At 64.4% G+C, this 56,501-nt stretch carries 52 protein-coding genes (2 of these 52 running past the window's edge); 24 read left to right on the top strand and 28 right to left on the bottom strand.

What is annotated here, in order from left to right; all coding sequences use genetic code 11:
• From ACNHGR_RS22655 to ACNHGR_RS22675, 5 genes are all read right to left on the bottom strand, one after another.
• Positions 1-73: the start of a hypothetical protein gene (locus tag ACNHGR_RS22655; RefSeq protein WP_475289116.1), read on the bottom strand. Its footprint begins 146 nt before the window's first position; the window shows 73 of its 219 coding nt (coding positions 1-73); it begins with the start codon at positions 71-73; its stop codon lies beyond the left edge, outside the window.
• Positions 74-145: 72 nt separating this feature from the next.
• Entirely contained in the window at positions 146-1,156 is a 1,011-nt protein-coding gene (locus ACNHGR_RS22660; RefSeq protein WP_475289118.1) for an aldo/keto reductase, read from the bottom strand.
• A 2-nt stretch (positions 1,157-1,158) separates the two neighbouring features.
• Entirely contained in the window at positions 1,159-2,328 is a 1,170-nt protein-coding gene (gene pobA, locus ACNHGR_RS22665; protein ID WP_475289120.1) for a 4-hydroxybenzoate 3-monooxygenase, read from the bottom strand.
• Between the two features lie 193 nt (positions 2,329-2,521).
• Complete coding sequence (locus ACNHGR_RS22670) at positions 2,522-4,984, bottom strand: hypothetical protein (RefSeq protein WP_475289121.1); 2,463 nt, start codon at positions 4,982-4,984, stop codon at positions 2,522-2,524.
• Between the two features lie 66 nt (positions 4,985-5,050).
• Entirely contained in the window at positions 5,051-5,512 is a 462-nt protein-coding gene (locus tag ACNHGR_RS22675; protein ID WP_184274197.1) for a MarR family transcriptional regulator, read from the bottom strand.
• 74 nt (positions 5,513-5,586) lie between these two features.
• Between ACNHGR_RS22675 and ACNHGR_RS22680 the strand changes: the two genes are divergently transcribed.
• From ACNHGR_RS22680 to ACNHGR_RS22705, 6 genes are all read left to right on the top strand, one after another.
• The gene (locus tag ACNHGR_RS22680) at positions 5,587-7,038 is read left to right on the top strand and encodes an aldehyde dehydrogenase (RefSeq protein ID WP_475289123.1); all 1,452 of its coding nucleotides are present in this window, start codon (positions 5,587-5,589) and stop codon (positions 7,036-7,038) included.
• A 114-nt stretch (positions 7,039-7,152) separates the two neighbouring features.
• Positions 7,153-8,013: a p-hydroxycinnamoyl CoA hydratase/lyase gene (locus ACNHGR_RS22685; protein WP_475289125.1), complete on the top strand. Its 861-nt coding sequence runs from the start codon at positions 7,153-7,155 to the stop codon at positions 8,011-8,013.
• Positions 8,014-8,085: 72 nt separating this feature from the next.
• Entirely contained in the window at positions 8,086-8,640 is a 555-nt protein-coding gene (locus ACNHGR_RS22690; RefSeq protein WP_475289127.1) for a DUF3237 domain-containing protein, read from the top strand.
• Between the two features lie 39 nt (positions 8,641-8,679).
• On the top strand, positions 8,680-9,975 hold the full coding sequence (locus ACNHGR_RS22695; RefSeq protein WP_475289129.1) for an MFS transporter: 1,296 nt from the start codon (positions 8,680-8,682) through the stop codon (positions 9,973-9,975).
• Between the two features lie 46 nt (positions 9,976-10,021).
• Entirely contained in the window at positions 10,022-10,894 is an 873-nt protein-coding gene (locus ACNHGR_RS22700; RefSeq protein WP_475289130.1) for a helix-turn-helix domain-containing protein, read from the top strand.
• 31 nt (positions 10,895-10,925) lie between these two features.
• On the top strand, positions 10,926-11,153 hold the full coding sequence (locus tag ACNHGR_RS22705) for a hypothetical protein (RefSeq protein WP_184274205.1): 228 nt from the start codon (positions 10,926-10,928) through the stop codon (positions 11,151-11,153).
• Between the two features lie 67 nt (positions 11,154-11,220).
• Here the strand turns inward: ACNHGR_RS22705 and ACNHGR_RS22710 are convergent, their stop codons facing one another.
• The 5 genes from ACNHGR_RS22710 to ACNHGR_RS22730 form a co-directional block, all read right to left on the bottom strand.
• Complete coding sequence (locus ACNHGR_RS22710) at positions 11,221-12,159, bottom strand: Gfo/Idh/MocA family protein (protein WP_184274207.1); 939 nt, start codon at positions 12,157-12,159, stop codon at positions 11,221-11,223.
• Between the two features lie 95 nt (positions 12,160-12,254).
• Positions 12,255-13,148: a class III extradiol dioxygenase subunit beta gene (locus ACNHGR_RS22715; protein WP_475289133.1), complete on the bottom strand. Its 894-nt coding sequence runs from the start codon at positions 13,146-13,148 to the stop codon at positions 12,255-12,257.
• A gap of 1 nt (position 13,149) precedes the next feature.
• Positions 13,150-13,602 carry a protocatechuate 4,5-dioxygenase subunit alpha gene (gene ligA / locus ACNHGR_RS22720; protein ID WP_475289135.1) on the bottom strand — a complete coding sequence of 151 codons (453 nt, stop codon included), beginning with the start codon at positions 13,600-13,602 and terminating at the stop codon, positions 13,150-13,152.
• The gene (locus ACNHGR_RS22725) at positions 13,599-14,624 is read right to left on the bottom strand and encodes an amidohydrolase family protein (RefSeq protein ID WP_475289137.1); all 1,026 of its coding nucleotides are present in this window, start codon (positions 14,622-14,624) and stop codon (positions 13,599-13,601) included. The genes ligA and ACNHGR_RS22725 overlap by 4 nt, the downstream gene beginning before the upstream one ends.
• Positions 14,625-14,726: 102 nt before the next feature.
• Complete coding sequence (locus ACNHGR_RS22730) at positions 14,727-15,596, bottom strand: DUF1932 domain-containing protein (RefSeq protein ID WP_475289139.1); 870 nt, start codon at positions 15,594-15,596, stop codon at positions 14,727-14,729.
• A gap of 209 nt (positions 15,597-15,805) precedes the next feature.
• Between ACNHGR_RS22730 and ACNHGR_RS22735 the strand changes: the two genes are divergently transcribed.
• Positions 15,806-16,177 carry a protocatechuate 4,5-dioxygenase subunit alpha gene (locus ACNHGR_RS22735; RefSeq protein ID WP_475289141.1) on the top strand — a complete coding sequence of 124 codons (372 nt, stop codon included), beginning with the start codon at positions 15,806-15,808 and terminating at the stop codon, positions 16,175-16,177.
• Between the two features lie 3 nt (positions 16,178-16,180).
• Positions 16,181-17,020, top strand: a complete 840-nt coding sequence (locus tag ACNHGR_RS22740; RefSeq protein WP_475289142.1) for a class III extradiol dioxygenase family protein — start codon at positions 16,181-16,183, stop codon at positions 17,018-17,020.
• On the opposite strand, the gene ACNHGR_RS22745 is transcribed toward ACNHGR_RS22740, so the two are convergent.
• On the bottom strand, positions 17,017-18,162 hold the full coding sequence (locus ACNHGR_RS22745; RefSeq protein WP_184274899.1) for a LysR substrate-binding domain-containing protein: 1,146 nt from the start codon (positions 18,160-18,162) through the stop codon (positions 17,017-17,019). The genes ACNHGR_RS22740 and ACNHGR_RS22745 overlap by 4 nt on opposite strands.
• 127 nt (positions 18,163-18,289) lie before the next feature.
• Here ACNHGR_RS22745 and ligK point away from each other — a divergent pair, with 127 nt between their 5' ends.
• From ligK to ACNHGR_RS22760, 3 genes are all read left to right on the top strand, one after another.
• Positions 18,290-18,964: a 4-carboxy-4-hydroxy-2-oxoadipate aldolase/oxaloacetate decarboxylase gene (gene ligK / locus ACNHGR_RS22750; RefSeq protein WP_184274222.1), complete on the top strand. Its 675-nt coding sequence runs from the start codon at positions 18,290-18,292 to the stop codon at positions 18,962-18,964.
• 97 nt (positions 18,965-19,061) lie between these two features.
• Complete coding sequence (locus tag ACNHGR_RS22755; protein WP_475289144.1) at positions 19,062-20,123, top strand: 4-oxalomesaconate tautomerase; 1,062 nt, start codon at positions 19,062-19,064, stop codon at positions 20,121-20,123.
• Between the two features lie 105 nt (positions 20,124-20,228).
• The gene (locus tag ACNHGR_RS22760) at positions 20,229-21,101 is read left to right on the top strand and encodes an amidohydrolase family protein (protein WP_475289145.1); all 873 of its coding nucleotides are present in this window, start codon (positions 20,229-20,231) and stop codon (positions 21,099-21,101) included.
• A 110-nt stretch (positions 21,102-21,211) separates the two neighbouring features.
• Here ACNHGR_RS22760 and ACNHGR_RS22765 read toward each other — a convergent pair whose 3' ends face one another.
• Positions 21,212-22,882, bottom strand: coding sequence for an MFS transporter (locus tag ACNHGR_RS22765; RefSeq protein ID WP_475289147.1), 1,671 nt, complete (start codon positions 22,880-22,882; stop codon positions 21,212-21,214).
• Between the two features lie 13 nt (positions 22,883-22,895).
• A complete protein-coding gene (locus ACNHGR_RS22770) occupies positions 22,896-24,308 on the bottom strand; it encodes a DcaP family trimeric outer membrane transporter (protein WP_475289149.1) in 1,413 nt (470 codons plus the stop codon).
• 189 nt (positions 24,309-24,497) lie between these two features.
• Here ACNHGR_RS22770 and acs point away from each other — a divergent pair, with 189 nt between their 5' ends.
• Positions 24,498-26,441, top strand: coding sequence for an acetate--CoA ligase (gene acs, locus ACNHGR_RS22775; RefSeq protein WP_475289150.1), 1,944 nt, complete (start codon positions 24,498-24,500; stop codon positions 26,439-26,441).
• A gap of 147 nt (positions 26,442-26,588) precedes the next feature.
• Positions 26,589-27,203: a response regulator transcription factor gene (locus ACNHGR_RS22780; RefSeq protein ID WP_184274230.1), complete on the top strand. Its 615-nt coding sequence runs from the start codon at positions 26,589-26,591 to the stop codon at positions 27,201-27,203.
• A 41-nt stretch (positions 27,204-27,244) separates the two neighbouring features.
• Here the strand turns inward: ACNHGR_RS22780 and ACNHGR_RS22785 are convergent, their stop codons facing one another.
• Complete coding sequence (locus ACNHGR_RS22785; protein WP_475289153.1) at positions 27,245-30,535, bottom strand: hybrid sensor histidine kinase/response regulator; 3,291 nt, start codon at positions 30,533-30,535, stop codon at positions 27,245-27,247.
• 205 nt (positions 30,536-30,740) lie between these two features.
• On the opposite strand from ACNHGR_RS22785, the gene ACNHGR_RS22790 reads away from it, so the two are divergent.
• A complete protein-coding gene (locus tag ACNHGR_RS22790) occupies positions 30,741-31,244 on the top strand; it encodes a hypothetical protein (protein WP_475289154.1) in 504 nt (167 codons plus the stop codon).
• Positions 31,229-31,732, top strand: coding sequence for a hypothetical protein (locus tag ACNHGR_RS22795; RefSeq protein ID WP_475289156.1), 504 nt, complete (start codon positions 31,229-31,231; stop codon positions 31,730-31,732). Before ACNHGR_RS22790 ends, ACNHGR_RS22795 begins: the two co-directional genes overlap by 16 nt.
• 712 nt (positions 31,733-32,444) lie before the next feature.
• Here ACNHGR_RS22795 and ACNHGR_RS22800 read toward each other — a convergent pair.
• The 6 genes from ACNHGR_RS22800 to ACNHGR_RS22825 all read right to left on the bottom strand — a co-directional run bounded on the left by ACNHGR_RS22800 (position 32,445) and on the right by ACNHGR_RS22825 (position 39,597).
• Positions 32,445-33,689, bottom strand: a complete 1,245-nt coding sequence (locus ACNHGR_RS22800) for a replication initiator protein A (RefSeq protein ID WP_475289158.1) — start codon at positions 33,687-33,689, stop codon at positions 32,445-32,447.
• 108 nt (positions 33,690-33,797) lie between these two features.
• Entirely contained in the window at positions 33,798-34,814 is a 1,017-nt protein-coding gene (locus tag ACNHGR_RS22805) for a ParB/RepB/Spo0J family partition protein (RefSeq protein WP_184274236.1), read from the bottom strand.
• On the bottom strand, positions 34,811-36,004 hold the full coding sequence (locus tag ACNHGR_RS22810) for an AAA family ATPase (RefSeq protein WP_184274238.1): 1,194 nt from the start codon (positions 36,002-36,004) through the stop codon (positions 34,811-34,813). Before ACNHGR_RS22810 ends, ACNHGR_RS22805 begins: the two co-directional genes overlap by 4 nt.
• Positions 36,005-36,417: 413 nt before the next feature.
• Entirely contained in the window at positions 36,418-37,812 is a 1,395-nt protein-coding gene (locus ACNHGR_RS22815) for a carboxylesterase/lipase family protein (RefSeq protein WP_475289160.1), read from the bottom strand.
• 19 nt (positions 37,813-37,831) lie between these two features.
• On the bottom strand, positions 37,832-38,878 hold the full coding sequence (locus tag ACNHGR_RS22820; protein ID WP_475289162.1) for an oxidoreductase: 1,047 nt from the start codon (positions 38,876-38,878) through the stop codon (positions 37,832-37,834).
• Positions 38,875-39,597 (bottom strand): arylesterase, encoded by a 723-nt coding sequence (locus ACNHGR_RS22825; protein ID WP_475289163.1) that lies wholly within the window; start codon positions 39,595-39,597, stop codon positions 38,875-38,877. The genes ACNHGR_RS22820 and ACNHGR_RS22825 overlap by 4 nt, the downstream gene beginning before the upstream one ends.
• Between ACNHGR_RS22825 and ACNHGR_RS22830 the strand changes: the two genes are divergently transcribed.
• From ACNHGR_RS22830 to ACNHGR_RS22840, 3 genes are all read left to right on the top strand, one after another.
• Complete coding sequence (locus ACNHGR_RS22830) at positions 39,596-40,297, top strand: ABC transporter ATP-binding protein (protein ID WP_475289165.1); 702 nt, start codon at positions 39,596-39,598, stop codon at positions 40,295-40,297. The genes ACNHGR_RS22825 and ACNHGR_RS22830 overlap by 2 nt on opposite strands.
• Positions 40,294-42,816 (top strand): ABC transporter permease, encoded by a 2,523-nt coding sequence (locus ACNHGR_RS22835; protein ID WP_475289167.1) that lies wholly within the window; start codon positions 40,294-40,296, stop codon positions 42,814-42,816. The genes ACNHGR_RS22830 and ACNHGR_RS22835 overlap by 4 nt, the downstream gene beginning before the upstream one ends.
• A gap of 115 nt (positions 42,817-42,931) precedes the next feature.
• Positions 42,932-43,651: a cupin domain-containing protein gene (locus tag ACNHGR_RS22840; protein WP_475289169.1), complete on the top strand. Its 720-nt coding sequence runs from the start codon at positions 42,932-42,934 to the stop codon at positions 43,649-43,651.
• A gap of 93 nt (positions 43,652-43,744) precedes the next feature.
• Here the strand turns inward: ACNHGR_RS22840 and copD are convergent, their stop codons facing one another.
• Together copD and copC are read right to left on the bottom strand one after the other, a co-directional pair.
• Positions 43,745-44,602, bottom strand: a complete 858-nt coding sequence (gene copD / locus ACNHGR_RS22845) for a copper homeostasis membrane protein CopD (protein ID WP_475289171.1) — start codon at positions 44,600-44,602, stop codon at positions 43,745-43,747.
• Between the two features lie 6 nt (positions 44,603-44,608).
• Entirely contained in the window at positions 44,609-44,983 is a 375-nt protein-coding gene (copC, locus tag ACNHGR_RS22850) for a copper homeostasis periplasmic binding protein CopC (RefSeq protein WP_475289173.1), read from the bottom strand.
• 159 nt (positions 44,984-45,142) lie between these two features.
• Between copC and ACNHGR_RS22855 the strand changes: the two genes are divergently transcribed.
• From ACNHGR_RS22855 to ACNHGR_RS22875, 5 genes are read left to right on the top strand one after another with little or no spacing between them, the layout of a single operon-like run.
• The gene (locus ACNHGR_RS22855) at positions 45,143-45,403 is read left to right on the top strand and encodes a hypothetical protein (RefSeq protein WP_475289175.1); all 261 of its coding nucleotides are present in this window, start codon (positions 45,143-45,145) and stop codon (positions 45,401-45,403) included.
• Positions 45,400-45,837, top strand: a complete 438-nt coding sequence (locus ACNHGR_RS22860) for a periplasmic heavy metal sensor (RefSeq protein ID WP_475289176.1) — start codon at positions 45,400-45,402, stop codon at positions 45,835-45,837. The genes ACNHGR_RS22855 and ACNHGR_RS22860 overlap by 4 nt, the downstream gene beginning before the upstream one ends.
• Positions 45,834-46,391 (top strand): RNA polymerase sigma factor, encoded by a 558-nt coding sequence (locus ACNHGR_RS22865; protein ID WP_475289178.1) that lies wholly within the window; start codon positions 45,834-45,836, stop codon positions 46,389-46,391. Before ACNHGR_RS22860 ends, ACNHGR_RS22865 begins: the two co-directional genes overlap by 4 nt.
• Positions 46,392-46,430: 39 nt before the next feature.
• Complete coding sequence (locus ACNHGR_RS22870) at positions 46,431-48,170, top strand: copper resistance system multicopper oxidase (protein WP_475289180.1); 1,740 nt, start codon at positions 46,431-46,433, stop codon at positions 48,168-48,170.
• Positions 48,167-49,141 carry a copper resistance protein B gene (locus tag ACNHGR_RS22875; RefSeq protein WP_184274263.1) on the top strand — a complete coding sequence of 325 codons (975 nt, stop codon included), beginning with the start codon at positions 48,167-48,169 and terminating at the stop codon, positions 49,139-49,141. The genes ACNHGR_RS22870 and ACNHGR_RS22875 overlap by 4 nt, the downstream gene beginning before the upstream one ends.
• A gap of 87 nt (positions 49,142-49,228) precedes the next feature.
• Here ACNHGR_RS22875 and ACNHGR_RS22880 read toward each other — a convergent pair whose 3' ends face one another.
• The 6 genes from ACNHGR_RS22880 to ACNHGR_RS22905 all read right to left on the bottom strand — a co-directional run bounded on the left by ACNHGR_RS22880 (position 49,229) and on the right by ACNHGR_RS22905 (position 56,154).
• On the bottom strand, positions 49,229-50,377 hold the full coding sequence (locus ACNHGR_RS22880) for a M20 aminoacylase family protein (RefSeq protein WP_475289181.1): 1,149 nt from the start codon (positions 50,375-50,377) through the stop codon (positions 49,229-49,231).
• 105 nt (positions 50,378-50,482) lie between these two features.
• Positions 50,483-50,977 carry an Lrp/AsnC family transcriptional regulator gene (locus tag ACNHGR_RS22885; protein WP_066855158.1) on the bottom strand — a complete coding sequence of 165 codons (495 nt, stop codon included), beginning with the start codon at positions 50,975-50,977 and terminating at the stop codon, positions 50,483-50,485.
• 20 nt (positions 50,978-50,997) lie between these two features.
• Complete coding sequence (locus tag ACNHGR_RS22890) at positions 50,998-52,401, bottom strand: aminotransferase class III-fold pyridoxal phosphate-dependent enzyme (protein WP_475289184.1); 1,404 nt, start codon at positions 52,399-52,401, stop codon at positions 50,998-51,000.
• Between the two features lie 260 nt (positions 52,402-52,661).
• The gene (locus tag ACNHGR_RS22895) at positions 52,662-53,732 is read right to left on the bottom strand and encodes a tartrate dehydrogenase (protein ID WP_475289185.1); all 1,071 of its coding nucleotides are present in this window, start codon (positions 53,730-53,732) and stop codon (positions 52,662-52,664) included.
• Between the two features lie 104 nt (positions 53,733-53,836).
• Positions 53,837-55,300 carry an NAD-dependent succinate-semialdehyde dehydrogenase gene (locus ACNHGR_RS22900; protein ID WP_475289187.1) on the bottom strand — a complete coding sequence of 488 codons (1,464 nt, stop codon included), beginning with the start codon at positions 55,298-55,300 and terminating at the stop codon, positions 53,837-53,839.
• On the bottom strand, positions 55,297-56,154 hold the full coding sequence (locus ACNHGR_RS22905) for a GNAT family N-acetyltransferase (protein WP_475289189.1): 858 nt from the start codon (positions 56,152-56,154) through the stop codon (positions 55,297-55,299). Before ACNHGR_RS22905 ends, ACNHGR_RS22900 begins: the two co-directional genes overlap by 4 nt.
• Positions 56,155-56,359: 205 nt before the next feature.
• On the opposite strand from ACNHGR_RS22905, the gene ACNHGR_RS22910 reads away from it, so the two are divergent.
• On the top strand, positions 56,360-56,501 hold the beginning of the coding sequence (locus ACNHGR_RS22910) for an aldehyde dehydrogenase family protein (RefSeq protein ID WP_475289191.1). The gene runs 1,331 nt beyond the window's last position; 142 of the gene's 1,473 nt are visible here — the first part of the coding sequence; it begins with the start codon at positions 56,360-56,362; its stop codon lies off the right edge, out of view.

Here is a 56,501-nt window from a genome sequence, read left to right on the forward strand (position 1 = left end):
ACCAAGGATTTCCGTGGCTTTCAGCCATGTCGAAAAAAGATGGGCGCAGCAGGTTCAGACCCGTCGCGCCCATATATGCCATCCGTTTTTGCGGGGAATCGTCGAATCAAGCCTTTGAAAGGGCTTGAGAATCACGTCGGCCGATTCAGGCCAGCGGTTCCCCTTCCCAGATTTCGGTGTCGACCTGCGCCTGCGCCTCTCTGGGATAGCGCGGCCCCGACGGCGCATCAAAGGGGAAGAGCGCATCGACCGCCGCCATCAGCGCCTCCGGCCAGTCGCGCGACAGGGTAGCCAGATCCTCGTCCAGATGCGCGATGCTGGTGGTTCCGGGGATCGGCACGACATGGTCGCCCTTCGCCAGCAACCAGGCCAGACATAATTGGGCGGCCGTGCACCCTGCCTCCATCGCCAGCGCCTTGAGCTGATCGACCAGACGCAGGTTGGCTTCCAGATGGGGCGATTGGAAACGCGGCATTGCACCGCGAATATCACCGGGCAGCAGATTGGCCGCATTGGGATTGCCCGCCAGCAATCCGCGCCCGACCGGCGAGAAGGCAACGAAAGCGACATCCAGTTCCGCACAGGCATCGAGCACAGCCACTTCGGGATTACGCACCCAGGGTGAATATTCGGTCTGCATCGCAGCGATCGGATGCACCGCATGCGCGCGGCGCAGCGTCGCCGCCGACATTTCCGACAGGCCGATCGCGCCAATCTTTCCGGCTTCCCTCGCCCGGGCAAGCGCGCCGACCGATTCCTCGATCGGCACAGCAGGGTCGAGCCGGTGGAGATAATAGAGATCGATATGGTCGACCTTCAACCGACGCAGCGAATCCTCCAGCACCCGCTCGATCGCCGCCGGCGATCCGTTCAGCCCACGCTTGCCATCAATTTCCGCCAGCACGCATTTGCTCGCCAGGGTGAATTCCCCCCGCCGGTCCATCAGCGTGCGGCCCAGCAATTCCTCATTCGCGCCGAAGCCATAGAGCGCGGCGGTATCGAACAGGGTCACGCCGGCATCCAGCGCATGCCGAAGCAACCGCTCCGCCTCCGCCGCGTCGGGACGCGGCAGATAGGCGTGGGACAGGTTCATGCAGCCAAGGCCGATGGCCGAGACGGTGAAGGGGCCGATCTTGCGGGTGGGAAGGCTCGTCATCTCTACAGGGGCAATCCTACATAATTTTCCGCGATCGTGGTCTGCGCCGCGACCGAGGACGCGATATAGTCGAGGTCGGCGACCTGCATCCGGCGATCAAACGCATCGCTATCGGGGAAGCGGTGCATCAGCTTCGTCAATTGCCATGAGAAGCGTTCGGATTTCCAGACGCGGGCCAGCGCCTTGTCCGAATAGCCGGCCACCGCGTCGCTGTCATGACGTTTGATGTAGCCGGTCAGCGCCTGCGACAGATAATAGACGTCCGACATGGCCAGGTTCAGCCCCTTCGCACCGGTCGGCGGCACGATATGCGCGCTGTCGCCCGCCAGCATCAGCCGGCCATGGCGCATCGGTTCGAACACGAAGCTGCGCAGCGGTGCGATCGATTTTTCCAGCGCCGGGCCGCGGGTGATATGCGCGGCCGCTTCCGGCCCCAGCCGGGTCGCCAGTTCATCCCAAAGCCGATCGTCGGGCCATTCTTCGATCTTCTCGTCCAGCGGCACCTGAATATAATAGCGGCTGCGCGTTTCCGACCGCATCGATGCCAGCGCAAAGCCACGCTCGTGATTGGCATAGATGAGTTCATGGTTGCAGGGCGGCACATCGGCCAGAATGCCGAGCCAGCCGAAGGGATAGACCTTCTCATAGGCCATCGCCACCGAAGCCGGAATCGCCTTGCGCGACGGGCCATGGAAGCCGTCGCAGCCGCACAGGAACTGGGCGTCGATCCGGTGAGTCGCGCCATCCTTGCTATAGGTAAGATATGGCGCATCGCTCTCGACATCATGCAGCGCCACGTCCGCCGCCTCATAGATGATCTCCAGCCCCCGTTCGGGCGCCGCTTCCATCAGGTCGCGGGTCACTTCGGTCTGGCCATAGACCATCACCTGCCGCCCCGTCAGCTCCGCGATATTGATGCGGATCAGCCGCTCGCCATCGGCAAGGTGAAAGCCATCATGCGGCAATCCTTCGGCATGCATGCGCGCGCCCAGACCCAACCGGTCCATCAGGTCGGTGGTGGTGCGCTCCAGCACGCCCGCGCGAATGCGGCCCAGCACATAATCGGGTGAGGCCCGCTCGACGATCACAGCTTCAATGCCCTCGGCACGCAGCAGATGGCCGAGCATCAGCCCGGCGGGGCCAGCGCCGACGATGGCGACTTGCGTTTTCATGCTATCCTCTCCAGTCCATATGGAATGGAGGCGATGATGCCCCGCGCGCCACGGCGCGCCCATGGCCGGATCATCTTATGACTTGGACGATCGATCAACCCTGGCAGAAGGAAACTCGCCTCCCTCCCTCCAAAACTAGCGGATATCCCGCAGATGCTGGTTCTCAGCCATGGATGATGCGCCCGCGCACCCTTCAGGCCGCCGGCAGCGTCACCACGCTGTCGGGCGCATCGCGCAGGCGCAGATAGAGTTTGCCATCCTGCGGCGCAGGCGCCTTGAGCGCCGACCCGGTATAGCCCTGTGCCACCTGTGCCGCCTGGTCGAGCGCCGGCGTCGCACCCACCGCATCGATCAGGAACAGGTCGCGTCCCTTGATGGTGCAGCCCGCCGCCTTTTCCTCGCAGGCCACCGCCTCGATCTGCGGCAGCCGTGCCAGTGTCACCAGGGGTTGCCAGTCGCTGACCTCGGCGCCGCGCAGCAGGCGAAAACGCAGCGGTCCGAACAGGGATGGCGCCATGATCCTGGGGTTCAGCGTCGCCACCATCACCTTGGGGCCTTCCAGCCGAAGCCCGTTGGCTGCGGTCAGCCGGATCGGCGCTGCCTCTTCATCGGCAGGCGCCACCTCAATCATGTCGCTGGCGCTCAGCTTCGTCCCTTCGCCGGCACGGACCGAAAAGACCAGCTGGCCATTGTCCGGCAACAGATTGTCGCCATTCAGCGCCAGCGCCTTGCCATTTGCAGGCGGCGTGCCCAGGCTGATATCCTTGCTCAACAACCCAACTTGCGGCCGCGCCGCTGCCACCGTCACGGAAAGGCTCACATTGCGTCCGTCACGCAAACGGATGCGCGCGCTCGCTTCGCTGCCGGCTTCACCCGCACCGCTGTCGCCCTGCGCCACCAGCCGCAGCCGATCGACCGATCCGTCGCGGGTCAGTCCATCCGGCCGCAACGTCAGGCCGCCGACATCCACGCTTTCCACCTGATCCAGCCGCTGCCCGGACAGCAGCGCCGCCTTGTCCCCCGCGTGGATCAGCATCCCGTCCAGCCGGCTCGCCTGCGCATAGCTGCGCACCGCCACCGCCGCAGGCTGGGCGACGCCCTGATATTTGACCTCGATGCTCAGCGCGCCGGGCTTCCGGTCCGCCAGCGGCACCGTCAGCGCCAGTGCATCGCGCCCCTGCACCTTCCATTCGACCGGTCGGGGCACGCCATCACCCTGCCGAATCATTACGCTTTCAACACAGGCGGGCGCGCCGCCCTTCAACACCAATCCATTGTCGCGGCCAACGACCAAGGCAGCAGCGTCGCCTTCGACCGACCAGGCTCCGCCATCGGGCATCTGCAACATGAAGTCCGGCCCCTCGAACCGATCGAAGCCCCAGCGGCCATAAAGATGCCCCTCGACGCTGCCCTTGAAGGCGGGCGGCAGGCCAGCGCCCGTCAGCACATAGCCGCCCCGGTCGGCGCGCGCTTCCACCGGCACTTCCACCGTCTCGCCCGATGCCGCCTTGAGTGCAAGTTTCACGTCGCGGGCATAGGTAGTGGAAAAGATCAGCGGCGCGCCTTCGACCGGCAGCACCGTGCCCGCCCGTGCGACGCAGACCGGCGCATCGCCTACGCGGCGTAGACGCGGCGGGCTGTCCGCTTCGATCGCCGGCATGGCGACGACCATCACCGACTTGGGTTTCTGGAAGGACGGCGCGGCGTTCAGCAGCAGCGACATGCCCTCGGGCTTGCGCACGCTCAGCGTCGGCAGATAGTCGAATTGCGGGCTGCTGAACGCGCCGAATATCTTCGCAATGTCGCGCACCACACCGATATAGGGGCTGTAAAAGCCATAGCCCGCCTCGCGCGTCGACGCGAGTTGCATGGCAAGGTCGGTGGGCGCGCCCGTCAGCGTCTCGGCCAGCGAACTGCTATGCACATCCGCCAGTACCAGCGACTCCCGATTGTCGAGCAGGCAGGATGCCTGCATCTCGACCACCTTCGACAGGCAATCCTCGTTCAGCTTGATTGACAGGCTGCGCGCCAGCGTCGGCGCAACGCTGCGCAGATATTCGGGATGGCTGTTTTCCTGCGCCTTGATCGCCACCATGAAGGCGTCCAGCCGTGACCGGTCGAGCGAAGCCTGGTTGAGATCCTGCGTCGCCCGCACGAACTCACCCGGCTTGCCCCGGACGGCATCGGACAACACGCCTTCCGCCCCGCCGGTATCGGGCACCAGGAACAGAACCATCTGGCGCGCGCCCTTGGGCACGGTCAGGACCAGCGCCTTGTCCTTGTCCTTCTTCTTCCATGTCTCGGCGAATTGCACCCAATCCTTTGGCGGCGGATTGGTCGCGCCGCGCAGGAAGGCCGACACCAGAATGAACCGCGCGCCCTGATCGGTCGGCAGATCCGCCTCGACCGACAGTCGATCGCCTTCGGACAGGCTCGGTACCTGCGCGATCGGCAGGCTCTGGTCGCCACGCATCACCAATATGTCGAGCGCCGGCCCCGGCATTTCGAACGGCGCCGGTTCGGCCGCGCCCAGAGAAGCGGGCGCCAGCATCGCCAAAGCAAGCGCACCCGCAGCATAGCGGGCAGTTCGCGTCATCCTGTCGATCGGCAATGGCGTCATCTGTTCGTCCGGTATCCTGTTGGCGCGACCCTGCATGCGCCTTTCCCACATGGGCCGGCACAAGCCAAGAGTGGAAGGGTAACGCCTCGCCCGGCCAGCGGTTCACTCCGCGCCCGCTTCGCCTTCCTCGGCGATCAGGCGCAGCGCTTCCCGCAGCAGGGAAATGTCCCTGCCGGCCAGCAACCGTTCGAACCGCGCTTCATGCGCATCCATGATGGCGTCGACCTGCGCGCGCAGCTGCTCGCCCGCCGATGTCAGCGACAGCGCCAGGCTCCGTCCATCGACCGGCGATTTCTCGACCAGTCCCCGCCCGGCCAGCGCCGCGATCAGCGGCACCATATTGGCGCGCTTGATGCCCAGCATCCGCCCGATATCGCTCTGGATACAGCCCGGATTGGCGCCGACCAATATCAGGATCGTCCCCTCCACCGGCCGCAGCCCGATCTCCGCCAGCGCGACGCCCAGACCGGCCATCATCGCGGCCGATGCCCGACGCAGCATATAGCCCAGGCGCGGCGCCACCGGGTCTGTCAGGCGATCGGCAAGGGGGGGGGGCTTGTCCATATATCCGGCAATAATGTTATTGCTCAGAACAATCAACATTGCTATGTTTCATAACAATAAGAAGGAGCCAGGATATGCCTGCATCGGAAATTTCCCTGCTGATCGGCGGCGAATCGCACGCCACGGCTGCCACGTTCGAACGCACCAATCCGGTTACGGGCGCGGTCGCCACCCGCGCATCGGCCGCCAGCGTCGATGACGCCATTGCCGCCGTGGATGCGGCGCAGGCCGCTTTCCCCGGCTGGTCGGCCCTTGGCCCCAATGCCCGCCGCGCCGCCCTGATGAAGGCCGCCGACGCGCTGGACGCAAGGGCCGCCGACTTCGTCGACGCGATGATGGAAGAAATCGGCGCGACCGAAGGCTGGGCCCGCTTCAACCTGATGCTGTCCAGTTCCATGGTGCGCGAAGCCGCAAGCCTCACCACCCAGATCGGCGGAGAGGTCATCCCGTCCGACAAGCCCGGCTGCATCGCCATGGCGATCCGCGAACCGGCCGGCGTCGTATTGTCCATGGCCCCGTGGAATGCTCCAATCATCCTTGCCACCCGCGCCATCGCCGTGCCGCTCGCCTGCGGCAATACGGTCGTGCTCAAGGCGTCGGAACAATGCCCCCGCACCCATGGCCTGATCGTTCAGGCCTTCATCGAAGCCGGACTTGGTGGCGGCATCGTCAACCTCATCACCAACGCGCCGCAGGACGCCGCCGACGTGGTCGGCGCGATGATCGATCATCCGGCCGTCCGCCGCGTCAACTTCACCGGCTCCACCTCCGTGGGCCGGATCATCGCGAAGCGCTGTGCTGAAAATCTCAAGCCAGTGCTGCTCGAACTGGGCGGCAAGGCGCCCCTCATCGTTCTGGAGGACGCCGATCTGGACGAAGCGGTGAAGGCCGCTGCCTTCGGTGCCTTCATGAATCAGGGTCAGATTTGCATGTCGACCGAACGGATCATCGTGGTCGACGCTGTTGCCGACGCCTTTGCGGAAAAATTCCGGGCCAAGGTCGCCACCATGGCCGTGGGCGATCCGCGCGAGGGCAAGACTCCGCTCGGCGCCGTGGTCGATACGAAGACCGTCGCCCATGTCCAGTCGCTGATCGCCGACGCGCTGGCATCGGGCGCAACGCAGCTGAACGGCGGCGACGCGGACGGCGTCCTCATGCCCGCCCATGTCATCGACGGCGTCACCCCGGACATGAAGTTGTTCCGCGACGAAAGCTTCGGCCCCGTCGTCGGCATCATTCGCGCCCGCGACGAAGCCCATGCGATCGATCTTGCCAACGACACCGATTATGGCCTGTCCGCTTCGGTCTTCACCCGCGACACCGCGCGCGGGCTGAAGGTCGCACGCCGCATTCAGTCGGGCATCTGCCACATCAACGGCCCGACCGTGCATGACGAAGCGCAGATGCCCTTCGGCGGCACCAAGGCATCGGGCTACGGCAAGTTCGGCGGCCGTGCCGGCATCGACAGCTTCACCGAACTGCGCTGGATCACGATGGAAACCGAGCCCGGCCACTACCCGATCTGATTGACCCCATTTCCCAATCCCGTTCGGGCTGAGCCTGTCGAAGCCCCTTCCTCATCTTCGCAAAACGCGCCCTTCGACAGGTTGAGGGCCAACGGATCAAAAGGACATATAGCCATGACCACCATCCTGCATGTCGACGGCGTCGACCAGACCGAACTCGAAACCGTCGCCTACACCGTCGAAGACGGCGTCGCCTGGGTCAGCTTCAACCGGCCGGACAAGCGCAACTGCATGTCGCCGCGCCTCAACCGCCAGATGATGCGCGTGCTCGATGAGCTGGAATATCGCACCGATGTCGGCGTCCTCGTCCTGACCGGCGAAGGCACCGCCTGGTCGGCAGGCATGGATCTCAAGGAATATTTCCGGGAAACCGAAGCGCAGGGTCTGGCCGGTACGCGCGGCGCACAGCGCGAAAGCTATGGCTGGTGGCGCCGCCTGCGCTGGTACCAGAAACCGACCATCGCCATGGTCAATGGCTGGTGCTTTGGCGGTGGCTATGGCCCGCTCTTCGCCTGCGACCTCGCCTTCGCGGCCGAAGAGGCACAGTTTGGCCTGTCCGAAATCAACTGGGGCATCCTGCCCGGCGGCGGCGCGGCCAAGGTCGCGACCGAACTCACCAATTTCCGCAACGCCATGTATCATTCGCTGATGGGCGAAAATGTCGATGGCAAGAAGGCCGCTGAATGGGGTTTCGTCAACGAAGCGCTCCCGCTCGACCAGCTCAAGGCCCGCGTCTCCGACGTCGCGCAGAAGCTGCTGACCAAGAATCCCGTGGCCTTGAAGGCGACCAAGGACGCCGTCCGCCGTGTCCGCGAAATGACCTATGACAATGCCGAGGATTATCTGATCCGCGCACAGGAATCGGCCAACAGCTTCGACAATGACGGCCGCAAGGAAGGCATCAAGCAGTTCATCGACGACAAGACATACAAGCCGGGCCTCGGCGCCTACGACAAGTCGAAGCAGAGCGCCTGACCTGCACGATCGGGCCGCTCCCACAGGGCGGCCCGCACTGCTATAACCAAAAAAATCGCAAAAGGAGAGGATATGAGCCAGGATTTGCCCCGTCGAAGCCTGTTGAAGGCCATGCCCGCCCTGACCCTCGCCAGCGTCGCAACCCCGGCCGCGGCATCCGACACGCTTGCCGTGCCGCCGCTGACCCTCGCCATGCGCCTGCGTGTGCTGATCGGCGCGCCGCAGGAACTGGGCATGGTGGATGGCGTGCGCAAACGGGTGATCCCCATCACCGGCGGCAGCGTCGATGGCCCGCGCCTCACCGGCAAGATATTGCCCGGCGGCGCCGACTGGCAATCGATCCGGGCGGACGGCACCGCCGACATCCTGGCGCGCTACACGATCGAGGCCAGCGACGGCACGCTCATCTCCATCGTCAACCCCGGCTATCGCCACGGCCCCGCGCCGGTGCTGGCCCGCATCGCGGCGGGCGAGGTGGTCGATCCCGCCCTCTATTATTTCCGTACCGCCCCACGCTTCGAGGTGGCAGGCGACAGTCCCCACGGCTGGCTCGGTCGTACCGTGTTTCTGTGCACCGCCGCGCGCTACAAGGATCATGTCGCGCTGGACATTTTCGCGGTCGGCTGACACGCACATCAGCATAAGAATTTGACGACAGGAGCAGGCATGACCGACATCAGGCGACAGTTGGACGAAGCGCCCATGGGCCGGCTCCAGATCGCGGCGATCATCCTGTGCATCCTGCTGAACGCGCTGGACGGGTTCGACGTGCTGGCGATCAGCTTCGCCTCGCCCGGCATCGCGAAGGAGTGGGGGATTGATCGCGCCGCGCTCGGTCTCGTCCTCTCGATGGAACTGATCGGCATGGCGGTGGGATCGGTTCTGCTTGGCAACCTTGCCGACCGTATCGGCCGGCGCCCCACCATATTGGGCTGCCTCGTCGTCATGGCGGCGGGCATGGCCGCCGCAACGCAGGCCTGGGATGTGCTGTCGCTCTCCGCCATCCGCCTTCTCACCGGCCTTGGCATCGGCGGCATGCTCGCCTGCACCAATGCCATGGTTGCCGAATTGTCCAACGCCCGCGCCCGCAGCCTGGCCGTTGCGATCATGGCGGCGGGCTATTCGGTCGGCGCCATCCTGGGCGGATCGGTCGCCTCGCAATTGCTGGTATCGGGTGGGTGGCGCGACATCTTCCTGTTCGGCGGCATCGTTACCGCCATCTTCCTGCCCGTTTCGCTCTGGCTGCTGCCCGAATCGATCGGCTTCCTGCTGCAAAAGCGCCCCGACGGCGCGCTCGCGCGCATCAACCGCCTGCTCGCCCGTATGGGCCATGCCCCTGCTGACGCCCTGCCCCCTGCCGACAGCAGCGCACCTGAACCGGCCTTCGCCACCCTCTTCGCGCCCGGCCTTGCCCGCACCACCATCCTGCTGACGCTCGCCTATTTCTGCCACATCATGACCTTCTACTTCATCCTGAAATGGGTGCCCAAGATCGTCGTGGACATGGGTTTCGCGCCATCGGCGGCAGGCGGCGTGCTGGTCTGGGCCAATGTCGGCGGCCTCATCGGTTCGCTGCTGCTCGGCGCGCTCAGTTGGCGCCTGCCGGTGCGCGGCCTCGTCATGGTTGCGATGGTCGCCTCGACAATCATGGTCACCGTCTTCGGGCAGGGGCAAACGACACTGGCGGGCCTCAGCCTCGTCGCCACCTGCGCAGGCTTCTTCACCAACGGCGCGGTGGTCGGCCTCTATGCGCTGGTCGCCCAGTCCTTCCCCACCGCCGTGCGCGCCGGCGGGACCGGCATCGTCATCGGCATCGGCCGTGGCGGCGCGGCGCTCGGCCCGATTCTTGCCGGCTTCCTCTTCACCCTCGATTTCGGTCTGCCTCTGGTCGCGCTGGTGATGGCGCTGGGATCGCTGATCGGCGCGGCCCTGCTCATGGGGCTGCGCGCCCGCCCTGCCTGAACCCTTGTCCACGGACGGGAACAGGCGCATGGATGGACGATCCATCATGTCGACCGCGCCCGTCCCCAGCTTCTACCTCTATGGCGAACCGCAGCGTAGCGTTGCGGAAGGCTTCGTCCATGTCGAAAGCCTCGACGATCGCTCCCGCCCGAGCGAATGGACGATCCGCCCACATGTCCATCGCGATCTCAACCATATCATCCTGATCGCGCAGGGCGGCGGCGCGATGCAGGCGGAGGCGGCGCAGGTGAGCTTCGACGCGCCCTGCCTGCTCCTGATCCCCGCCGGCATCGTCCATGGCTTCAGCTGGCACAGCGAATCCAGCGGCCATGTCACCACCATCGCCGATTCCTATCTGCGCCACCTGATCGCGCGCGACGCCGATCTCGCCCCGCTGTTCGCCCACCCCCAGGCGGTGCCCCTGCCCCCTGCCGAAGGCGACGCCGCGCAAACCGCCATCACCCGCATGGCGCAGGAACTGGGCTGGTCCGGCCCCGGTCAGCGCGCCGCCGTCGAATCCGCGCTGCTCTCGCTGATGGTGCTCGCGCTGCGCCATGCCCCCCTGACGCAGGCGGCCCGCCCCGGCACCGCGCGGCAAGCTGCCCTCGTCGCCCGCCTGCGCGAACGCATCGAACAGCGCTTTCGCCAGCGAGAATCCGTATCGGACCATGCCCGCGCACTCGGCACCAGCCTCACTGCCCTGCGTCAGGCCTGCGCCCATGTGGCCGGCAGTTCCCCAGCCCAGATGCTCGATGACCGCGCCTTGTTGGAGGCGCGCCGCCTGCTGCTCTATTCGCAATTGTCGGTGGCGGAAATCGCCTATGCGGTCGGCTTTGAAGACCCCGCCTATTTTTCGCGCTTCTTCACCCGCCATGTCGGCCAGCCGCCGCGCGACTGGCGTGCCGCGCGCGACGGTTGACGCCGCCGGCAACGGCCCTAAATGTCCGCCCATGACGGCGGACAAGCTCATCGACCTGCTGGTGGCCCGGCTGCTGCGCGACCATGGCAAGAGCAAGCATCACTGGCGCAAGGCGATCGGCCCGCTGCGCATCTACAGCCGCGACACCCATCCCCATTGCAATTGGAACGCGACGCCGACCGGCAGCTTTCAGGATGTAGCGCTGATCGAAACTCTGCTGGATGACCTGCGCATGGCGCATCCGCTGCTGAACGCGTAACAAAGAGGAAGGGCGCAGCGGACTGATCCGCCACGCCCTTCCTGCGACCCCGAAGGAAACTTGCCGATCAGCCGAGCTGCGTTTCCAGTTCACCCAGCACACGATAGCAGTCGAACACCTTGGCGACGCTCGAATTGGGATCGCGGCCTTCACGGATCGCGCTGATGAACTCACGATCCTGCAACTCGATGCCATTGTTCGACACGGCAACACCGGCCAGGTCGATCGGCTCTTCCTTGCCGTTCACCAGATCGTCGTAGCGCGCGATATAGGTGTCGGTATCGCCGATATAACGGAAGAAGGTGCCGAGCGGCCCGTCATTGTTGAAGGACAGCGACAGGGTGCAGATCGCATCCGTCTCGCTCTTCAACTGGATCGACATGTCCATGGCGATGCCCAGTTCCGGATGGATCGGCCCCTGCATGGCATGCGCCGACACGATCTTGCCCGCCTGATAGGCGAACAGATCGACCGTGTGCGCGGCATGGTGCCACAGCAGATGATCGGTCCAGGACCGCGGCTCGCCCTTTGCATTGATATTCTTGCGACGGAAGAAATAGGTCTGCACGTCCATCTGCTGAACGTTGAATTCGCCGGCCTTGATGCGGTTGTGGACGAACTGGTGCGACGGGTTGAAGCGGCGGGTATGGCCGACCATGCAGGTCAGGCCCGTTTCCTGCTGCTTGGCCAGCACCGCCTGCGCATCCTTCCAGCTGTCGGCCAGCGGAATCTCGACCTCGACATGCTTGCCTGCGTCCATGCAGGCGATCGCCTGTGCCGCGTGCATCTGGGTCGGCGTGCACAGGATCACCGCGTCGACATCGTCGCGCGCCAGCGTCTCGCTGAGGTCGGTGGTCACATGGCCGATGCCATATTTCTCCGCGACCTTCTTGGTCGCTTCCAGTTCGCGACCGATAATCGAGGTGACGGTTACGCCGTCGATATTCTTGAGGCCATCAAGATGCTTTTCGCCAAAGGCGCCGGCACCGGCCAGGGCAATACGCATGGAAAACTCCTTGTTCTTCTCCCCTCCCTTTCAAGGGAGGGGTCGGGGGTGGGTGCGAACGAAGCGAGCCGCGCCGATTGTTGAAAGAGAAAGGCCTATTCCGCCGCGATCGCCGTCACATCGCTGCCGGTCATGTCCAGCCCTTCGCCATTGTCGGGACGCAGCACCATATGGCCGATCGCCGTGTTGGAGCAGGGCACATGATAATGACGGTGCAGCATGCGGGTGCTCTTGCCGAGCGCCCCGCGCATCACCAGCCACATCACCATCTCAATGCCTTCGCTGCCGGTTTCGCGCAGATATTCGATATGCGGGATGCGGCGCAGATGGTCGCTGTCGCCGATCAGCCCGTCCAGGAACATATTGTCCCATTCCTTGTTGATCAGTCCCGCGCGCGGCCCCTGCAACTGATGGCTCATGCCACCCGTGCCCCAGATCTGGACGTTCAGATCCTCGGGGAAGCTCTCGACCGCCTTGCGGATCGCCTCGCCCAGCGCCCAGCAGCGATTGCCCGACGGCGGCGGATAGGTGACGACATTGACGGCCAGCGGCACGACCTTGCACGGCCAGGCGTCGGGCTTGCCGAACATCATGGAAAGCGGCACGGTCAGGCCATGATCGACGTCCATCTCATTGATGATGGTCATGTCGAACTCATCCAGGACCAGGCTCTGCGCCATGTGCCAGGCAAGGTCGGGATGCCCCTCCACGTCCGGCACCGCGCGCGGCCCCCAGCCCTCGTCAGCCGACTTGTAGCGCTCGCCACAACCGATCGCGAAGGTCGGGATGATCTTCATGTCGAAGGCGGAGGCATGGTCGTTATAGACCAGAATGACGACATCGGGCTTTTCGGCCTCTTCCCACGCGCGGGTCCAGTCGTATCCGGCGAAGATCGGGCCGAAATAATCGTCGCGATCCTTGCCGAAATCGGACGCCACACCCAGCAGCGGCACATGGCTCGACGCCACGCCAGCGGTAATACGCGCCATCTCAGCGATCCTCTTTCTTGGCGGCAGCGGCCGCTTCATTGGCCTTGATCGACCGCACACCTTCGGGCGAACGGCCACCCTGCATCATCATTTCGCGATATTCCGGGAATTTCATGTCGGTCATGGTGCTGACCGCTTCGGCGAACGGAATGCCATCGGTCGAAAACAGCTTCGACAGGAAATAGACATTGCCGCCTAGGTCCAGGCAGCGATTATAATCGCGTGCCAGCAGCGCCTGCTTCTGATCCTCGGTCAGCGGCCATTCGTCCATATAGGCGCGCTCGTCCGCCTTGAACTTCGCGCGATTCTCCGCGTTCATCAGGCTCATCGCGAACTGGTTGATATGATAGCCCTTGCGCGCCCGCGCGGCGGTGAAGACGCGCGTGCCGGGGATATCCTCCATCTCGGCCAGATATTCGTGAATGTCCTGATGCTTGGGATCTTCTGTTATCATAGTCCCCTCTCCTTCAATTGGGCGTCGAGGCGCGGGAAGACGCGGCGGGCATTGCCCTCGAAGATCGCGGCGCGCTCTTCGTCACTGATCTCCAACGCGTCGACATAGCGTTTGGTGTCGTCGAAATAGAATCCGGTGGTGGGGTCGATGCCGCGCACCGCGCCGACCATTTCCGATCCGAACAATATGTTCTTGTTTTCAATCACGTCTGCCAGCAGGTCGACGCCCGGCTGGTGATAGACGCAGGTGTCGAAGAAGATATTGTTCATCAGATGCGTCGACAGGTCGGGCTTCTTCAGCATGTCGGCCAGACCGCGATAGCGCCCCCAATGATAGGGCACTGCGCCGCCGCCATGCGGAATGATGAAGCGCAGCGTCGGGAAATCCTTGAACAGGTCGCCTTCAAGGAGCTGCATGAAGGCGATGGTGTCGGCGGCGATATAATAGCCGCCGGTCGCGTGCATCGCCGAGTTGCAGCTGCCCGACACATGGATCATCGCCGGCACGTCCAGCTCGACCATCTTCTCGTAGAAGGGATACCAATATGTGTCGGTCAGCGGCGGGTGGGTGAAATGGCCGCCGCCCGGATCGGGATTGAGGTTGCAGCCGATGAAGCCCAGTTCGTTGACGCAGCGCTCCAGTTCCGCGATCGAATTGCTCATGTCGGCCTTGGGCGACTGCGGCAGCATGCACACGCCGACGAAGGTTTCGGGGAACATCGCCACGACCCGCGCGATCAGGTCATTGCAGCGGATCGCCCACTCCTTCGCCACCGCCTCGTCACCGACATGCGGCGCCATCGCCGACGCGCGCGGGGAGAAGATGGTGAGGTCCGCGCCACGCTCCTTGATAAGGCGCAACTGGTTCGCCTCGATCGTCTCGCGGATTTCCGCATCGCTGATCTCGGGATAGGGCGGGCATGCCGTGCCCGCCTTGAACGCCGCCTTCTGCTCCTCACGCCAGGCGTCATGCCCCTTGGGCAGAACGGTATAATGACCGTGGCAATCGATAATCAGGCTCATCCGTCCTCGTCTCCGTCTCTATTTCTGCGCCATCCCTCTTTGCATCGTCACCCCGGCGACAGCCGGGGGCGCAGGCGATGGCGCGCCATGCTCATTTCATCGTCAACCAAGAGAAGAAATGGTCGCTTCTTCTTTTCCGACAATCCGCTCGATCTTCGCACCCAGCCCTTCGGGCGGTGCCTTCACTCCCAACGCGCCGATCGCGCGCTGGCGCTGCACCGTGCCGCGCGTCAGCATCGCGCCGGTGCCAAGGCCCTCCAGCGTCTTGGCCACTTCCTCCATCTCCGCCGCGCGGCGGCCGCCGTGGATCAGCATCCGGTCCAGATTATAGTCGGCCCGCGCGTTCCAGGGCTTGGCCTTCTCGCTCGCGTCGAGCGATGCCAGCACCTCGTCCAGTACATCGGCCGCCTGCGCCGCCAGCACACATTCGGCGGTCAGCGCCTCCAGCCCCTTTACCATCACCGACCGGATCATCTTGATCGAAGAGGCGCGGCCCACGGCCTCGCCCACCACGCGCCGCTTGGCAAACCCCATCGCGCCCAGCGCCGCCTCGGCCGCCTGCGCCTGCGCGCCGCTCAGCAGCAGGGGGACGTTCAGCCGCGCCGGATCGACCGGCGCCATCACCGCGACATCGACATAATGGCCGCCCGCCGCCTCGATCGCCACCGCCGCCGCCTGCTTGGTCTGCGGCGCCACGCTGTTCATGTCGCAAAAGAGCGCGCTCTGCGGCAGCAGCCCCGCCGCCGCCTGCGCCACGCCCGGCGCCTGGTCCGCCGTCACCAGCGACAGCACCAGCCGCGCACCGCTCAGCGCCTCGGCCAGCGTCGCGTTCTGCGTCACGCCCAGTCGTGTCATCGCATCGCCGCGCGTAGAATCGATGTCGAACGCGCACGCGCGCTCCCGCCACTCCCCCGCTTCCGCAAAGGTGCTGCCGGCTTCGCCAAATCCGATCAGGACGATATCGCTCTGCATCGCGCCTCTCTGTCGGAAGGATGCCGGGCGGACAAATCGGAACCGCTACGGTTCCATAAGCACAGGCTAAACATGATTAGAATTGCGCGCCTGCGGCCTGCCCCTCTCCTACCCGCCCCCAATTTTGACGCCGATCAAGGAAGCGGCCGGCCTTTCGCGCCTTTCCTGCGCCCATCGCGGCTCCCGCCGCCGCCCTTGAGGAGAGTGAAATGCGCGCAAATTCTGTGCGAGAGCAAATCCGCCCCCAGCCGATCGAAGGCACACCCATATTCGACGGCGCGATGGCCCAGCGCGGCTATGCGCTCAACGCCATGTGCTATTCCTTCAACGACGCCGCAAATCGTCAGGCCTTCCTCGCCGATGAGGATGGCTATTGCACCCGTTTCAGCCTGAATGCGCAGCAGCGCGACGCCGTCGCCCGGCGCAACGTCCTCGCCATGATCGAGGCCGGCGGCAACATTTATTATCTTGCCAAGCTGGCCGGTATTTTCGGCCTCAACGTCCAGGATGTCGGCGCGCAGCAGACCGGCATGAGCGTAGACGCCTTCAAACAGATGCTGCTCGATCAGGGAAAGGCTTGAACCATGGCGCAGATTGTCGGCGGCTATTTCACCAGCCATGTCCCCGCCATCGGCGGCGCGATCCATCGGGGCACACAGCAAAGCGACTATTGGAAACCCTTTTTCGACGGCTTCCCGGCAGTGCATGACTGGCTGGCGCAGGTAAAGCCCGATGTCGCGATCGTGTTCAGCAACGATCACGGCCTCAATTTCTTCCTCGACACGATGCCCATCTTCGCGGTCGGGGCGGCACCCGATTATCATAATGCCGACGAAGGCTGGGGCCTGCCGCTCTACAAGCCCTTTGCCGGCCACCCGGACCTGAGCTGGCATCTGATCGAGCGGCTGGTCGCGGACGATTTCGACATCACCTCCTGCCAGAAGATGCGGGTCGACCACGCGCTGACCATCCCGTTCGAACTGGCCTGGCCCGACGCTGCGGCCTGGCCGGTGCGGCTGGTGCCGGTTTCCATCAACACGGTGCAGCATCCCCTGCCCTCCGCCGCCCGCTGTCTCGCGCTCGGCCGCAGCATCCATCGCGCGCTCGCCGCCTGGCACGGGGACGAACGCATCGTCATCATCGGCACCGGCGGCCTGTCGCATCAATTGGACGGCGAAAGGGCGGGCTTCGTCAATCCCGACTATGACCGCTTCTGCCTCGACCATCTGGCCCGAGACCCCGAAGCGCTGACGCAAGACACTGTGCTGGACATCATCCGCAAGGCGGGGTCGCAGGGCGTGGAGGTGCTGAACTGGATCGCCGCGCGCGGCGCGCTGGGGCCAATGACGCGGGAAATCCACCGCAACTATCATATCCCCATTTCCAACACCGCTGCTGCGACGCTGCTGCTGGAACCGGCCTAGCCCCGCGCCACCGCATCCAGATCGGCAGCGAATTCGGCCTGCACGATGGTTGGCCGCCAGGATGCACGGGTGGTCATGCCGATCGACCGGCTCGGCGGCGCGATCGCCGCGTCGATCCGGCACAGCCACCCGGCTTCCAGCTCCACCGTCACCTGATCGGGCGACAACAGGGTCAGGAAATCATTGTCGATCAATAGCTGCCGGATCGTCATCACCGATCCCGACTCGATCGGCACCACCGGCAGCGCGATGCCCTGTTCCTTGAACAGCGCCTCCCAACTTTCGCGCAGCGGCGCGCCGGACGCGGCGATGATCCAGGGATAGCGCGCCAGTTCCGCCAGGTCGGGCCGCGTGCCCGCCAGCGGATGGCCCGCCCGCGCGATCACCACCGGCCGATCCTCGAACAGGGCGGTCTGCTCGAAATCGGCTTCCAGCAACGGCTGGCGCAGCGCCCCGATCATCATGTCGATGGCGCCGTTGCGCAGCGGTTCGATCAGCTCCCCGCGCGACCCTTCCAATATGGTAATGCGCACGCCCGGCCGTCGCCGCAGGAATCTGGACACGGCGGCCGGCAGCACCCGCGCCCGCGACAGCGGCATCGCGCCGATGGCGATGCTGCGCGTCTCATACCCTTTCAGCGCCGCCAGTTCGGCCAGCGCCGCCATCAATTCCACCCGCGCCAGCCGAAAGGCGCGCGCCATCCGCGCCCCGGTTTCGGTCAGCATCACCACCTTGCCCCGGCGCCGGACCAGCGGCCGGCGCAGCGACAGCCCCAGATCGTTGACCGCGCGATGCAGCGAAGGGATGGACAGGCCGGTGAGCGCACTGGCCGCCGGATAGCTGCCGGCATCGGCCAGCGCGATCAGCGCGCGGAACCGCGCCATGGTCACATGCGGGCTGGCAATATGGTCCAGCGCGCTGCGAAACCGCGGGACCAGCAACGCCCCCGCATCGGTCACGGTCATCCCGTCATGGCGCCGGTCGAACAGCGGTACGCCCAGCAACCCCTCGAAGCGCGCCAGCGCCTGGGTGATGGCCGGCTGGGTCAGGTTTACCGCCGCCGCTGCCGCGTTCATGGTCCCGCGATCGGCGATTTCCACGGTCGCGCGCAGGTGTCGCAGGTTGATCTCGGTCCAGTCCACATTGGCATGTTTAGTGAAAACTAATAGCTTGGCCAATATTCCTTTTTGCCCTTTGCACCGAACGGGTCCAGCCAGCAGCCTGTCAGTGCGCCACTTGCGCGCAGCCGTTTTCAAGGAGAAGGTCAACATGTCCGGCATCGTGGTCCAGAATATCGAACGGGCGGACCTCTCCGTCGTCGACGGCCTCGCCAAATGCGGCGTCGCCACCGTCCATGAAGCGCAGGGCCGCACCGGCCTGCTCGCCGCCTATATGCGCCCCATCTACAGCGGCGCCCGCATTGCCGGCAACGCCGTCACCATTTCCGCCGCCCCCGGCGACAACTGGATGGTCCATGTCGCGATCGAGCAGTTGAAGGAAGGCGACCTTCTCGTTCTCGCCCCCACCAGCCCCTGCACCGACGGCTATTTCGGCGACCTGCTCGCCACGTCGGCCCAGGCGCGCGGCTGCCGTGGCCTCATCATCGACGCGGGCGTGCGCGACGTGCGCGACCTCACGCAGATGAACTTCCCGGTCTGGTCGAAGGCTGTCCATGCGCAGGGCACAGTCAAGAACACGATCGGCTCGGTCAACGTCCCGGTCATCTGCGCCAACGCACTGGTCAATCCGGGCGATGTCATCATCGCCGACGATGACGGCGTGTGCGTCGTCCCTCGCGCCGACGCCGCCTCGGTGCTGGAAAAGGCGCAGGCCCGCGAAGCCGCCGAAGAAGCCAAGCGCGTCCGCCTTGCCGCCGGCGAACTCGGCCTCGACATCTACAATATGCGCCCCCGCCTCGAAGAAATGGGTCTGAAGTACATCTAAGCCTCATGGCTGTCGTGCGCCCCTCCCCGTTCGGTTCGCGCTTGTCGAGAACCATCGCGCAGGGTTCTCGACAAGCTCGAACCGAACGGAACCGTAGATGACAGCACATACCCAATCCCGCGTCATGTGGATGCGCGGCGGCACGTCGAAGGGCGGCTATTTCCTGACCGAGGATCTGCCTGCCGACACTGCCGCCCGCGACGCCTTCCTGCTGCGCGTCATGGGCTCGCCCGACCCGCGCCAGATTGACGGCATGGGCGGCGCCGACCCGCTGACCAGCAAGGTCGCCGTCGTGAAGACGTCCGAGCGGGAGGGGGTCGACGTCGACTATCTCTTCCTCCAGGTCTTCGTCGACAAGGCGGTCGTTACCGACGCCCAGAATTGCGGCAACATCCTTGCCGGCATCGGCCCCTTCGCCATCGAGCGCGGGCTGGTCGCCGCGCAGGACGGCGAGACTCGCGTGGCGATCTTCATGGAAAATACCGGCCAGATCGCCATCGCCACGGTACAGACGCCCGGCGGCATCGTCCGCTATGATGGCGACGCCCGGATCGACGGCGTCCCCGGCAGCGCTGCCCCCATTCCACTGGAATTTCGCGATACCGCCGGCTCCTCCTGCGGCGCGCTGCTCCCCACCGGCAACCCCTTTGACGTTGTGGATGGCGTGCCCGTCACCCTGATCGACAATGGCATGCCCTGCGTCGTCATGAAGGCGCAGGATGTCGGCGTCACCGGCTATGAAGACCGTGACACGCTGGACAATGATGCGGCGCTCAAAGCGAAGATCGAGGCCATCCGCCTGGCCGTGGGCGAACGGATGAACCTGGGCGACGTCAAGGACAAGTCGGTGCCCAAGATGATGCTGGTCGCCCCGCCCCGCGATGGCGGCGCGGTCACCGTGCGCAGTTTCATCCCGCATCGCGCCCATGCCTCGATCGGCGTGCTCGGTGCGGTCAGCGTCGCCACCGCCTGCCTGATCGAAGGATCGCCCGCGGCGGAAGTCGCCGCGATCCCAGAAGGCAATCGCAAGACGCTGTCGGTCGAACATCCCACCGGCGAAACGACCTGCGTCATGGAACTGAACGATAGCGGCACGGTCACCAGCGCGGCCATGCTGCGCACCGCCCGTAAATTGATGGATGGCGTGGTTTTTTCCTGATCTACCCCCCCTGAGAACCGTTCGCCCTGAGCTTGTCGAAGGGCCGTTCTTCTTTTCAAGACGGGCCGGGCTTCGACAGGCTCAGCCCGAACGGAGTTTTGAGATATGACTCGTATCACATCATGGCACGGCAATCCGTCGAAGCCGTTTTACACCCCACCGGCCGGCGCGATCGACGCCCATTGCCATGTATTCGGCCCGATGGCGGATTTCCCTTTCAGCGCGAAGGCGAAATATCTGCCGGAAGACGCTGGCCCGGACATGCTGTTCGCGCTGCGCGACCATCTGGGCTTTGCCCGCAACGTTATCGTCCAGGCCAGCTGCCACGGCACCGACAATGCCGCCACGCTGGACGCCATCGCCAAATCGAACGGAAAGGCCCGCGGCGTCGCCGTGGTCGATCCGGCCATTTCGGACGCCGGTCTTGCCGCCCTGCATGATGGCGGCATCCGCGGCATCCGCTTCAACTTCCTGAAACGGCTGGTCGATGACGCGCCGAAGGACAAGTTCCTTGACGTCGCCAAGCGCCTGCCCGCCGGCTGGCATGTCGTCATCTATTTCGAGGCCGACATATTGGAAGAACTGCGCCCATTCATGGATGCCATCCCCGTCCCACTGGTCATCGACCATATGGGCCGCCCCGACGTGACGCAGGGGCCCGCCGGAACCGACATGAAGGCATTTCGCGCCTTCCTCGAAAGCCGGGATGATATCTGGTTCAAGGCGACCTGCCCCGACCGCCTCGATCCAACAGGCGATCCGTGGAACGCCTTTGCCGACGCGGTCGCGCCGCTGGTCGCCGACTATCAGGACCGCGTCCTGTGGGGCACCGACTGGCCGCATCCCAATATGCAGGACAATATTCCGGACGACGGCCACCTCGTCGACATGATCCCGCGCATCGCACCCACCGTCGAATTGCAGCGCAAATTGCTGATCGACAACCCGATGCGCCTCTATTGGCCGGAAGAATTATAATATATTGATATAAAAAGAAAAACGGCGCCAAATGGCGCCGTTTTTTTTTACCGATTAAACTGTCCAACTCGCTGTCGCGATTTCGTTGCCGACATCTGCCAGAGCAGATGTCAGTCGTCGATATTCCGACGAAACGTCTCCGGCAGGAACAGCAGGCCGACCACCACCGTCAGCGCGGCGATCACGACCGGATACCAGAGGCCGTAATAGATATCCCCCGTCGCCGCGACCATGGCGAAGGCGGTGGTCGGCAGGAAGCCGCCGAACCAGCCATTGCCGATATGATAGGGCAGCGACATCGACGTATAGCGGATGCGGCTGGGGAACAACTCGACCAGCATCGCCGCGATCGGACCATAGACCATGGTCACCAGCATCGCGAGCGCCCACAGGATCGCCACGACTGCGACCTTGTTGATCTGCGCAGTGTCCGCCTTGGCCGGATAGCCCGCGTCCTTCAGCCCCGTCTTCAACTGGTCCTGAAAGGCCGCAATCGCCGCCGTCTTGTTCTCGCCCGCCAGCGTGACGGGATCGGGCGCTGTAAAGCTGACCGCACCGATCTTCACGACCGCTGCGCTGCCAGCGGGCGCTTCGACATTGTCATAGCTGGCGCTCGCCTTGGCCAGATAGGTCTTGGCGATGTCGCAACTCGACGTGTCGAACTTGTTCTTGCCCACGGGATCGAACTGAAACGAACATTCCTTGCTGTTGGCGACGACGGTGATGGGTGCGGACGCCTGCGCCGCCGCCAGCGCCGGATTGGCGGCATTGGTCAGTGCGCCGAACAGCGGGAAATAGGTGATCGCCGCCAGCGCGCAGCCGCCCAGGATGATCGGCTTGCGCCCGATCTTGTCCGACAGCCAGCCAAAGACCACGAAGAAGGGCGTGGCCAGCGCCAGCGCGATCGCGATCAGGATATTGGCGGTCGCACCATCCACCTTCAGCGTCTTTTCCAGGAAGAATAGCGCGTAGAATTGCCCGGCATACCAGACCACCGCCTGCCCCGCGACCGCGCCCAGCAGCGCGATGATGACCCAGCGCAGATTGCCCCACTGCCCGAACGCCTCGGTCAGCGGCGCCTTGGACGTCTTGCCCTCTTCCTTCATCTTCTGGAAGACCGGGCTTTCGTTGAGCTGCAACCTTATCCACATCGACACACCCAGCAGGATGATCGAGATCAGGAAGGGCAGGCGCCAGCCCCAGGCAGCGAAGGCTTCTTCACCCAGCGCAAAGCGGAAGCCGATGACAACCAGCAGCGCCGCGAACAGGCCGAAGGTCGCCGTGGTCTGAATCCAGCTGGTATAGAGGCCGCGTTTCCCCTCCGGCGCATGTTCGGCGACATAGGTGGCCGCGCCGCCATATTCGCCGCCCAGCGCCAGCCCCTGCGCCAATCGCATGAGCAGCAGGATGATCGGCGCCGCTACGCCGATGCTGGCATAGCTTGGGAGCAGGCCGACAGCGAAGGTCGACAGGCCCATGATCCCCATGGTGACGAGGAAAGTGTTCTTGCGCCCGACCAGATCGCCGATCCGCCCGAATACCAGCGCGCCGAAGGGCCGCACCGCAAAGCCCGCCGCGAACGCCGCCAACGCGAAGATGAAGCCGGTCGTCTCGTTCACGCCCGAAAAAAATTGGGCGCTGATATAGGTAGCCAGCAGGCCGTAGAGATAGAAATCATACCATTCGAACACCGTCCCCAATGAGGACGCGGCGATGACGAGTTTCTCGTTCTGCGTCGCCGCATGGTGTTTCGGCTGGCCGTCGTCATAGGTCGTCGCCATAGCCCCTCTCCTTCTAGAATGTATATTTGGCCGCCATCTCAAGCCGATCCATCTGGCCCTTGAGGCCGCTGACGACTTCGCGTTGAGCATGACGATATTCGATGCCAAGGTCGAGATGCTCGACCGGCGACCAGAACAGGTTGCCCGCCAGGCTGTAGGCGGCCTTGTCCGCCAGCCCCGGCACCGTGAAATCGGACGGATAATAGGCCCGGTGATAGCCCGCCATGAAGGTGGAACGCAGGCTGTCGGTCCAGCCCAGCTTCACCGCCGCATAGCCCGACAGGTTGCTGACCAGCCCCAGCCGCTGCGTCTCCGTCGGATCGTCCACCACGTCGGCCACCGCGCCCAGCCCCAGATAGCGGCCGATACCACGGCCATAGGTAGCGAGCAGGCGCACATCATGCCGCCCCTGCGGACCGAAGGCGACGCGCGCCCCCCCGCTGACGCCCCAGCCCATCGCGCTATCATCCGGAGCACCGCCCTGTTCCTCACGATTCACGGACAGCATGCGCATCAGCCCGGCGACATGCCATTCCAGCGCCTTGCTCTTGTAGGCGAGCTTGGCCACCAGATCGGGCATGCGGTCATTATCATGGTCGACCAGCGCCGCCGCAGTCGGCGTCACCGTTTCGGTCTGCGGATTTTCCGCCGCCACATAGAGCGACAGATTGTCGGCCAGCGGCTGACGATATTGCGCGATCAGCTGGCGCACGAAGACCGTACCCTCCATCGGTCCCACGAAATCGGTGGTTTCGGGCAGCAGGCTGGGACTCTGGAAGGTCGTCCATTCCTGTCCCAGCAGCCAGTTGCCATAAGTGAAATAAGCGCGGCGCAGCGTCGGTGTATAGGGATTGGTCGCCCGTTGCGCCCCGGCCGGCGCGGTCGCCAGCCCGAAATCGAACTCGATATAGCTCTTGAGCACCTTGGTGCCGACAGGCGTTTCCGTCTCGAACGACAGCCGGCTCTGCCGGGCATGGCCGATCACATCGTGACTGCTGCGCCCCCCGACCGGGATCTGCTGCGGCAAATAAAATTCCTTGCCCAGCGCCCCGCCCGGCATCTCGCCATCGTCATAGCGGGTCGCGCTGCCCACCATCTTGACGAATCCACCCATCTTGAAGCTGGTGCCGCCGATCTGGAAACCCTCCGCCGCCGGCTTGTTTTCCAGCGCGGTGACGCGGCTGTCCGCCTTTTGGGCAATCTGTGCCGATACCTGCTGGTCAGCCTTTGCCGCCTGCAACTCGCCTTTCAGCGCCGTCACCGCAGCTTCCAGCTGGTTCAGTCGCGCTTCCAGTTCCGCTTCGCGCGGGGTCTGCGCCAGCGCGCCCGGCCCGGCGACCATGGTGGCCGCCAGCGCGCCGATCGCCGCACCGTTCCGCCAGTTTCGATAAGTCGGCCAATATGCCGACGTCACTAACTTCATCATGCCTCTCCGTGCCGGATGATCCCGTCTGCGCGGGGTTGGTGGCGATCCGGCTTGTGCCACCATCATGCGGACGGAGCCGGGTCGGAGAGAAGGCGGACCATGGTGCCAAAGACCCTCGACTTTGGTCGAGGATGGCGGTCCGCCCTTGCTACGATAGGCTGGGGCAAAGAGCTGGAGAGGTTCTCGACTATGAGCGAAACGCTATATCCCGTCCCTGCTGCCTTGGCCGCAGACGCCCGCATCACCGCACAGACCGCCGCCGGCATGCATGCCCTGAGCGCGACCGATCCCGACGCCTTCTGGCGCGAGCAGGCGCAACGGCTGGACTGGATCACGCCCTTTACGAAAGTGGACGAAAGCAGCTTTGACGAGGCCGATTTCGGCATCAGCTGGTTCGCCGACGGGCAGCTCAATGTCAGCGCCAACTGCATCGACCGCCATCTCGCGACCCGCGCCGACCAGCCCGCGATCATCTGGGAAGGCGACGATCCGTCCGAAAGCCGCATCATCACCTATGCCCAGTTGCATGAGGAAGTCTGCCGCTTTGCCAATGTGCTCAAAAGCCAGGGCGTACAGCGCGGCGACCGGGTCACGCTCTATCTCCCGATGATCCCTGAGGCCGCGTTCGCCATGCTGGCCTGCACGCGCATCGGCGCGGTCCATTCGATCGTCTTCGCCGGCTTCTCGCCCGACAGCCTCGCCAGCCGCATCCGCGACTGCGACTCCCGCCTCGTCGTCACCGCTGACGAAGGGCTGCGCGGTGGCAAGAAGGTCGCGCTCAAGGCGAATGTCGACGCCGCGCTCGATCATTGCACATCGGTCGAGAAGGTCATCGTCGTCCAACGCACCGGCGCCGACGTGGCGATGCGGGAGGGCCGCGACCTCTTCTACGGTCCCGCCCGTGACGCTGCCGCGACCGCTTACGCCCCCGAAGCGATGGGCGCTGAAGACCCGCTCTTCATCCTCTACACCTCCGGCTCCACTGGCACGCCCAAGGGCGTGTTGCATACGACTGGCGGCTATCTGCTCTGGGCGTCGATGACGCATGAACATGTGTTCGATTATCGCCCCGGCGATGTCTATTGGTGCACCGCCGATATCGGCTGGGTCACCGGCCACAGCTATGTCGTCTATGGTCCGCTGGCCAATGGCGCGACCACTTTGATGTTCGAAGGCGTCCCCAATTATCCCGATCACAGCCGTTTCTGGCAGGTTTGCGACAAATGGAACGTGTCGATCTTCTACACCGCGCCGACGGCGCTCCGCGCCCTGATGCGCGAGGGCGACGCCTATGTGCAGGCCGCTAGCCGCACCTCGCTGCGCATCCTGGGCAGCGTGGGCGAACCGATCAATCCGGAAGCCTGGGAATGGTATCACCGCGTCGTGGGAGAAGGACGCTGCCCGATCGTGGATACCTGGTGGCAGACCGAAACCGGCGGCATATTGATCGCCCCCCTGCCCGGCGCCACCGACCTTAAGCCCGGTTCGGCGACGAAGCCCCTGTTTGGGGTTCACCCCCTGCTGGTCGATGCCGAGGGGAAGACACTGGACGGTGCGACGGAGGGAAATCTCTGCATCGCCAAAAGCTGGCCGGGGCAGATGCGCACCGTCTATGGCGACCATGAACGCTTCTTCCAGACCTATTTCACCACTTACCCCGGCCGCTATTTCACCGGCGACGGCGCCCGCCGCGACGAGGACGGCTATTATTGGATCACCGGCCGGGTGGACGACGTCATCAACGTGTCCGGGCACCGCATGGGCACGGCGGAGATCGAAAGCGCGCTGGTCGCCCATTCCAAGGTCGCCGAAGCCGCCGTCGTGGGCATGCCCCACGCGATCAAGGGTCAGGGCATCTATGCCTATGTCACCCTCAACGCCAATGAAACGCCGTCGGACGAATTGCGCAAACTGCTCGTGGCCTGGGTCCGCAATGAAATCGGCCCGATCGCGACGCCCGACATCATCCAGTTCGCCCCAGGCCTGCCCAAGACCCGATCGGGCAAGATCATGCGCCGCATCCTGCGCAAGATCGCGGAAGGCGAAACCGGCGCGCTGGGCGATATTTCCACGCTGGCCGATCCGTCGGTGGTCGAAAAGCTGATCGCCGACAGCCAGTTGGCGCACGCCTGACAGGCCGTTCGAGCAACGGAAAATAACCATAAAGGACTTGCCCCCCATCGGGGCAAGTCCCTATCCCGGACCGGTGACAGACCGGCCGTATCGGCCCCGGAGAGGAACGCGACGCTGACGACGACGCCTGCGACATTGGGCACCATAATGGTGGCGGACGATCATCCGCTCTTCCGTCAGGCGCTGGTCATGGCGGTGGAAGCGGTCGCCCCGCAGGCGCGCATAGTCGAAGCCTCGACCCTCGACCGCGCGGTGGAAATCGCCGGCGCAACCAGCGACCTGCTCCTCATCCTGCTCGACCTGAAAATGCCGGGATCGGCCGGCTTTTCCGGCGTCGCCCTGCTCCATGCAGAGCGCCCCTCCGTCCCCATCCTCGTCATTTCCAGTGCGGAGGCGCAGGTCGCCTCACCCGAAGCGCGCCGCTATGGCGCAGTCGGCTTCATCGGCAAGGATCAGGATCTGTCCGTGATCGAACAGGCTATCGCCGCCGCGCTGGATGGGCATAGTCCTGCACCCGTCCCTGCCTCCGCGAGCGATGTCGACGATATGGCGCACAAGGTCGCTTCACTCACGCCCACCCAGTTGCGAGTGCTGCTGGGCGTGCTCGACGGTCAGCTCAACAAGCAGATCGCGTATGAACTGGGCGTGGCGGAATCGACCATCAAGTCGCACATGACCACCGTGCTGGCGAAACTAGGCGTCCAAAACCGCACTCAGGCCGCACTGGCCGCTCGCGCATTGGGGTTAGGTGCCGATCGATAACGCTTGAACCTATGTGGTTATTAACTTAACCGATATTATCCTTATTCACCCCGATTGCGCCATTCCAGCCCTTCAATCCAGCGCTCCAGCACTGCCCCGCCCAGCGGCTTGGCAAGGATGGCGATCCCTCGTTCGCGGGCACGGGCCAGCATGGCCTCTCCCCGCTCCGCCGTCACCAGCGCCACCGGCAGGCCGGGCCACCGCTCGCGCAGCGCATCGATCAGGTCAATGCCATCCCGCACCGCGCCCAGTTCGAAATCGACCAATGCACCATCAAAATCCCCCTTCGCGGCCAGCGCCTCGGCCTCGAATCCCGCAGCCACGCAGCCATTGCCCGTCGCCTCCAGCACCGCCCGCATCGCCGCCCGGTTGGCAGCATCGTCATCCACCACCAGCAGTCTACGCCCCGATGCTTCAATCGCGCTCACGCCCTCCGGACCCGAACTCTCACCCACATCGGCCATCACCCGTGGCAGGCGCACGGCAAAGCAGCTTCCCCGTTCCTCACGCGACCAGACGTCCACCTCTGCCCCGATCAGCGCGGCGGATCGCTCCACGATCGCCAGCCCCAGACCGATACCATTCTCACTCCCCTGCCCCAGCCGCTCGAACTCGCGGAAGATGATGTCCAATTTGTCGGACGCGATGCCGATGCCACTGTCACGCACTTCAATCCGAAGGCTTTGCCCTTGCCGCCGCGCCGCGACGATGATCCCGCCCCGCTCGGTATAGCGGATCGCGTTGGACAAGAAATTCTGGACGATCGAGCGCAGCAGCGACCGATCCGTCTCGACCCAGCCATCCCCTGCCCCAACCCGCAGCGACAACCCCTTTTCCGCCGCCAGCGGCGCCAGGCTCTCGACCAGATCGACCAGCATCGCCCGCGCGGCAAAGCGCGTCGGCTGCGGCGTCACCCCGCCGGCATCCAGCCGCGATATGTCGAGCAGCGCCGCCAGCAAATCATTGGCTCCCTCGATTGACCGGTCCAGTCGCGCCAGCATCGCCCGTTCTGGCTCGGCAAGCCGCCGCCGAAGCGCCGATGAAAAGAGCATGGCTGCGTGCAATGGCTGCAACAGGTCATGGCTCGCCGCCGCCAGAAAGCGCGTCTTGTCCGCCATCGCCGTCGCCAGTTTGGCATTTACCTGCGACAATTCCGCCGTGCGCTGCGCCACTGCCTGCTCCAGGTCGCGCCGTGCCGTCTCGGTCGCGTCCCGCGCCTGAGCCTCGATCGTGATGTCGGTGAAACTCATCACATAGCCGCCATCAGGCATCGCCCCGCCCACCGTCTTGATGACGCGTCCGTCGGGCCGGTGCCGTTCGAAACTGTGCGGCCTGCGACTGCGCATATGGCCCAGTCGCCGGGCGACATGATCGTCTACCTCGCCGGGACCACAATCCCCCCGCTCGGCATTGAAGCGGATCAGGTCGGCGATCGGCACCCCCACCCGGATCATGCCGGGCGGATAGCGGAACAGGTCCATATAGCGGCTGTTCCAGGCGATCAGCCGCAGATCCCGATCGATCACGCTGACGCCGACATCGATATTCTCCAACGTCGCCGCCAGCAGCCCTTGCGAAAAATGGAGCGATTGCCCGGACGCATCCAGCACCTGCGCCACCTCGGCAAAACCCATTCCTTGCCCGGTAATGGCCGACGCCATGATCGCGCGGGCGGATGATGCGCCCACCACGCTGCCGATCAGCCGTTCGGCCAAGCGGGCGCTGCCCTGGTCGATCGGCCTGTCCGACCGTTCGTCTGGTCCGAACAGTTCCGCCGCTGCATCCACGCCGACAAAGCGCGTGACCAGATCGCCCAACGCCGCCATCGTGCCGATCGGCGCAATCCCGCGCTGCCGCACCAGCCCCGCCGCACCAACCACACGGGCCGACACCAGCAGCGTCACCAGCATATTGCCGCCCAGGCTGGCGATCGTCCCCAATGTCACGGCATTGCCGCCAGTCCAGTGATCGATCCATGCGGGGAGCAGACCCACCGACGGCAGGAACAGGGCCAGCATCCATATGGCAAAGCCGGTCAGCAAACCGGCGCCCCCGGCGACAGCATCATTATGCGGCTTGTAAACGGCGCAGATGAGCGCGGGCGCGCATTGGGCGATAGCGACGAAGGCGATCAGTCCCACCGATGCCAGCCCGGTCGTCAGCGGCGTCGCCATCGCATAGAAGGCGGCAGCCGCAATCAGGCCGACGATGGCGGCGCGCCGTATCCACAGCAGCCGCTCGCCCATATGGCCGCTGCCGCCCGACCGGCGCAGCAGGACAGGCGCAAACAGGTCGTTGGAAATCATGCTGGATATGGCAACGATCTCCGTCACCACCATCGCCATCGCCGCCGACAACCCGCCAAAAAATACTAGCAGCGCCAGCGCGTTGAAGCCGAAATGCTGCGGCAGGCTAAGCACGAACAGGTCAGGTACCGCCCCCTCGCCCAGCAGCGCCAGCCCGGCCGCTGCGATCGGCGGCACGGCCAGTACCGTCACCAGCAGATAGGCCATGAAGCCCCAGCGCGCCCGCATGATGTCATCGGGCCCGCGGGCTTCCATCACGCTGACGAAGAACTGGCGTGGCAGGCAGAGGATCGTCAGCATCGACAACAGGGTCGTCACGACGAAATCGCTATCTAGCCGTGCCGGCGCGAAGCCGCTGCGGAACGCCGCCAGCCCCTCCCCCAGCTGCGCGGCTGGCATCGTCCAGAGCAGCCAGCCCGCAAGCCCGGCAACCGGCAACAACGCGACCAGCTTCAGGACCGATTCCGTGGCCACCGCAAACAGGATCGCTTCATTCTGCCCCGCAACCTGATAGCGGCGTGCCCCGAACAGGATGGCAAACAGCGCCAGTGCGGCCGACGCCCCGATCATGGGCATCGTGCTTTCGGGCGTGCGGGACACCAAGGCGAAGCTGAAGGCGACCGACCGCAATTGCAATGCGACATAAGGGATGGTGCCGAACAGCAGGATGATCGTCACCAGCGCCGCGATCACCCGGCTCTTGCCAAAGCGCGATCCGATAAAGTCGGATATGGATGTCGCGCCGTCGCGATGCACTTCGACATGCAGGCGGCGCAAGAACCCGCCGCCCAGCCCCATCAGCAGCGCTGGTCCCAGATAGATGGGCAGATAGTCCCATCCCCCCTTCGCGGCGCTGCCGACCGCGCCGAAATAGGTCCAGCTGGTGCAGTAGACGGCCAGCGCCAGCCCATAGGCATGGATGCGCCAGCGCGATCCGTTCAGCCGTGCGCGATAACGATGGGCCAGTGCCGCGCCGCCGAACAGCAGCGCCGCGTAAAGGATGGCCAGGAGGATGGCGGTGGACATGTGTCAGGCATAGGCCGCTACGGCCGCCACGCCAATCGGTCCGAAAGATGGAGGGATTGGCGGCCTGTCAAAAGCAGGATATCAGATGACTATCCTTAACCCATATATCGTTTAATGAAATTATCGATATCATTGATATATGGTGATTAATTTTACACCATGATGTAGGGCTTCATCGGCTTATTCGACCACGGAACGCATCGACATGGATGATAACACGTTGCTATCTGCCTATGCGGACGCCCAGTCGATGCTGGCGCGCATCGAAGAACGACGACGCCTGAGCCCGGTACGCAGCCCTTGGAAGATACGATGCTTCATCGCCGAACGCCAGTCCCTCGCCTGGGTCGATGCGACGACGATCGATGCGGATGCTTTCACGGTCGATGGTCGCGGTAGAGTCGGTGGCGCCGATTTCGACCTCACCCATTGGCGACGAGCGGTCGGCACTACGGTGACGCTCGACACTTTGCGCACGGATAGCGCCGGCCTTCTCGACTGGCTCGGCGTGGAAGATGCGGGTAATGCGGCTACTCCATGGGCGGCATCTCTGCTCCCCTTGATCGAGGTGCGGCGGCGGGTAGAGGCATGGCAAAGGGCAGCGGCGGCCCTCCCCCCTCCCCGCCCCTGTTGCACAGTGCCCGTCTGGCTCGCTCCTGGTGGACGCACGCGCCCATCGGTCGGGGCGATGCTGTGGCCAGTTTCCTGATCGGTGACCGTCATGGTCCCGGCCGGTCGGACGCCTCTTTCGGCGGCCTTGTCGCCCTCGGCTTCCAGCGGAGCGGCGCGGCGTGGAAGATGGCCGACGCGGTGTCATTCGAACCGTTATGGTTGCAAGCCATCACTCTTGGCGCGCAGCATCATCTGGATCAGGAACAGCGGTTGCGCAGCTACGCCGATCGTGCGGCAACCCAGATCGCGGCCCGTCGTCGTCCGGGTCGGCTTAAGGAGGTGGTAATGTTGGCAATGGCCCATCCTCATATCGGGAGCCGGCTTGTCTCCGATCGTCTCGGCATCACCTCCGCCGGTGCGATCAAATTGCTGACCATCGCGACCGAAGCCGGCCTGCTGATGGAGCGTTCCGGCCAGGCCAGTTATCGCAGCTACGCCATCCCGGTCGGCAAAATGCCCACGCCGGCCGTCACCGCCTATTCGCTTGATAAACCGGAAATGGCTGATTTTTGGTCAGAAGACTGAAAATCTTACCCCCGCCGGAAGCTCGCTGAGCGCCATTTTAGACCTTTGCCTAGGCCTCATATGCCAGAGGCGCCGAGGCGCTGTACAAGGCTCGCAGCCGCCCTGGCGGCAATTTCCACTTTTGTTCTATTTTCCTAATCGGCATGAGCCACGCCTCAGCCATTTCTCCGGCTGAAATGCCATCGCTCATTGTGGGGCTCGACCAGTTGGCACCCGGCGAAAATGGAGTCGAGGTGGGGCAGGGGTCAAAGTAACCGTCATAATCATAGCGGCTGACTTCGTCGTGCGGCTTTCCGGCTAAATTTTTGGCAGCATCCAGATCGATTGTGAAACGCTATCGCGGCTCCCCTCATCATATTTCCGAAAACACGTCGATCTGCGAAGCTAGTCGCCTGGACAGGCAGCACCCAACGCAACGGATGAAGCAAGTCTAGGAAATGATGGCCCATGGAGTCGCACGATAGGTGGGTAGGGGGCGTGACCGCTCCGCAATGCCGCACTCCATCGTGTTTTCAGAATCAGGCCTATTTTGTCGCGCGTGGTTCGGTCGACATCAGTCGGCTTGGAATGCCACGCCACTGTCCAACGCCAAAGTGGCGCTTTTCCTGTGCGATACAGAGTCTGTCATGTCCAACAGACGGCCGATCAATTGCTTGGCATCGATCCACCATGATCAAAATCACGCGATTCCAAAAACACGCCGGACGGCAGATCAGGGCCGCAGCTTATATTTGTTGCGACGGTGATGCTCCTTGACGAAGCCATAGAAGCGCTTGGAATAATTGCGCGGCAGCTCGTGCGGATTGGCACCGAGAAAGGCGTCAAAACGACGGATCAGTTCATCATAGTCCCACCCGGGAAAATCGCTGCGGATCGCCTCCTGGACGTCGGCATCCAAAATGTCGCGTGCCCGGCCGCTCGCTGCCTTGGCCGGGGTGGGCTTGCGTGGATCGGCATGGGCGCTGCGCAAACCACCTGCCGCCTGCGCGATCAGCTTCATGGCCTGCCGTGGATCGATCATCTCCTGCCCCTCATCAACCGATGAAACTGGAGGGGAGGGGAGGGGAGTCATCCGTGCCGAGCGCGCGCGCTCGGTCATGTGGCGACGCATCACCATCCGCATCTTGGGCTTCGTGCTATCGGGATTGACGACTTCCAGACTGATGTCCGGCAGTTCGTTCAGCTTAGCCAGATCCAGCAGCTTGCGCTTGAACACCGGATAGCTGCTCTCGCTCCCGCTTTTCTGATGCAGGGTTTCGAAGCCGATGACGAAGCCTTCCGCGCCGTTCCCGCCCGCATGTTTGCGCGATGCCCGGTAAAGCCATTTGCCAAGGCCGCTGGTGATTTCGAAATAAAGCGGAGAGATGGCCAGCACATTGCGCTTGTCCATCACCCCGTCAAAGAACCATTTGGAAAGGGTGATCTCCATGCCCAGCGACCGCTGCGTCCGTTCATCGACCAGATGCGTATAGCTGTCGATCCAGGAGAAGGTCGTTTCCCGGCTCTTGGTGCTGGCGCGGATATTGGTCTTGATCGTCGTGGCCTGGAGCCGGTCGAGCGCGCTGACCAACCGCTCATAGGCGCGCCCGCTGGTGCCCCAGCAGATACGCTTCAACAGGTCGCCCGGCTGAAGCCGGATCACGGGCGACAGATCGTTGAGGCCGCGTTCGCGCAGTTCGTTGAGGTGCGACGCCAGATAGATCATGATATCCGCGTCCCAGATCGTCGCCATGCCATAGGTCGGATTGGCTGACACATGGACCGCAACGGATCGGTCCGGGCTGACATAATCGATCGGCTTCACCCGCTTGCGCTTCGACAGGCTGAAGAAGGGCCGCTGCATCGTCTCCTGATAGTCGCGCAGCGAAATGTCGCTGAAATCGGGCAGGGTGAAGAACATTTCGAACTGGACCTTGCGCTCTTTCAGCGCCGTCTTAAGTTCGCCCTCATTCCCCACCGTACGTCATCCCGTTCCCGCTGTCCCCCCGGGGGGAATTTCACATAACAAACTGAAATATAAGGCATATTCCACTATTTTCAGCTTTTCGTTCCCGCAATATGCCGGTCAGCGGTGCTTTGCGCTGCGGATGCGCGCCGCCTCGATCACCGGCCGCAACGCGTCCAATATGGCATCGGTCGACAGGTCCGATGGGGTTAGCGACAGCGTCAAAATCTTCTGCTGATCCTTCACCACCTCGCCGATCGGCTTGCCATTGCCGCCGGCAATAGTCGCCTTTTGAACCCGGCCCTTGGCGATCATCGCCTTGAGCAACCGGCTCATCACCTCGGCACCGGCAATCGGCTGTTCATCACCCGAACGGCGGAAACTCTGTTCCGATGCGATCTCGTCGGCCGCCGCCTCCAGCTTCATCCGGCTCGCCGGATCGCGTAGAAGCGGCAACAGCTTCTCGCCATATTTCGCCTGCAAATCCATCGGCGAATGAAAGGCGCTGACCAGGAAAGGTGGAATGTCCGTCAGCGCAATATAGCGCGACAGCTGCGACTTGGAGATTTTCAACCGCTCGGCCATGCGCAACTGCACGCCGCCATAGAAGCGATCGACTGCTGCCTTGTAATTAAGCCCGCGCTCTAGGTCGGAAATATCCTCGCGCTCGCGATTTTCGATGTCGGCCAGCCGGAACGCTGCCTCGTCATCCAGATCCTCGATGATCGCGATCAGGTCGATATCGGGATAATGATTGGCGTTGAGCCAGCTGATCGCCCAGTGCCGCCGCGTTCCCGTGACCAGTTCATAGGGCAGGGGACCATTGGGCGTCCGCCGCACCACCGCCGGAATACGGTTGCCGCCTTCCGCCAGGATCGAATCGATCAGGCTACGGAGCCTATGTTCGTCCAGCAACGAATAGTCGCGCGCATTGCCCGGCCAGATCGAACATTCCGCCGGCTTGAGCCTGATGGTCGGCCGCTTCACGATCCGCGCCGCCTCGCCAAAGGCTTCCAGCCGCTTGTTGGTGAAGTTGATGCGCCCCGGCGCCGCTTCCGTTGTTGCCGGATCGGGTGCCACAACCGGTTCGGCCGGAACCGAAGCCAGCGCTTCGCTGATGAGCGACCGCCGGCTCATGCCGCAACGCTCACGCCGGCGTCAGCGCCGGTCAGGCTGGTCGATGCCCATTGCTGCCGGATCTGCTGCTCGACCTCGCCGAACACCGCGTCCAGATTGTCGCGGCATCGCATATAGGTCTGGTGCGACGCGGACGGCTTGGATTCATAGATGGACCGGAACGCCTGGGTCGCATTCTTGATTTCTTCGGAAGCCAGGATCGGTTGCCCCAGCAGCAATCCCGCATAGGTCGCCTGCATGATCCGCCACATGTCATTTTCACCCGGCTTGCTGGGAGAGAAGGTGGAACAAACCACGCGAATGAAGCCGTAATTGACCGGCGTGCCATTCTGCTCAAGAATTTCGATATTGTCCGCGATCGTATCCATGAAATGAATGGTCGACAGATAATCGAGCTGGCGCGCGGGCACCGGGATCAGCAGGCCGGTCGCGGCGGCCATCACGTTGAGGCCCAGGAAACCCATGGCTGGCGGCGGGTCGAGCAGGATCACGTCGAAATCCTTGGCCACGCTGGCTATGCCGATGCGCAGCGCCTGCAAACTTTCGCGCACGGCCTGCCCGCCCTCGCGAAGGGTGGAGGTCAAATCCCATTCCGCATCCTGCAACCCCAGGCTGGACGGCACGATCTTGATCGTCGGCCAGGGCGTGTCGCGGATTGTCTGGGCGAAATCGCTGAAGGTGCTGCGCGGCGACAGGAATGTGCCCAGCGTCTGTTCATCGTCGATCAGCGTTTCGGGCTGGATGTCGAACATGGTGGTGGTCGATGCCTGCGGATCGCAATCGATCACCAGCACGCGATAGCCATGCAGTGCCAGATAGTCCGCCAGATGCTTGGTGATCGTGCTCTTGCCAACCCCGCCCTTGAAATTCTGCACCGCCAGCACGACGGCATCCTCGTCGGGCTGCTTGCCGACATGAATGCCCAGCGCCTCACGAATCTGGGTGAGATCTTCCAGCGTGTAGTAGCGCCGGCCATTGGGCAGTTGCTTGGGCTGGGGCAGGCGCCCCTTGGCTTCCGCCTTCGCCAGCGCTTCGGGTGTCCGGCCGATCAGTTCGGCGGCCACGGTCGGGCCGAAAGTGATGTCGAGCGTTTTGCGCGTATCGGGACGGAACACGATCGTCTTGATGTGATCGCGCATTTGCTGGCACGCGGTGGTGACGTTACGCAGCGTGTTGACGGTAAACGACATGGCGCCCCTCATAGCCGAATCATGACGGTAAAACTGGTTGGCGTTTAATGCGCCTATTTTGCCGTCAAAGTCAAACCTACTGGGGGATGCGCATGGAGTCGCCTCCTTGCTGCACTGCGCCATGTTGAAGCACAACCGAACGGTGATGCCGCAAGGGAATGGATGGGCGCCAGCTGATAGCCCTTCAACCTCTAACCATCCCGCAATATTGGAGGCAAACACGCATTAGAGATTTTTATGAGGAGATTAGACGGATTAGTGGTGCGGCCCAACTGCGATTTACCGCACAAATCCAGCGATTCGCTATCATACGGCCAAAACCGATCGCACGACGGTTTTGGATCGATAACACGTTGGAACGATTCCAAAAGCACGTCGTGCGAGTCTTGATAACACGCTGAAATTCGGCGCGATCAGCGGTCCTGAATGATGGCCGCGCCGCCTTCCGCTCCGATGTCCAACATGGTGGACCGGGCCGGATCATAGCGTCCCCAGACGGGCAGGCCGACCCCATCAGGATCGCCCTTCTTCACGAAATTGACCAGATAGCCGCTCGCGATCCGGCCGATCGCCTGGTCGCCCGCCGTCGTCGCTGCGCCATATTTGATCCCGACCGTGTCGAAGAAATAGGGAATTTCGCTCGCATGGCCCGCGCCCTTGGTGTCGGCGTTGCGCAGCGCCTGCGCCACATAGGAGAAGCGATAATAATAGGTCGGCACGGCTTGCCCCGCGAACATCTGCGCCATGGACCGGGCGCCCGTCACCATCGGTCCGGCAGGGCCACCAATATCGTCGCTGGTCGCGCCGATCATCACCGACACCTTGGCAAAGCGGCCAGCCTGATAGGCGGCGATGCTGTCGACCGCGACCTTGCCATCGGCGATCGGGCTGCTGTGCGTGCGTGGCCCCGGTGCGAACAGCGCGGCCAGGTTCAAGCCGTCGACAACCGCCTCGGCCGGCAGCGCGCGCAATTTGGCGACGGCCTGCGGATCATCGGCGGCAATGCCCTTTTTCTCGCCGAACGCTGCGCCGGTCTTTTCGGCGGCCTCCAGCGTAGCGTCTCCCATCGGCATCGGTCCGCCCGACTGGATCACCGCCTTTCGGAACAGCCCCTGCGCCATCGGCGATGTCAGCAGTGCGTGGACCGACATGCCGCCCGCGCTTTCGCCGATGATCGTGACATTGGCAGGATCGCCGCCAAAGGCCGCGATATTCGCCTGTACCCAGCGCAGCGCCGCGATCTGGTCCATATAGCCATAATTGGCCTGCATCCCCTTGTCTGCATCCGCCTTTGTCAGCGCGGGATGGGCGAAGGTGCCGAAACGACCAAGCCGATAATTGAAGCTGACGACCATGATGCCCTGCCGCGCCAGAGCCGTGCCGGCATAGGTGGGCGGCGACGATCCGCCATTCACGAAGCCGCCGCCATAAATCCACACCATCACCGGCAGCTTGGCCCTGGCCGCCGCCGGCTTCCACACATTCATATAGAGGCAGTCTTCGGCCGGCGGGGTGCCCAGTGGCGCGGCATCGCTGGGGAAGGGCAGTTGCATGCAGTCATGGCCATAGCGGCTGGCATCCCGCACCCCCTGCCAGCGCGGGGCGGGTTGAGGCGCACGCCAGCGCAGGTCGCCCACCGGTGGTGCGGCAAAGGGAATACCCTTGAAAGCGGTGATACCATCCGCGCTCACCCCGCGCAGCGCGCCGTCTGCAATAGTGACGACCGGGTCGGCGGTTTCGGTGCGCGCCTGTACGGCGGAACCGGACAGCGCCGTGGCCAACAACATCATGCCCAAGCGAAAGCGCATATCCCGTCTCTCCTGTTCGTCAGGGCAGGGGCAAGGCCACCACCCGCTGTTCCCGCGCTGATCGCAGCGCCGCTTCGATGGCTTCCTGCACTGCGACCGCTTCTTCAAGCGGAATCGGCAGGGCGCCGTCGGTCAGCAGGGCCGCGCCCAGCCTCTCATAATATTGCTCCTGGCATCCGGTCACCGCCGGACGCAGCGTCACGCAGCCCGTTCCGTCATGCCATTCGACCGGATCGGAATCCACGCCCCATCCGCTATCGCCCGGTCGCAGGCCGGCGATCAATTGCGCCTCCTGCGGATCGAGCCGTCGCTTGATGATCGATCCCTTGCTGCCATGCACGGCAAAGCGCGGGCTGCCGCCCATGTCGCTGCCCGGTGCATTGAGGCTGGCATGCAGCACGGCGCGCATCCCGTCATACTGTAGCACGACATGCGCCCAGTCGTCCGCCGCCGATCCGGGTCGCAGCGCGACGATGTCCGCGCTCACCGCCAGCGGCCGGCCGAACAGCGCCAGCGCCTGATCGGCCAGATGCGGCCCCAGATCGAACCAGACGCCCGATCCCGCCGACCCATCCTCGCGCCAGCGGTCACGGACCTCCGGGCGGAAGCGATCGAAATGGGATTCGAAATGGCTGACGCGCCCGACCAGCCCCTCTTGTATGGCGGCGCGGATGCTCAGGAAATCGCTGTCGAACCGCCGATTGTGAAACACGCTCAGTCGCCGGTCGCTGGCCTGGGCCAGTTGCTCCAGATCGCGGACCTCCGCCAGCGTCAGCGCAAACGGCTTGTCCACCACCACATGCTTGCCCGCACGCAATGCCTCCGCCGCAATCGCTGCATGTGTCGCACTCGGTGTCGCAACCACGACCAGATCGATCGCCGGATCGGTCAGCAAGGCGGCCGTTTCCATGCAGCGGACCGCCGGATCGAGCGCCGCAACCTCATCCGCCCGGCTGGTCGCGATCGCCATCAGGTCCAGCGTCGCCGCCGCTCGGATCAGCGGCGCATGAAAGACCCGCCCGGCCATGCCATAGCCGATCAGGCCGACTCCGATACGCTTACTCACGGTTTCAATGCCCCGGCCACCACCGGCGCCAGCTTGCCGACGATCACCGTCACACCTTTATCATTCGGGTGGATGCCGTCGGGCAGTTGCAGCGTCCGCTCGCCGATCACCCCATCCAGCATGAAGGGATAAAGGCCAGCCTTATATTTGCGCGCCAGTTCGGGATAGATGGGGTTGAAGGCAGCGGCATAATCCGGCCCCATATTGGGCGACGCCAGCATGCCTGTCAGCAGCACGGGAATGTCGCGCTTCTGCAATTGCGCCAATATCGCGTCCAGATTGCTGCGCGTCTCGGCCGGGGACAGGCCCCGCAGCATGTCATTGCCGCCCAGCCCCACCAGCATCAGGTCGGGCTTGCGCGGCAACCCGTCCAGCGTGAAGGCCAGCCGCGCCAGTCCCGCCGCCGTCGTATCGCCCGACACCCCGGCATTGACGACCCGCGCCTTAATCCCGCGCGCCGTCAGTGCCTTTTCCAGCACCGGCGCCAGCCCCTTGTCCTGATCCAGATTATAGCCGGCATAGAGGCTGTCGCCGAACGCCACGACGAGCCGCTCGTCGACCGCCGGGACAGCGGCCGCGACCTGATTGACCATCTGCGCATCATTGCCTGCTGGCGGCGGCGCAGGTGTTTTATCCGAACAGGCCACCGCCAGTTGGACAAACAGCGCCAACGCCCCATATTGCACCCATCTGCCCGCCAAGGAGCGCTCCTTCTTCATGCATTTGCCCATCGATCCCGCCACTATCGCGATCCGCGCGCAGGATGTCACCCTCTCGCTTGGAACGCGCGAAGCGCCGGTGGCGATCCTCAAGGGTGTGGACCTCACCATCCTGCGCGGCGAAAGCCTCGCCATATTGGGCGCGTCGGGATCGGGCAAAAGCTCGCTTATGGCGGTTCTGTCGGGCCTCGAACGGGCGAGCGGTGGCAGCGTCAGCGTGGGCGGAGTCGATTTCGGCGCGCTGGATGAAGACGCATTGGCGCAGGCTCGCCGTGGCCGCATCGGCATCATCCTGCAAAGCTTCCACCTGCTGCCCACCATGACCGCGCATGAAAATGTCGCCGTGCCGCTGGAACTGGCCGGTCATGCCGACGCCTTCGATCGCGCGGCCGACGAATTGCGCGCCGTGGGCCTCGGCCACCGGCTCGACCATTATCCAGCTCAACTGTCGGGTGGTGAGCAGCAGCGCGTGGCCATCGCCCGCGCCGTCGCGCCGCGCCCGACCCTGCTCTTCGCCGACGAACCGACCGGCAATCTGGATGCGACCACCGGTGCTACCATCATGGACCTGTTGTTCGAACGGCAGGCGGCGGCGGGTGCGACCCTTATCATCATCACCCATGATCCCATGCTGGCGCAGCGCTGCGGCCGGATCGTGGAAATGCGCGATGGCCTCATCGTCTCGGACCGCGCCGCATGAGAGTATTGGATTGGCGCGCCTGCTGGCGCATCGCCCGGCGCGACCTGCATCTGGGCTTTCGCGGCCTGCGCCTCCTGTTCCTCTGCCTGTTCCTGGGCGTGGCGACTCTGGCGGCGATCGGCAGCCTGACCGCCGCCATCACGCAGGAATTGAGCGACCGGGGCCGCACTCTGCTCGGCGGCGACATAGAAATCGCCATGACCCAGCGCGAAGCCCGCCTCGGCGACAAGGAAGCCTTTCGTCAACTTGGAACGCTCAGCGAAACCATCCGCCTGCGCGCCATGGCGCAGAGGGCAAGGCAGGGCAGGGTCGACGCACCGCCCGCCATCCTTACCGAATTGAAGGGCGTCGATGGCACCTATCCGCTCTATGGCACGGTCGCGCTGAAAAACGGCACCTACAGCCCGCTCGATCCCGACCATATCCTCATCGGCGATGCGCTGGCGCAGCGGCTGGATGTCCGCCCCGGCGACCGGCTGCGCTATGGCACCGCCGATTTCACCATTGCCGGCATCATCACCGACGAACCCGATCGCCTCGGCGAAGGCTTCACCCTAGGCCCGGTCGCGATCGTCGCGATGGACGGGCTGCGCCGCACTGGCCTCATCCAGCCCGGCAGCCTCTATGCCGCCAAATATCGCATCCGCCTGAACCCCGGCTTCGATGCCGTAACCGTCCGCACCGACATGGAAAAGGCCCATGCCAGCGACGGCTGGACCTTCAAGGACAAGGATCGCGCCGCACCCGGCGCCAATCGCTTCATCGAACGCATGGGGCAATTTCTGTCGCTGATCGGCCTTGCCGCGCTCGTCATCGCCGGCATCGGCGTCAGCAACGGCGTTGCCTCCTATCTCGCCGGCAAGCGCGGCGGCATCGCGACACTGAAGGTGATGGGCGCAACCTCCGCCGATATCGGCCGCATCTACCGGATGCAGGTCGGCGCGGTCGCCCTGCTCGGCATCGGCGCGGGCCTCCTCGTCGGCGCGCTGCTGCCCCCGCTGATCGTCGCGCTGGCGGGTGACGTGCTGCCGGTCAGCCCCGGTTTCCGCCTTCATCCGCTGCCACTGGTCACCAGCGCCGCTTATGGCCTGCTCATCGCCTTCCTCTTCACTTTCCCGCCCCTCGGCCGCGCCCGGACCCAGCCGGCCGCCGCCATCTTTCGCGGCGCGGTGGAAACAGGCGGCAGCCTTGATCGCCGCAGCCTGATCGCCATGGCCGGGGCAGGGGGGCTGCTGGTTGTGCTCGCCTTGTTCACCGCGCGCGAACCGCTCTTCTCCGCCGCGGTTCTGGGCGCGACGGCGGCGGTCCTGCTGCTCCTGCTCGGCCTTGGCTGGGTGGTCCGTCGCTTGGCCCTGCTCGCCCCGCGCCCGCGTCGCCCGCTGCTGCGCCTCGCGCTCGCCAATCTCCACCGTCCCGGCGCGCAGACCGCTGCGCTGATCGTGGCGCTGGGCCTTGCGCTCACCTTGTTCGTGACGCTGGCCGGTATCCAGACCAGCCTCGACCGCGAAATCCGCAATGTCGTGCCGGAAAAGGCGCCCAATCAGTTCGTCCTCGATATCCCGTCCACATCGCGCGATCGCTTCCGTGCCATCGCGCTGGAACAGGCGCCCGAAGCGCAGCTCAACATCGTCCCCGCGCTGCGCGGCACGATCGTCGCCTATGGCAGCCAGCGCGTCGCCGACCTCAAGGAACTGCCCGAAGGCGCCTGGTTCCTGCGCGGCGAACGCGGCGTCACCTACAGCGACATCCTGCCGCAGGGCAGCGACCTGACCGCCGGCCAATGGTGGCCGCGCACCTATGCCGGCCCGCCGCTCGTCTCGCTGGACGAGGAAGCGGCGAAGATCATGGGCATCGGTGTCGGCGATACGCTGACCGTCAGCATCCTCGGCCGGGAAATCACCGCGCGCATCGCTTCCCTGCGCAAGGTCAACTGGGACACGATGGGCTTCAACTATATCCTCGTCTTTTCCCCCAACACATTGTCCGCCGCCCCGCACAGCCTGACCGCGACCATTACCATGGACCCGCGCCACGACGCGGCCATGACCCGCGCCCTCCTGTCCGCCTTCCCTGGCGTATCGGTGATCGGCGTGGGCGATGTGATCGATCAGGTCGGCACCATCATGACGCAAATGTCGCGCGCCATCGTGGCTGCTGCCTCGGTCGCGATCCTGGCGGGCATCGCCGTGCTGGTCGGCGCGATCGCGGCGTCCCGTGCGGCCCGCAGCTATGATAGCGTGATCTTGAAGACGCTGGGCGCGACCCGCTGGCAGATATTGGCCGGGCAGGCGATCGAATATGGCCTGCTTGCCGCCATGCTCGCGCTGGTCGCGCTGGGCCTTGGCCTGACGGCGGCGTGGTTCGTCATCGTGCGCATCTTCGAATTTCAGTGGCAGCCCGACTGGGCGGTGGTGCTGGCGACATTGGGCGGCGGCGCATTGCTGACGCTGGGCATCGGCCTTGCCGGCGCGATCCCGCTGATGTCGATCCGCCCGGCCCGCGCCCTGCGGCAGTTGTAACGGCCACCGCCACCGCAAACGGCACCGATCGCGGCATATCCTGCCGCGATCGGTGCCTCCTGCTGTGCAGCCCCTTTTATCCTGCCGCCTTCGTCCAGCACAGGAAAAGGCCGGCATGACCAGCACCGCTTCGCACACCCGTTCCTTCATCGACCTGCGCCAATGGGCCGCAGGCGCCACCGTCGCCCCGGCCAGCGGCGACGCTTTCCTTTCCGCCCGCGCAGCCCTGCCGCTGGCCGATGGCCCGATCAGCGCCGGCCTCATCATTCTGCCGCAGGGCAGCGGCAGCGTATCGGCCCTGTCCGGCGAAGAGTATATTATCGTGGAATCCGGTGCGGTCCGCATCGAACAGGCGGGCAAGGTCTTCGCGCTGACCGAAGGCGAAAGCGTGCTGCTGCGCGATGGCGCGTCCTTCGACTGGTCGGCCGATGCCGAAGCCCGCCTTATCTTCATGCGCCGCAGCGGCGGCCCGGCCGGCAATGGCGCGATCATCCCGGTCGACACCGGCGCCCCGCTCGAACCGTCAGGCGCGCCGCTTGCCGAACTGCTGGTTGGCCCGACGCCGCAATGCCGCAACCATGGCGATTACAAGTCGGACGACGGCGAATATATGGTCGGCACCTGGGATTCGACGCCCTATTATCGCCGCGCCATGGCCTATCGCCATTTCGAACTCATGTACCTGCTCGACGGCAGCGTCACCTTCGTCGATGAAGCCGGGGACGAAGGCACCTTCCACAAGGGCGATATCTTCCTGGTCGAACAGGGCGCGCAATGCAGCTGGGACAGCCAGGTGCATGTAAAGAAAGTCTACTGCATCTACCGGCCGGCCTGACCTCATCCGTCATTGCGAGCGAAGCGAAGCAATCCATTTACATGAGGATGGATTGCTTCGCTTCGCTCGCAATGACGATATGATATGCCCGGCTCACGCCATCGGATCGAGCGTACCGAGCCAGGCGACCAGCCCTATGATCGCCACCGCAGCGCCGGTTTCGATTCCCAGCGACAGGCGCAAATGGGCAATGGCGCGCTGCGTCTCGCCGCGTTCCAACAGGGGCGTCAGCCGCCAGCGGTTCATCGCCGCCAGCCCAAGCATCAGCCCGAACAGCGCCAGCTTGGTCCCTAGCAACAGGCCATAACGGCTGCTCGCCAGCGCCGGCAGCTGCGCCAGCCCCACGATCATCACCAGATTGATCGCGCCGCTGAGGATCAGGGTCGCCACGATCAGCGTCCCCATCAGGGCAAAGCCGCTCAGCATGGCGGCCACACGCTGCACATCATGGCGCAGCGTCACCACCGCATGCAGCAGCACCGCCAGCGCGCCGATCCAGCCGGCCGCCGCCCAGATATGCGCGACATCGGCCGCCCGGTGCAATGTGCCGGCCATATCCTCGGTCGCGCCGGCATGGCCGGTCCAGGCCAGCGTCGCCGCCGCGACCGCCGCAGGGATCAGTGCGACCCGAAGGCCCTGCGGCAGGATCAGGCAGGCCAGCGCCAGCAGCAGGGCCACCGCGCGCACCGCCAGCACCGGGCCGATCGGCGTCATGGTCAGCAATATCTGCGCGCTGGTCCAGTCGGGGCTGCTGATCGGCGTGCCGGTCATGGCGGCGGCGCTGGCCAGCAGCCACAGCGCGGACAGCGCCATGCCGCCCAGCGCCAGCACCGCCAGCATGGCTTTCCGCCCGGCGATACCCATGGCCCACCAGAATAGCGGCAGGCCCATGAGCAGCGCCAGATCGATCATCAGCGCCCATCGCGCGCCGATCAGTACCCCCTCGTTCATCGTGACTTACTTCACGTTGAAGCTGTAGCCGCCTTCCATCTTGTGCTGGTCGGCGCCGACGATGTGCCACTTGATGTCATAGCTGCCGGCGGGCAGGGCGCGGGGGAAGGTCAGGGTCATGGTCTTGCCGTTGACGTCGGTCTTGAAGCCCTTGATCGGCATCGCGGGATGATCGGCCATGCCCGGCATGCCGGTCATTACCAGTTCGGCGCCGCTCATCGGGGCCAGGAAGGTTTCGGAAAAGGTCAGCGTCAGCTTGGTCGGCTTGGCGACGGTCGCGTTGGCGGCCGGGCTCGACGACACCAGCTTGCTATGGGCAGCGGCCACGCCAGGCAGGGCCAGCGCAAGGGCAGCGGCGGCGCTCAGGAAATAACGGGTCATCGGGCAATCTCCATCAGGATGTTCAGTCAGGGTGGTTAGGGGGAATTACGCATGGACTTGCCGGTCCCCTCGGCCCATGCGCATAATTTTTTCCGCCGCGCCGATATGAGGGGTCGGCGCTTCCCGCGCGTATGCGTGGGGAAGGATGGAGATAATATGATGACCGATCTGGATCAGATGCTGGGCGCGGTGCGGGCGATGCCGACCGACGCGCGCCTGGCGGATATGGACGCGGCGGTGATGGGTGGCCTTGCCCGCCGCCGCGATCAGGCGATGGCCCGGCGCAGCTTGATGCTGGCCGGCCTGCTGGCGATCGGCATCGGCTGGGCCGGCAGCATCGTGCCCGGCGCGCCGGCGCAAGCGGCGCCGATGCCGATCGGCATGTCCGATTATGCGCCGTCCCGCCTGCTCGGCCAATGAACGGCCGGCGTTATATATGGGTCGCGCTGGTGGCCTTTGCCGCTGCGCTTGCGGCCGTGTTGGTCGCCCGCATCTGGCTCGCGCCGCCACCGCGTGTCGAAAGCGAGGTTCATGCCCTTCTGCACCAGCGGCTGACGCTCGACACCGCGCAGGAACAGCGCATTCATGAACTTGAGGCGGCCTTCGCCGGCCGCCGCGCCGCGCTGGAGGCGGAAATGCGCGTCGATAATCAGCGCCTCGCCGCCGCGATCGAGGCCGAACATGGCTATGGCCCGAAGGTGGCGGAAGCGGTCGACCGATCGCATCATGTGATGGGCCAGCTGCAAAAGGAAACGCTCCAGCATATCTTCGCGATGCGCGGCGTGCTCCGCCCCGATCAGGCGGCGCAATTCGACGCTGCGATCGTCAAGGCGCTGACCCAGCCGGCCCGGTGACGACCGCCGATCCCGACGATCGCGCACTGGTCGCCCGCGCGCTGGCGGGGGATCAGGCCGCCTATGGCGCGCTGATGCAGCGGCACCGCGACGCCGTGTTCCGGCTGGCCCGCGGCCATGTCGGCGATCCTGACGAAGCGCTCGACATCACGCAGGAAAGCTTCGTCGCCGCCTTCGCCGCGCTCGCCCGCTATGATGGATCGCGTCCGTTCCGCATCTGGATCGCGCGCATCACGCTCAACAAATGCCGCGATTGGGGCCGTCGCCGCGCCGTCCGTCGCTTCTTCGCCTTCGCAAAGCCCATCGACGACGCGCTCGACATCGCGGACACGGGCGCCACGCCGGAGGAGGCCGCCCGTTCGGCTCAGGAAGTCGCGCGCATCAACGCCGCCATCGCCGCGCTGCCGGCCAATCTGAAGGACGTGCTGCTGCTCCGTACGATCGAACAGATGAGCCAGGCCGAAGCGGCGCAAGTGTTGGGCGTCACCGAAAAGGCGGTCGAAACCCGCCTCTATCGCGCCCGCGCAAAACTGGCTGAAATTTTGAGGGCCTGAAATTTGAGGGATTAACGCCTCGCCCGCGTATGAAGGGGCATGACCGACCTGTCCCTTGATCGCCGCACCCTGTTCAAAGGCGCCGCCGCGCTGACGCTGGCCGGGGCCTTCCCCGCCTGGGCGCGCAGCGGCACCGCTGGCCTCCGTCCTGCACCGGGCGTCCTGTCGGGTGATCGCATCGCGCTCACCGTAGGTGACAGCCATTTCGGCACCGGTGGCCGTTCCGCTCATGCCATCACCATCAACGGCACCGTCCCCGCGCCGCTCATCCGCCTGAAGGAAGGGCAGCGGGTCCAGCTCGCCGTCACCAACAATCTGAAGGAAGACACGTCGATCCACTGGCACGGCCTGATCGTCCCCTTCCAGATGGATGGTGTGCCGGGCGTCAGCTTCCCCGGCATCCGGCCCGGCGAAACCTTCACCTATGATTTCCCGATCCGCCAGTCGGGCACCTATTGGTATCACAGCCATTCGGGCATGCAGGAAGCGATGGGCCATTATGGCCCGATCGTCATCGATCCCGCCGGCCCCGATCCGGTCCAGTCCGACCGCGAACATGTGATCGTGCTGGCCGACTGGTCGCCGGTTCATCCCCATATACTGCTGAAGCGCCTCAAGCAGATGGGCGGCTATCATAATTTTCAGCGCCAGACGCTCGCCGGCCTGCTCGCGGGCAAGGATCAACCGCTCAAGGACCGGCTGGACTGGGGCGCGATGCGCATGGACCCGACCGACATTTCCGATGTCACCGGTTCCACCTACAGCTTCCTCATCAACGGCCATGGTACGCCGGAAAACTGGACCGGACTTTTTACGCCGGGCGAGCGTGTCCGCCTGCGCATCGTCAATGCCTCGGCCATGACCAATTTCAACGTCCGCCTGCCCGGCCTGCCGATGACCGTGGTCCAGTGCGACGGCCAGCATGTCCAGCCGGTCGAAACCGACGAGTTCCAGATCGGCATCGCCGAAACCTATGACGTCATCGTCCAGCCGACCGACGCGAAGCCCTATGGCCTGATCGCCGAAGCGATCGACCGTTCGGGCCAGGTCCGCGCGACGCTCGCGCCGCAGATCGGCATGGTCGCGCCCATCCCCGACCTGCGCCAGCGCCCGCTGCTCACCATGAAGGATATGGGGATGGACATGTCCGGCATGGACATGGGGCAGGGCGGGGTGATCGACCTCAGCCAGCCGGCGAACGAAAGCATGTCCGGCCACAGCATGAAGATGCTCGACCCCTCGGTCGCGCCGGATGTGCCGATGGGGCCGGGGGTCGCGACCCTTTCCTCCATGCCGGCCGATCGCACCGCCGACCGGCCGACGGGGCTGGAGGATGTCGACCATCGCGTCCTCACCTATGCCGATCTGCGCGCGCTGGAACCGAACGAGGATATCCGCACGCCGACCCGTTCGCTCGACATCCACCTGACGGCGAACATGGAGCGATATATGTGGTCCTTCGACGGGGTGAAGCTGTCGGACGGGGCGGAACCGATCGCCTTCCGCCATATGGAACGGGTGCGCGTCACGCTCATCAACGATACAATGATGCCGCACCCCATCCATATCCACGGCCATTTCTTCCAGTTGCTGACCGGCGACGATCCGACCCACAACCCGCGCAAGCATACGGTGAACGTCCTGCCCGGCGGCAAGATCAGCTTCGACCTGACGGCCGATGCGCTGGGCGACTGGGCCTTCCACTGTCACATGCTGATGCACATGCACACGGGGATGATGCGCGTCGTCACGGTGCGTCATGGGGAGGACGCAGCATGAATCGCCTGCTTGCCACCGCCGTGCTGCTGCTCGCCGGCACCGCCATGCCGGTGCTGGCCCAGACCGATCCGCAGATGGATCACAGCACCATGAACCATGGCCAGATGGACCACAGCGCGCACCAGATGCCGCCGGCGCAGGAGCAGCCGGCACAGCCGGACGATGCCCCCGCGCCGGACCAGCCCGCCAATCCCCATGCCGGTCACGCCATGCCCGCGTCGGACGACAGCGTGCCAAAGGGCGTCGCGCCCCCGGCCCCGACCGACCATGCCGCCGAGGCCTTTTACGATCCCGCCGTCATGGCCCGCGCCCGCACCGCCATGCTCAAGGAAAGCGGCGGCATGACCTTCTCGCAACTCATGATCGACCGGCTCGAATATCGCGCGCAAAAGGGTGGCGATGGCTATCATTGGGAAGGCGAAGGCTGGATCGGCGGCGACATCAATCGCCTCGCGATCAAGTCGGAAGGGGAGGGGGATGTCGGCGGCGCCCTCGAAAGCGCCGAACTCCAGGCGCTCTACAGCCGGGCCATCGACCCCTGGTGGAACATCGTCGGCGGCGTCCGCCAGGATTTCCGCCCCCAGCCCCAGCGCACCTATGCGACGGTCGGCATAGAAGGACTCGCCCCCTATTGGTTCGAGGTGGAGGCGCAGGCTTTCCTGTCGAACAAGGGCGACGTCCATTTCCGTGCAGAAGGCAGCTATGACCAGCGCATCACCCAGCGCCTCGTCCTGCAACCCGCCGCCGAAGTGAATATCGCCGCGCAGGATGTGCCGGAACTGGGCATCGGCTCCGGCCTGTCCAATATCGAACTGGGCCTGCGCCTGCGCTACGAATTTGCCCGCGAATTTGCGCCTTACATTGGCGTCAACTGGGAACGCAGTTTCGGCGACACCGCCCGCTATGCCCGCGCCGCCGGGGAGAAGGCGTCGGTGCCCAGCATTGTGATGGGCATCCGCTTCTGGTTCTGAATTGAGCGGATCGTCATTGCGAGCGTAGCGAAGCAATCCATCTGGGCCGTATATGGATTGCTTAGTTGCGCTCGCAATGACGGCGTTTCAAACCGCCAGATGCCGCTCCGCCAGCGCGACATGCAGCTTGATGCCCAGCGCCAGCACATCGTCGTTGAAATCATAATGCGGATTGTGCAGCGGCACTGATCCTTCGGGCTTCGCCTGCCCCAGCCATATATAGGCCCCCTTGCACGCTTGCAGCATGAAGGCGAAATCTTCGGACGTAAAGGCGGGATCGGGCGCCAGTTGCGCCTCGCCCACGGTTGCAGCGGCGGCCAGCGCTTCCTGCGCCGCCTCCGCATCGTTGATCGTCGCGGGATAGTAACGGGTATAATCGACCGTCGCGGTCAACTCGCTGGCCATTGCCACGCCCGCCGCAATCTCGCGGATGGATTGCTCGATCCGGTCCTGCACCTTGGGATCGAAGGTGCGCACCGTTCCCGCAATCGTCACCAGTTCCGGGATCACATTATGCGTATGCCCGCCATGAATCTGCGTGATGGACAGCACGGCCGATGATGTCGGGGCGATCCGGCGCGACACGATGCCCTGCAATTGCTGCACCAATGCTGCTGCAGCAAGAATGGCGTCGGGCGTATCCTGCGGGATCGCCGCATGACCGCCGCGCCCCTCCAGCCGGATCTCGAACTTGTCGGCCGCGCCCATGATCGGGCCGGGCCGCGTCGCGATCGTGCCGGCGGGCAGGTCGGGCCAATTGTGCAGCCCGAAAACCCGGTCGCAGGGGAAGCGCTCGAACAGCCCTTCCTTCACCATCTCGCGCGCGCCGCCTTGGCCTTCCTCGGCCGGCTGGAAGAAGAAGTTGATCGTGCCGTCGAAATTGCGGCTGCGCGTCAGATGCTGCGCAGCACCCAGCAGCATCGCGACATGCCCGTCATGGCCGCAACCATGGAAAGTGCCGGGCGTCGTGCTGGCATAGGGCAAGTTGGTCTGCTCATGGATCGGCAGCGCATCCATGTCGGCGCGGAGGCCAATGCTGCGTGAAGACGTCCCATTGCGCAACACGCCCACCACGCCGGTCTTGCCGATCCCTTCATGCACCTCCAGCCCCAGCGCGCGCAGTTGCTCGGCGATCCGTCCTGCGGTGCGATGCTCGCAAAAACCGAGTTCAGGATGGGCATGAATGTCGCGGCGGAACGCGACGAGCGGTTCGATCAGGTCGGCAATGTCGGTCATGCGGGAGCCTTATCTGAAAATGTGCTGAAACGCACATTTTGCCGCACCGGCCTTCAAACGAGGCTCGTGACTCGTTTGAAGGCCGGTGCGGTTCTCAACAAAAAACTATCTCTGTTCCCCGAACAGATGCTGGATCGGGTAATGATGTTTGATGAAGGGCGATTTGATCACGACATAGCTGAAATATTTCTCGATGCCGTAGTCGCTCTCCAGCATGCCCTCAATGATCGACTGATAATGGGCCACGCCACGTGTCACGAATTTCAGCAGATAATCGTAACCGCCGCTGACCAGATGGCATTCGACGATTTCGTCCAGCTTGCGGATGCGCGTCTCGAACCGGGAAAAGTCGCCGGCGCGATGCTCGGTCAGCGTCACTTCGGTAAAGACGGTCAGATATTCGCCCAGCTTGTGCAGGTTGATATGTGCACCATAGCCGGTGATATACCCCGCCTTTTCCAGCCGTTTGACGCGGGTCAGGCAGGGGCTGGGGGACAGGCCGACCGCGTCGGCCAGCTCGACATTGGTGATGCGGCCTGATTGCTGAAGTTGCGTCAGGATCTTGAGGTCGATCCTGTCCAGTCTGGGTCCGCCCAACATCTGCCTTGCTCCCCGTCTTCTTACTTCACCGCCGCGCGAATATCGGCTTCTTCGAGCAGATCGTCCAGCGTCTTGGCGATGCGCGCGAATATCTCGTCCATCTCCCCGTCTGACGCGCACAGCGCCGGGGCGAGGCCGATGATATTGTCGGCAAAGGCGCGGAAGATGACCCCATTGTCATAGGCTTTGGCGAACAGCCGGTCGGCCAGTTTCAGCGACGGATCGAACCGCGCCTTGCTGCCCTTGTCGCTCACCAGTTCGATCGCGCCCAGCAGGCCCCGGCCGCGCGTGTCACCCACCATCGGATGATCCATCAGGCCCGCCATACCAGCGTCGAACCGCGCGGCGACGTTCTGCCCGTTCGCCAAAATGCCGCCCTCGGTATAGAGGCGCAGCACCTCCAGCCCCACCGCCGCGCTGACGGGATGGCCCGAATAGGTGGCGCCATGGCCGATTGCCACGTCCGGCGCCGCGCCATTGGCGATGCCCTGATAGACCTTGTCCGACATCAGCACCGCGCCCATCGGCACATAACCGGCGGTCAGCCCCTTGGCGAGCGTCATCAGGTCCGGCGACACATCCTCCGCTTCGCAGGCGAACATCGGCCCGGTGCGGCCGAAACCGGTGATGACTTCATCGGTCACGAACAGGATGTCCAGTTCGGTGCACGTCTCCCGCATCGCCTTCAGCCAGCCGACCGGCGGCACGATCACGCCACCCGACCCCTGGATCGGTTCGCAGAAGAAGGCAGCGACCTTGTCCGCGCCCAGTTCCGCCACCTTGTCCTTCAATTCCTGCACCGACCGTGCGATGATCGCCGCATCGTCGCCTTCAAGATCGCTGCGATAGGGGTAGGGCGACGGGATATGATGCTGCCAGCGCAGCGGCAGGTCGAAACCGCGATGGAAATTGGCCAGCGCGGTCAGGCCGGCGCCGGTCGTGCTCGACCCATGATAGCCGCGTTCCAACGCGATGCACTGCTTCTTCTCGGGCTTGCCGATCGCGTTGTAATAATGGGTGATGTATCGGATCGCGCTGTCCACCGCGTCCGACCCGCCCAGCGTGAAATAGACATGGTCGAGGCCCTCGGGGCTAAGGTCTACCAGTCGCTGCGCCAACTTCACTGCCGGCTCGCTGCCGAAATGGAAATAGCCTGTGGCATAGGGCAGGCGGCGCATCTGTTCGGCCGCGACCTCGGCAATGCTGTCCTGGCCATAGCCGACGTTGACGCACCATAGGCCGGCAAAGGCGTCCAGCAGTTCCTTGCCGTCCATATCCTTCAGCCACATGCCCTTGCCGCTTTCCAGCAGCAGCGCGCCATGCGCTTCATGCCCGCGAAAGGATGTGACGGGGTGGATCAGGTGGTCGCGGTCGATGTCCAGCAAGGACCGGTTGGATTGCAGCGTCATCAGCAGGCTCGCCATTGTGGGTCTTGGGGTCAGCCTAGCTGCATGCGGCAGAGCGAAAGGCCGATATGCGGCGATCGGCAATCCTCTCATCACATAATCGCGAAGCTGGGCGGCATAATCTGCCGCTGTCCTACAAGGCGCTTTTTTGATAGATGAGCAAAAGGGCCGCCCCAACGGAACGGCCCTTCGACACGCTTTGCGATAGGATCAGCCCAGCGCAATAAAATGTCTGAACTAGCGGGAAATGTGCGAAGTTAAGCGCAGGATTTCCTATTTCACGCCAGCGCGTCGGCGATTGCCTTGCCGCACTGTTCGGTATTGGCCTTGCCCTTGAGGTCGCCGGTGCGCAGGCCCGGTTCCGCCAGCACCGTTTCCACCGCCCGCATGATCGCGGCGGCGGCATCGGCCTCGCCCAGATGCTCCAGCATCATCGCCGCCGACCAGATTTGCCCGACCGGATTGGCTACCCCCAAGCCCGCAATATCGGGGGCGGAGCCATGGACCGGCTCGAACAGCGAGGGCGCGGTGCGGTCCGGATTGATATTGCCCGACGGCGCAACGCCGATCGTGCCGGTACAGGCCGGGCCAAGGTCGGACAGGATATCGCCGAACAGGTTGGATGCGACCACCACATCGAACCGGTCGGGGTTCAGCACGAACTGCGCCGTCAGAATGTCGATATGATATTTGTCATGGGTGACGGTCGGATAGTTTTTCGCCATCTCCTCCACCCGCTCGTCCCACCAGGGCATCGTGATGGCGATGCCGTTGGACTTGGTCGCCGACGTGACGTGCTTGCGGTCGCGCGTCGCCGCCAGCTCGAAGGCGTAGCGCAGCACCCGATCGGTGCCATGGCGGGTCATCACCGTTTCCTGAATGACGACTTCGCGCGGCGTGCCGGGGAACATCTTGCCACCGACCGAGCTATATTCGCCCTCGGTATTTTCGCGCACCACCCAGAAGTCGATGTCGCCCGGCTCGCGTCCGGCCAGCGGACAGGGCACGCCCGGCATCAGCCGAACAGGGCGCAGATTGACATACTGGTCATATTCGCGCCGGAACTGGAGCAGCGAACCCCAGAGCGAAATATGGTCGGGCACCGTGTCGGGCCAGCCGACCGCGCCAAAGAAGATCGCATCGGGATTGCCGATCTGCGCCTTCCAGTCGTCGGGCATCATCTGGCCATGCTTGGCATAATAGTCGCAGCAGGCGAAATCCTGCCACTTCTGCTCGATGGTGAAGCCATAAAGGCTCGCCGCCCGCTCCAGCACGCGAATGCCTTCGGGCATGACTTCCTTGCCGATCCCGTCGCCGGGAATGACGGAGATGGCGTAATTGCGGGCCATAAAAAACCTCCCGTTCGGGCTGAGCCTGTCGAAGCCCTGTTCTTTCTTGAAGTGAAGTACGGCCCTTCGACAGGCTCAGGGCGAACGGAAAAGCGGGGCGGGCTCTAGAGCTTCAGCCCGGCAATATGGAACGCCTTGGTTTCCAGATATTCCTCGATCCCGGCATGCGCGCCTTCGCGGCCCAGGCCCGACATCTTGACCCCGCCGAACGGCGCGACCTCCATCGCGATCGCCCCGCTGTTGAGCGCGACCATGCCTGCCTCCAGCCGTTCCGCCACGCGGAAGGCACGGTGTAGATTCTCGGTGTAGAAATAGGCGGCCAGACCATAGCTGGTCGCATTGGCCAGCTCGATCCCTTCGTCCTCATGGGTGAAGCGGAACAGCGGCGCGACCGGGCCGAACGTCTCTTCCTCGGCCAGCCGCATGTCCCGCGTCGCGCCGGTCAGCACCACCGGGGTCGCGAACCGATCGCCGGTCGCGTCATTGGGTGCCTGGGCGAACAGGGTCGCGCCATGGGCCAGCGCATCTTCGACATGGGCCTTCACCTTGTCGGCGGCAGCGGCGTTGATGAGCGGGCCGATGGTGCTGCCCGGCAAATCGCCCGGCGCCACCTTCAGCGCGCTCACGGCCTTGGCCAGCTTCTCGGCAAACTGGTCGTAGACGCCATCCTGCACCAGGATGCGGTTGGCGCAGACGCAGGTCTGGCCGGCGTTGCGGAACTTGCTGACCATTGCGCTGGCAACGGCAACATCGACATCGGCATCGTCGAACACGATCAGCGGCGCATTGCCGCCCAGCTCGAAACTCACCCGTTTGATGGTGTCGGCGCATTGCCGCATCAGCAGCGCCCCGACGCGGGTCGATCCGGTGAAGGACAGTTTGCGCACCACCGGACTCGCGGTCAGCGCGCCGCCGATCGCCGTCGGCATGCCGGTAACGATGTTGAACACGCCTGCCGGGAATCCGGCCTCTTCCGCCAGCTTGGCCAGCGCCAGCGCGGTAAAGGGGGTCAGGTCGGACGGCTTCACCACGACCGGACATCCTGCCGCCAAAGCAGGTGCGCATTTGCGGGTGATCATCGCCGCCGGGAAATTCCACGGCGTGATCGCCGCCGACACGCCGACCGGTTCCTTCATCACCAATATGCGGCGATTGGCCTCCGGCGCGGGGATGATCCCGCCATCGACCCGGCGGGCTTCCTCGGCAAACCATTTGATGAAGCTGGCGGCGTAGCGAATCTCGCCTTCGGCTTCCGCGATCGGCTTGCCCTGTTCGGCGGTCATGATCCGGCCGAGGTCGGCGACATTGTCCAGCACCAGCGCATGCCAACGTTCCAGCACGGCGGCGCGGTCCGCCGCCGTCCGCGCCTTCCAGGCGGGGAAGGCGGCTTCGGCCGCCGCAATCGCGGCCAGCGTGTCGGTTTCGCCGCAGTCGGGTACGGTGCCGATGATCGCGCCGGTCGCGGGATTGTCCACCGGCACGCTCGCGCCGGACGTTGCGCTGACCCATGAGCCGCCGATGAAGGCGCGTTCGATGAAGAGGGCGGGGTTGCTGAGGGTAAGGGTCATCCGAGCGCCTGCGTGGTAAGAGAGAATGTGGTAACCGAGGCATCGCTGGCGGGTTCCTGTCCGCGCACCATGCGCATCACCCGCCCGACGCAGGGCAGGCCCAGTTCGTCGAGCCAGCCGCCCAGCCCGCTTTCCTCGGGTATGTCGAGACGACAGAACATTCCGCTGTTCGACCCCAGCCAGTGCGAAATCAGCGCCTTCGCGCCGCCCGTATCCGGCGCGACCGTCGGCCCGACGACATAGCCCCGGCCGAACCGGCGGAACAGGGCAAAGCCCACCGGTTCGTTGCAGCGGGTCAGCACCACGCCCTGCGCGCCGGGCACCAGTGCATCGAGCAACGCGTCGCGGTCCATGCCGGTGGCGCGGCGGGCCAGACCATGCAGCGTCGGCATGTCCTTCGCGCCCAGCGGCCGCACCCGTTCATCGGGGATCAGTTCGGCCATCGGCACGGCAAAGGCCGCGCCCTGATGCTGGAACACCGGCCCGATCGGCTCGAACCCCAGCTTGCGATAGAGCGGCGCGCCCTCGTCGGTGGCGTTGAGCAAGACGGTCCGGTCACCCAGATCGTTCAGCACCGCCTCCATCAGCCGACGGCCAAGCCCCATGCCCTGCGCCTTGGGCGACACGATGACCATGCCCAGAGTCGCGGCATTATCACCATAGAGCCACGCCATCGCCGTGCCGATCACGTCACCGTCGCGTTCCACGACATAGCCGAAGCCCAGGCCGAACAGCATCTCCCAATCCTCGATCCGGTGGGGCCATTTCTGTTCGCTTGATAGTAGATGGGCGGCGGCCAGATCGTCGACCGTCATCCGTCGCAGGTCCACCATCGCCTCAATGCCTGTCGCCATGCGTCTTGCTCCTTGGCGGGGAAGGGACGCCCGCCTGCCTTATACTTGGAATCAGTGGCCGGACATTAGGAGGCCGCGTCAAGCATTGGCTGCTGCCTTCGCCCTGTTTTTGGAAGATTATCGCGCACATTTTCCTGTGCAACTGCAACAAATGCCGTCGCGCACGCCTATTTTGCCGGGATGTCCGTATGAAGGAGATTATGCCGTGACCGGTTTCAACCCCGATCAGATCAGCCTGCCCCATGCCAATAATTTCATCGGTGGGCGCCGGGTCGCGGGTCGCGGGCCGGCGATCACCGTGCGGCGCCCGTCCGACGGTCGGATGCAGGCAGAACTGGACAGCGTCG

The sequence above is a fragment of the Sphingobium sp. RS1 genome (assembly GCF_056156825.1).

What these genes read in the sequence shown, in the direction of transcription:
- ACNHGR_RS22890 (WP_475289184.1), bottom strand. Translation starts at nt 52,401, where the DNA reads ATGGCGAGCCTGCTGATGACGCTGCAATCCAACCGGTCCTTGCTGGAC.
- copC (WP_475289173.1), bottom strand. Translation starts at nt 44,983, where the DNA reads ATGACCCGTTATTTCCTGAGCGCCGCCGCTGCCCTTGCGCTGGCCCTG.
- ACNHGR_RS22690 (WP_475289127.1), top strand. Translation starts at nt 8,086, where the DNA reads ATGAGCCAGGATTTGCCCCGTCGAAGCCTGTTGAAGGCCATGCCCGCC.
- ligA (WP_475289135.1), bottom strand. Translation starts at nt 13,602, where the DNA reads ATGATAACAGAAGATCCCAAGCATCAGGACATTCACGAATATCTGGCC.
- ACNHGR_RS22880 (WP_475289181.1), bottom strand. Translation starts at nt 50,377, where the DNA reads ATGACCGACATTGCCGACCTGATCGAACCGCTCGTCGCGTTCCGCCGC.
- acs (WP_475289150.1), top strand. Translation starts at nt 24,498, where the DNA reads ATGAGCGAAACGCTATATCCCGTCCCTGCTGCCTTGGCCGCAGACGCC.
- ACNHGR_RS22705 (WP_184274205.1), top strand. Translation starts at nt 10,926, where the DNA reads ATGACGGCGGACAAGCTCATCGACCTGCTGGTGGCCCGGCTGCTGCGC.
- ACNHGR_RS22790 (WP_475289154.1), top strand. Translation starts at nt 30,741, where the DNA reads ATGGATGATAACACGTTGCTATCTGCCTATGCGGACGCCCAGTCGATG.
- ACNHGR_RS22870 (WP_475289180.1), top strand. Translation starts at nt 46,431, where the DNA reads ATGACCGACCTGTCCCTTGATCGCCGCACCCTGTTCAAAGGCGCCGCC.
- ACNHGR_RS22715 (WP_475289133.1), bottom strand. Translation starts at nt 13,148, where the DNA reads ATGGCGCGTATTACCGCTGGCGTGGCGTCGAGCCATGTGCCGCTGCTG.
- ACNHGR_RS22785 (WP_475289153.1), bottom strand. Translation starts at nt 30,535, where the DNA reads ATGTCCACCGCCATCCTCCTGGCCATCCTTTACGCGGCGCTGCTGTTC.
- ACNHGR_RS22810 (WP_184274238.1), bottom strand. Translation starts at nt 36,004, where the DNA reads ATGTCGTTTACCGTCAACACGCTGCGTAACGTCACCACCGCGTGCCAG.
- ACNHGR_RS22680 (WP_475289123.1), top strand. Translation starts at nt 5,587, where the DNA reads ATGCCTGCATCGGAAATTTCCCTGCTGATCGGCGGCGAATCGCACGCC.
- ACNHGR_RS22685 (WP_475289125.1), top strand. Translation starts at nt 7,153, where the DNA reads ATGACCACCATCCTGCATGTCGACGGCGTCGACCAGACCGAACTCGAA.
- ACNHGR_RS22765 (WP_475289147.1), bottom strand. Translation starts at nt 22,882, where the DNA reads ATGGCGACGACCTATGACGACGGCCAGCCGAAACACCATGCGGCGACG.
- ACNHGR_RS22730 (WP_475289139.1), bottom strand. Translation starts at nt 15,596, where the DNA reads ATGCAGAGCGATATCGTCCTGATCGGATTTGGCGAAGCCGGCAGCACC.
- ACNHGR_RS22885 (WP_066855158.1), bottom strand. Translation starts at nt 50,977, where the DNA reads ATGTTGGGCGGACCCAGACTGGACAGGATCGACCTCAAGATCCTGACG.
- ACNHGR_RS22900 (WP_475289187.1), bottom strand. Translation starts at nt 55,300, where the DNA reads ATGACCCTTACCCTCAGCAACCCCGCCCTCTTCATCGAACGCGCCTTC.
- ACNHGR_RS22855 (WP_475289175.1), top strand. Translation starts at nt 45,143, where the DNA reads ATGACCGATCTGGATCAGATGCTGGGCGCGGTGCGGGCGATGCCGACC.
- ACNHGR_RS22735 (WP_475289141.1), top strand. Translation starts at nt 15,806, where the DNA reads ATGCGCGCAAATTCTGTGCGAGAGCAAATCCGCCCCCAGCCGATCGAA.
- ACNHGR_RS22860 (WP_475289176.1), top strand. Translation starts at nt 45,400, where the DNA reads ATGAACGGCCGGCGTTATATATGGGTCGCGCTGGTGGCCTTTGCCGCT.
- ACNHGR_RS22815 (WP_475289160.1), bottom strand. Translation starts at nt 37,812, where the DNA reads ATGCGCTTTCGCTTGGGCATGATGTTGTTGGCCACGGCGCTGTCCGGT.
- ACNHGR_RS22700 (WP_475289130.1), top strand. Translation starts at nt 10,022, where the DNA reads ATGTCGACCGCGCCCGTCCCCAGCTTCTACCTCTATGGCGAACCGCAG.
- ACNHGR_RS22835 (WP_475289167.1), top strand. Translation starts at nt 40,294, where the DNA reads ATGAGAGTATTGGATTGGCGCGCCTGCTGGCGCATCGCCCGGCGCGAC.
- ACNHGR_RS22710 (WP_184274207.1), bottom strand. Translation starts at nt 12,159, where the DNA reads ATGCGTATTGCCCTGGCCGGTGCCGGCGCCTTTGGCGAAAAGCATCTT.
- ACNHGR_RS22780 (WP_184274230.1), top strand. Translation starts at nt 26,589, where the DNA reads ATGGTGGCGGACGATCATCCGCTCTTCCGTCAGGCGCTGGTCATGGCG.
- ACNHGR_RS22875 (WP_184274263.1), top strand. Translation starts at nt 48,167, where the DNA reads ATGAATCGCCTGCTTGCCACCGCCGTGCTGCTGCTCGCCGGCACCGCC.
- ACNHGR_RS22660 (WP_475289118.1), bottom strand. Translation starts at nt 1,156, where the DNA reads ATGACGAGCCTTCCCACCCGCAAGATCGGCCCCTTCACCGTCTCGGCC.
- ACNHGR_RS22670 (WP_475289121.1), bottom strand. Translation starts at nt 4,984, where the DNA reads ATGCAGGGTCGCGCCAACAGGATACCGGACGAACAGATGACGCCATTG.
- ACNHGR_RS22905 (WP_475289189.1), bottom strand. Translation starts at nt 56,154, where the DNA reads ATGGCGACAGGCATTGAGGCGATGGTGGACCTGCGACGGATGACGGTC.
- ACNHGR_RS22840 (WP_475289169.1), top strand. Translation starts at nt 42,932, where the DNA reads ATGACCAGCACCGCTTCGCACACCCGTTCCTTCATCGACCTGCGCCAA.
- ACNHGR_RS22675 (WP_184274197.1), bottom strand. Translation starts at nt 5,512, where the DNA reads ATGGACAAGCCCCCCCCCCTTGCCGATCGCCTGACAGACCCGGTGGCG.
- ACNHGR_RS22740 (WP_475289142.1), top strand. Translation starts at nt 16,181, where the DNA reads ATGGCGCAGATTGTCGGCGGCTATTTCACCAGCCATGTCCCCGCCATC.
- ACNHGR_RS22895 (WP_475289185.1), bottom strand. Translation starts at nt 53,732, where the DNA reads ATGGCCCGCAATTACGCCATCTCCGTCATTCCCGGCGACGGGATCGGC.
- ligK (WP_184274222.1), top strand. Translation starts at nt 18,290, where the DNA reads ATGTCCGGCATCGTGGTCCAGAATATCGAACGGGCGGACCTCTCCGTC.
- pobA (WP_475289120.1), bottom strand. Translation starts at nt 2,328, where the DNA reads ATGAAAACGCAAGTCGCCATCGTCGGCGCTGGCCCCGCCGGGCTGATG.
- copD (WP_475289171.1), bottom strand. Translation starts at nt 44,602, where the DNA reads ATGAACGAGGGGGTACTGATCGGCGCGCGATGGGCGCTGATGATCGAT.
- ACNHGR_RS22830 (WP_475289165.1), top strand. Translation starts at nt 39,596, where the DNA reads ATGCATTTGCCCATCGATCCCGCCACTATCGCGATCCGCGCGCAGGAT.
- ACNHGR_RS22805 (WP_184274236.1), bottom strand. Translation starts at nt 34,814, where the DNA reads ATGAGCCGGCGGTCGCTCATCAGCGAAGCGCTGGCTTCGGTTCCGGCC.
- ACNHGR_RS22695 (WP_475289129.1), top strand. Translation starts at nt 8,680, where the DNA reads ATGACCGACATCAGGCGACAGTTGGACGAAGCGCCCATGGGCCGGCTC.
- ACNHGR_RS22825 (WP_475289163.1), bottom strand. Translation starts at nt 39,597, where the DNA reads ATGAAGAAGGAGCGCTCCTTGGCGGGCAGATGGGTGCAATATGGGGCG.
- ACNHGR_RS22725 (WP_475289137.1), bottom strand. Translation starts at nt 14,624, where the DNA reads ATGAGCCTGATTATCGATTGCCACGGTCATTATACCGTTCTGCCCAAG.
- ACNHGR_RS22770 (WP_475289149.1), bottom strand. Translation starts at nt 24,308, where the DNA reads ATGATGAAGTTAGTGACGTCGGCATATTGGCCGACTTATCGAAACTGG.
- ACNHGR_RS22755 (WP_475289144.1), top strand. Translation starts at nt 19,062, where the DNA reads ATGACAGCACATACCCAATCCCGCGTCATGTGGATGCGCGGCGGCACG.
- ACNHGR_RS22760 (WP_475289145.1), top strand. Translation starts at nt 20,229, where the DNA reads ATGACTCGTATCACATCATGGCACGGCAATCCGTCGAAGCCGTTTTAC.